The following is a 55,876-nucleotide window of genomic DNA, read 5'->3' on the forward strand; positions in this document are numbered from 1 at the left end:
GCAACGCGACTCACCAGATGAAGAAGATGACGCTCGAAGACCTGAAGCTCTTCCGCGACACCATGCACATCCCGATCTCGGACGCACAGCTCGAGGCCGACCCCTACCTGCCGCCGTACTACAAGCCGGCTGACTCGGATCCTGCGATCCAGTACGTCCACGAGCGCCGTCGTGCGCTCGGCGGATACCTCCCCGAGCGCCGCACCAACCACACCCCGGTGCGTGTGCCCGAGGAGAAGACCTACGCGATCGCGAAGAAGGGTTCGGGCACGCAGGAAGCCGCGACCACGATGATCTTCGTGCGCCTGCTGAAGGACCTCATGCGCGACAAGGAGTTCGGCCCGCGCATCGTGCCGATCATCCCCGACGAGGCCCGCACCTTCGGCATGGACTCGTACTTCCCGACGTCGAAGATCTACAACCCGCACGGCCAGACCTACACCTCGGTCGACCGCGAGCTGCTCTTGGCGTACAAGGAGAGCGCGCAGGGCGTCCTGCTGCACGTCGGCATCAACGAGGCCGGCGCCGCCGCCGCGTTCACCGCGGTCGGCACCTCGTACTCGACGCAGGGCGAACCGCTCATTCCGATCTACATCTTCTACTCGATGTTTGGCTTCCAGCGCACGGGCGACGCGATCTGGGCCGCAGGCGACCAGATGGCTCGCGGCTTCATGATTGGCGCGACCGCCGGACGCACGACGCTGACCGGCGAGGGACTGCAGCACGCCGACGGGCACTCGATGGTGCTCGCGGCCACGAACCCCGCCGTGATCTCCTACGACCCGGCCTACGGCTACGAGATCGGGCACATCATGCGCTCCGGCCTCGACCGCATGTACGGTGGCACCCACCCGGATCCGAACGTCATCTACTACATGTCGGTCTACAACGAGCCCATCGTGCACCCGGCCGAGCCGGCCGATGTTGACGTTGACGGCATCGTGCGCGGCATCCACCGGGTGTCGCAGGGCGCGGCTGGCGGCCTACGGGCGCAGATCCTGGCCTCCGGAGTCGCCGTGCCGTGGGCACGGGAGGCAGCCGAGCTGCTGGAGAGCGACTGGGGCGTGAGCGCCGATGTCTGGAGCGTCACAAGCTGGTCGGAGCTGCGCCGCGACGGCGTTGCGGCTGAGCAGCACAACTTCCTGCACCCCGAAGCGGCTCCGCGCTCCGCGTACCTGCGGGACAAGCTCGCGGGTGCTGAAGGCCCCTTCGTCGCGGTGAGCGACTGGGCGACTCAGGTTCCCGACCAGATCCGCGAGTTTGTGCCCGGCGACTTCGCTGTTCTCGGCGCCGACGGCTTCGGCTTCTCCGACACGCGCGCCGCCGCACGCCGCCACTTCGCGATTGATCGCGAGTCCGTCGTCGTCCGCGTGCTGCAGAGCCTCGCCGCTCAGGGCAAGATCGACGCAGGCGTTCCGCGCCAGGCGGCGGCGCAATACCGCCTGCTCGATGTGAACGCTGGCACGACCGGGGGTGCGGGCGGCGAGGCCTAGGCTGGCCGTCCGGCCGACGAACACGATACGCTCAGCACACCATGGCGCGTACGAAACAGCAGGAGCTCGCGTGGCTCCGCACGATCACCGGCGAACTCGCCACCCTGACGATCACGCGGCTTGAGGAGACGCTCCCCTGGTACGGGGAGATGCCTCCCGGCCGCCGATCCGCGGTGGGGCTGGTCGCACAGACCGGCATCAGCTCGTTCATGAGCTGGTACGAGGACCCTTCCAGCACACCGTGGATCGCCTCGGACGTGTTCGGCTCAGCCCCGCGCGAACTGCTGCGCTCGATCAGCCTCCAGGAGACCCTGCAGCTGATTCGCGTGGTCGTGAGCGTCGTTGAAGATCGTGTTGCCCGCGAAAGCGAGCCGCTGCGCGAAGCGATCATGCACTATTCACGCGATGTCGCCTTCGCGGCCGCGGACGTCTACGCCCGCGCCGCCGAGGCGCGCGGACTCTGGGACGCGCGCCTTGAGGCGCTCGTGGTCGACTCCATCTTGACCGGCGAGTCCGACGACGAACTGCCCAGCAGGATCGCGGCACTCGGCTGGCACGGCCAGGGCGAGGCGACGGTGCTCGTCGGCACCGCCGATCGCAGCGTCGACGTCGACCAGATCCGCCGCATCGCGCGTCACGCCTCGGCTGACGTGCTCATCGGGCTGCAGGGGGCCAGGCTCGTGCTCGTGATCGGCCGGGCGGATCCTGAACCGCGCGAACCGGGTACCGCCACCGTGGAAACTCCGGACTTCATCGAGCTCGCCGCCCGACTCAGCGATTCGTTCACCGACGGGCCCCTCGTACTGGGCCCGACAGTTCCCACCCTGGTCGAGGCCTCGCGCAGCGCCCGGGCGGCGCTTGCCGGTGTCGCCGTCGCTCGTTCCTGGCGGAACGCCCCGCGCCCGGTGCATGCCGATGACCTGCTTCCCGAGCGCGCGCTTGCCGGCGATGGCCTGGCCCGACGCACGCTCATCGAGCAGATCTACACCCCGCTCGTCGAGCACTCCCCCGAACTCCTTGAGACCCTGTGGTGCTATCTCGACAACGGCCGCTCCCTCGAGGGCACCGCTCGCGAACTCTTCGTCCACCCGAACACGGTCCGCTATCGCCTCAAGAAGGTCTCCGAGATCATCGGCTGGAATGCGACCGGAGCCCGTGAGGCGCTGATCCTGCAGGCTGCGCTCATCGTGGGCTCCATCGCGAGCAATGGGCCCAGACGCACCCCTCAGCCGAAGAAATAGTGGGATCCCACAACGTTTTCGCGTTTTTCTCGTGTGGCACATGCAGGTGCGGGCACGTTCATCTGCGAAACTTAGACACGTGATTGTCATCGCTTGCCCAGGACAGGGCTCTCAGACTCCGGGGTTCCTTGCCGAGTGGCTTGAAGACCCGACCGCGCGCGAGTTCCTGGGAGAGGTGTCCGAGCGCATTGGCCTTGATCTCGTCGCCCACGGCACGCTCAGCGACGCCGACACCATCAAAGACACGGCGGTCGCCCAGCCACTCATCGTCGCCGCGAGCCTCCTGGCCTGGCGTGCGCTCGGCGCGCGCGCCGACCTCAGCGGCGTCGGCGTTGCCGGCCACTCAGTCGGCGAATTTGCGGCCGCTGCTGCCGCCGGCGTGCTGACCGAGACTGATGCACTTGCGCTCGTGCGCACCCGTGGCCTCGCGATGGCCGAGGCCGCCGCTCAGACTCAGACCGGCATGGCGGCCGTCGTCGGCGGAGTCGAAGCAGACGTCCTCGCGGCGATCGAGTCCGCCGGGCTCACCGCCGCGAACCGCAACGGTGGCGGGCAGATCGTGGCAGCGGGCTCCGTTGCCGGCCTCGCGGCCCTCGCAGAGGCGGCCCCTCGCGGCGCCCGCGTCATCCCGCTCTCGGTGGCCGGTGCGTTCCACACGGAATACATGGCAGGCGCCATTCCCGCCCTCGCAGATGCCGCAGCCGCAATCACCCCGGACGACCCGACGCTGGCGCTGTGGACCAACTCGGACGGCAGCCGCGTCGCGAGTGGCTCTCGTTTCCTTGAGCTCCTGGTCTCGCAGGTGTCAAGCCCCGTCCGCTGGGATGCCTGCATGGAGTCCTTCCAGGCCGCCGGCATCACCGGACTCATCGAGCTCACCCCCGCCGGAGCGCTGACGGGTATCGCCAGGCGTGCCCTTCGCGGCGTCCCGACGGTCGCCATCAAGACCCCGTCCGATCTCGATGCGGCTGTAGAGCTGCTCTCGATTCCCGCCTAGACACGATCCAAAGGACCCTCATGGCCACCCTGACTCAGTCTGTCGGAGTCGCGCACACGCGCATTCTTTCCGTGGGCGCCGCACGCGGTTCACTCGCCGTCACCAACGACGAGATTATCGAACCGATCAACTCCTCCGACGAGTGGATCAGGCAGCGCACGGGCATCATTACACGCAAGCGTGCGACCCCCGACGTGCTCGCGGTCGACCTGGCTGAGGGCGCCGGGCGTGAGGCAATCGAGCGCTCGGGTATTGATCCTGCGGATATCGACCTCGTCATCGTCGCCACCATCAGCAACGTACGCCAGACGCCGTCCATCGCTGCGGTCGTCGCCGATCGCGTCGGGGCCAACCCGGCCGCGGCCTACGACATGAACGCGGCGTGCGCCGGCTACGCCTACGCCGTCGCCCAGGCCGACGCCCTGATTCGCGGGGGCGCGGCGCACTACGCGCTCGTGATCGGCGCCGAGAAACTCTCCGACGTCATCGATCCCACCGATCGCTCGATTTCGTTCCTGCTCGGCGATGGCGCCGGCGCCGTCGTCATTGGCCCGAGCGACTCGCCCGGAATCTCCCCGACCGTCTGGGGATCGGACGGCTCTCGCGCCGATGCCGTGTCGATGGACCACTCGCTCATTGAGTTCCGCGACGGCACGGCCGCCTGGCCGACACTGCGCCAGGAGGGCCCCACCGTCTTCCGCTGGGCCGTCTGGGAGATGGCGAAGGTTGCTCGCCAGGCCATCGAGACTGCCGGCATCGAGGTCGAAGACCTCGCCGCGTTCATCCCTCACCAGGCCAACATGCGCATCATCGACGAGTTCGCAAAGCAGCTGAAGCTGCCCGAATCGGTGGTGATCGCCCGCGACATCGAGACGATGGGCAACACCTCGGCCGCCTCGATCCCGCTCGCAACCCACGCGCTGCTCGAGTCGCACCCCGAGCTTTCCGGCGGACTCGCGCTCCAGATCGGCTTTGGCGCCGGCCTGGTCTACGGCGCGCAGGTCGTCCGGCTGCCCTAGCGGGCCTTCACGCTTTACACTTCACTGACCCCATTCACAATTCAAGGAGATACAGCACATGGCATTCAGCAACGAAGAGGTTCTCGCAGGTCTGGCCGAGCTCGTCAACGACGAGACCGGGATCGCAGCGGACGTGGTCGCACTCGAGAAGTCGTTCACCGATGACCTCGACATCGACTCGATCTCGATGATGACCATCGTCGTCAACGCCGAAGAGAAGTTCGACGTCAAGATTCCGGACGAGGAAGTCAAGAACCTCAAGACGGTCGGCGACGCAGTCACCTTCATCGTCAAGGCCCAGGCCTAAAGACGCCCGCGGACGGGAGGCGGGCCAAGGCTCGCCTCCCCCGCTTTCACCCGGGGATCAACTTCACGAGGCCCTGCAGGCCGCCGAGCGGCCGACCCCATCCGTTCGTCCTGAAGACTCTTCCCGACTCGGAGACAGCACATCATGACTCACAAGATCGTCATTACCGGCATTGGCGCCTCCACCCCGCTCGGCGGTACCGCCGGCGAGACCTGGGCAGCCCTCAATGCTGGCGTTTCTGGCGCCCGCTCGCTCACCCACGACTGGGTAGCCGAGTACGAGCTGCCGGTCACCTTTGCCGCAGAGGCGAAGGTCCGCCCGGAAGAAGTCCTTGAGCGCCCCGTCGCCAAGCGCCTCGACCCCTCCAGCCAGTTCGCGCTCATCTCGGCCATGGAAGCCTGGGCCGACGCAGGCGCCCCCGAGGTCGACCCTGATCGCCTCGGCGTCGACTACGCCTCAGGCATCGGCGGGCTCTGGTCCCTCCTCAACGGCTGGGACACCCTGCGCGAGCGCGGCGCACGTCGCGTGCTCCCCATGACCGTCCCCATGCTGATGCCGAACGCCCCCGCCGCTGCCATCTCGATGCACTTCCAGGCCCGCGCCTTCGCGCGCACCACCGCTTCCGCATGCGCATCGAGCACCGAGTCGCTCGCGAACGCCTACGACCACCTGCAGGCGGGCCTCGCCGATGTCGTCATCGCTGGCGGCACCGAGTCGGCCATTCACCCCATCACGTTGGCTTCGTTTGCGTCGATGCAGGCGCTCTCTCGCCGAAATGACTCCCCCGAGACCGCCTCTCGCCCGTACAGCATCGACCGTGACGGCTTCGTCATGGGCGAGGGTGCGGCGACCTTCGTGCTCGAGACCGAGGAGCACGCCCGCGCCCGTGGCGCCCGCATCTACGGCGAGCTCGCCGGCGGCGGCGTGACCGCAGATTCCTACCACATCACCGCGAACGATCCCGAGGGCCGTGGCGCAAGCCGCGCAGTCCTCCTGGCCCTCGAGCAGGCGGGCGCGACGCCCGACGAGGTTACGCACATCAACGCGCACGCGACGAGCACCCCCGTGGGCGACGTCGCGGAGTACGCGGCGCTGCACAAGGTCTTCGGCGATCGCGTGCACGAGATCCCCGTCTCGGCTACGAAGGGCGCAACCGGCCACCTGCTCGGCGGCACGGGCGCGCTCGAGGCGATGTTCACGCTGCTCGCCATCCGTGAGCGCCAGGCGCCGCCCACGATTAATCTCACGACGCAGGATCCCGCTATCCCGCTCAAGGTGTCGGGCGCGCAGCAGCCGCTGGGTGACGGGCCACAGCTCGCCATCAGCAACTCGTTCGGCTTCGGCGGCCACAATGCCGTCGTCGCGCTGCGCACGATGGACTAGTCGCGCTCGCGCGAACGAGGGCCCCGGATCTGTTGATCCGGGGCCCTTCTCGTTGTCTGACCGGAGGGCCCTCGGGTTCCCGCAAGCTCCCCAGCCAAGTCTGTGTGGTGTCGGCGGTGAGCCCGCCAGCGTGGTCGCGCGCGGGATTCAGCCCACTCGATGCAACCAGTGCACCGAGGCCCCGCCGTCTGCTTGGAGATCTGCGCCGAGCGCGACACCGCGAAAGAGCTCCAGTTCTTCATCCCACGCGGTGGCCAGCGCAAGCCTGAGCGCAACCGCGAAGCGAGTGGGGTCGCCGCCAGACTCGTGCAGGACGGCCTCAATCCGATGCTCGGTGAGCACCGCACTCCCGCCCGCGTCCGTAGCCAGATGTGCGATGCCGAGACTCGGGGTGTGCATCCACCGTCCGCCGTCGACTCCGGGGCTCGAGGACTCGGTGACTTCGTAGCGCAGCTGCTCCCAGCCGTGTAACGCCGAGGCGAGCCGCACCCCGGTTCCTACAGGGCCTGACCATGCGATCTCGCCGCGCACCGAACCCGGGATCAGCGGCTGCGGGTGCCACTCTATGGACACCGCTGAACCGAGCTCACGCGCGAGCGCCCACTCGATGTGGCGCGCGAGGGCGCGTGCGCTTGAATGCACCACCAAGTGCCCCGTCGTGTGAAATTCCTCCGCCGACGCGGTGTCTGACGCGATCACAGTTGCTCCTCCCGATTCGAAACGTCTTCCCCAACGTCGATTCGGTGCGCCTGTGCGTCTGCGCCGATCCTGACACACGATCCGAGACATGACAAGGCCCGGGAGCGCAATTCGCGTTCCCGGGCCTTGCGGAGCAGGGTTAGTCGCGCGACTTGCGCCCCGTGACCAGCCCGTACACGAGCAGCACGACGATCGAACCGATGATGGCCACGATCCAGGTCTGGAAGGACCAGAAGTCAGCGAGCCCGGTCCCGAAGATCATCGAACCGAGCCAGCCACCAAGAAACGCGCCGACGACGCCGAGCAGGAGCGTCGCGAACCAGCCGCCCGCCTGATTACCCGGCAGGATTGCCTTGGCGATTGCGCCTGCGACCAGCCCCAAAATGAGAAATGCAAGAAAGCCCATGATCTTGCTCCTTTCGCTACCCGGCACGGTGCGCCGGATGAGATGAGAATACGCCTCAGCAATGAAATTCGGCAGCGAATCCACAGCCAGCGTTCAGGACGCCAGGATCTGCTTGCGCAGGATACGAACAAGCGTGCCCGATTGACCCAAAGGCGAACGCCGTAAGGCAACTCACTATCTTCGCCGGGCAGGATTGTCGCCGATAGACCGGTCAAGGAGCTCCCGGATGTCGCGCTCCGAGCAAGTACTCGCCCAGACGACCCTTGCCGAGAAGGCGTCACCGATCTCCGGAGAGAACCTTTGGATCGCCACCCCCATCGACCGACTCGGCGCCCCCTCCATCATGCTCACCGACGGCCCGCACGGCCTGCGCAAGCAGGTCGACGAAGCGCCGGCGTCGAGGCCGCCGCAGAGCAGGTGAGCATTCTCTTGGGATTCGGTCTCAGTGACAAGGCGTAATCCGCGCGCCGGGCACAGCTTCGATGACTCCCCCGAGGATTCGTTGGCCACTGGGCGCGTCGTGACGACATTGATTTGCGGGACTCAGTCCCAGGTGCCGCGGCGTCGGCGGAGGACTTGCCCCTCGGAGGCCCCCTCGTGTTTGGCAAGATGAGCGCTGCGTTGGCCGCGGCCACCCAGAGCAAGAATGTCGTGGACGTGGGCACGAGGGTGCCACATCCACACTCCTTGAGTAGACTGATCACCCTACTCAGATCGGAGTGCTCGTGACCAGCGTTGTCCCACGCGATCGACCGGCACGCCGGCGTCTGCTCTCGGCTGCCGCGGAGCTGTTTTATGCCGACGGCATGCACGCCACGGGCGTGGAGGCGATCATCGAGCGCGCCGGAATCGCGCGCAAGAGTTTCTACAACAACTTCGCGTCAAAGGACGAGCTGGTGCTCGCCTATATCGAGTCACGACATCGTGAGTGGCTCGAAATCCACCACCAACGCACCCTGAACACGTCATCGCCTGACGGCCGCGTGCTTGCGGTGTTCGACGCGTACATCGACCATGCAAGTGGCGCGTTCGCCCATGGTTTCCGGGGTTGCGGGCTGCTGAATGCCGCCGCGGAGCTGCCGGCCGGGAGTCCCGGCCGAGCTGCGGTGCGCGAGCACAAGGCAGAAGTCGAGGCCATCCTGCGCTCAACCCTCGAGGAGCGGCTCCCCGCAAGCGCATCAGCGGCGCTCGCCGAGCACCTGTTCCTCCTCCTCGAGGGTGCCGTCGCTCGCGCGGGGCTCGAAGGTAGCGCGGCTCGACTGCACAGCGCCCGCAAGATCGCCTCCTCACTCCTGGCCGCCTCATGAGTCGCGAGCGCGCCCTGGCGCTTGGCGCCGTCGCCATCAGCTCGATCCTGTGGGGCACTACCGGGACGGCCGCGACCTTCGCGCCCGGCGCTGGACCCCTCGCGATCGGCGCCTTCGCGCTCGGCATCGGCGGGATCCTGCAGGCGCTCGTCGCGATTCCCGCGCTGCGGGCCGCCCGCTCGCAGCTTCGCCGCAACCGCCCGACAGTCGTGCTGGGGGCGCTCGCGGTCGCCGTGTACCCGCTCGCGTTCTACAGCTCGATGCATCTCGCCGGAGTCGCGCTAGGCGTGGTGGCGTCGCTCGCTTCTGCCCCGCTCGCGTCGGGGGTGATCGAGCGGATCGTCGAGCGCACGCCGCTGAGTCCCTGGTGGTTGAGCGCGGCGGGGCTCGGAATCGTGGGCAGCGCGTTGCTCTGCTTCTCGAAGCTCACCTCGGCTCCCGAAGAGCTTGCGGCAACGCTTCTCGGGATCGGACTCGGACTGGTCGCGGGCACAACCTACGCCGTCTATTCGTGGTGCGCTCAACGCCTCATGGTCTCCGGGGTGAGCCGTTCGGCCTCGATGGGGGCGATCTTTGGGTGGGGCGGCACCCTGCTGCTTCCCGTCGTGTGTGTCACCGGAGCTCCGCTGATCGCGGGCCTCCCCACGCTCTCGGTAGCTCTGTATATGGCGCTCGTCCCGATGTTCCTGGGCTACCTGCTGTTTGGGTATGGCTTGGCGCGGCTCCCCGTCAGCACGGTCACGACACTCACCCTCAGCGAACCGGCAATCACGACGGTGCTCGCAGTCCTCGTCGTCGGTGAACGCCTGAGTCTGCTCGGCTGGTCGGGGCTTGGTCTGATCGCGCTCTCGCTCGTGGTGCTGGTGTGCGCGCCGGCATCCCAAGTGTCTCGGCCAGGGCGAGCCCCCACACCGAGGACGGCCGAACAGCCGGTTTCGAGCTAGCAACGTTCGTCGACACACGTGCGCCCCAGAAAACAAACCGGGAACGCAGGTGAACAGTAGGGCGGACGGGACTTGAACCCGTGACCGAACGATTATGAGTCGCTTGCTCTAACCAGCTGAGCTACCGCCCCGCGGACAATCCTAGCGAAGCCCGTGACTCACTGGACGCCCCCGCGGGGGGCGTGTCATCTGCACGGGCTCACCAGCATCACTTGACGCTGATACTCGGTCGAGCCATTCAATCGCTGCCGCGGCGAGGAGCTCGCGAGCAGCCTCGGCGAGTGACTCCCCTGCAGAGGTGCGGCGCTGCTCCCAGTACGCTCGATATCGCTGCACGAGTTCATCGCTCGATACTCCAGGGAGAGACCGCGCCAACAGCACCTGGAACCGCATCGACTCCCAGGGACTCGCCGAATCGATCGCGGGAGTGCCGAGCCACGCTTCAGCAACCTCCCGCCCCTGTTCCGTGAGAACGTACCGGGGCAGCCCGTCCGCGGTGTCCCGGTCTTGACTGACGAGGCCAGCGCCCAGCAGTCGTTCTAGCGTCGTGTACACCTGGCCGACATTGAGCGGGGCTTCACGCCCGGTGCGACTTGCGAGTTCGTTTCGCAGCAGCAGTCCGTACGCGGGGCCCTGCGAGAGCAGCGCCAGCAATCCATCGCGTATTGATGCGATAATTGCCTCCTCACGACGGTCCGCCAACTGAGCAGATTCTCACTCGATGCTTACGGTACCGCGTCGGCCACCGACTGCGCCTGAGGCTGCGTGCGCGTCGGCGCGGGTACGCTGACAGCATGCAAGGCCAGGCACAGTTCTTCACCCCCGGGAGAGATTTCTTCATCCCGCCCGCGTTGCGGGTCGCCCCACTGCTGCTCGGCGCCGAGCTGGACGTGATCAGCCCCGATGGCCGAGTCTCCGTGCGCATCACCGAGGTCGAGGCCTATCACGGTGTCGGAACTCCCGGGCCTTACGACGGGGGTTCCCACTCTCGTGACCGCCTCACCGAGCGAAACGCGTCCATGTTCGGCGAGCCGGGTCACGCGTATGTCTACCTCAGCTACGGCGTTCATTTTGCACTCAACATGGTCTGCTCGCCCGCCGGCACCGCCTCCGGAGTCTTGCTTCGGGCGGGCACCATCACGGCCAGAAGCGATCTGGCCCGGACAAGACGCCTGGCAGGATCACGCTCCCCCGCCGCGACGGTCGTTGACCGTGATCTCGCCCGCGGACCTGGCCGGCTGGCGCAAGCACTCGGGATCCGGCGGGATCTGCACAATTCACGCGATCTGCTCGCGGCGCCGTTCGCACTGCGGGTGCCGGAGCAACCACTCAGCCACCTCAGCGGACCGCGTGTCGGCGTCAGCGGCGAGTACGGCGGGCCGAACTTCCCGTGGAGATTCTGGATCGCGGGCGACCCGAGCGTCTCTGTATACCGGCCGGGGCGAAACGTGCCGAACTAGGCCGAGATGTCTTCGAGCGCCTCGCGCTCATCGGACTGCGGGTGATACTTCGCGAGCCCAAACACCCCAGCGATCGCGATCAGCGCGGTGACGCCGAACACCCAGATCGCCCAGCCTGGCGCCGAGGCAGCTTCGCCAAGCACCACGATGCCGATGAAGACGGCCACGAGGGGGTCGACGACGGTGAGCCCGGCAACAACGAGGTCGGGCGGGCCTGAAGAGTATGCGTTCTGCACGAAGACCATGCCGACCAGCGCGCCGAGCGCCAGGGCGAGCACGCACAGCCAGGTGAGCCAGTCAAACTCCCCCTGCATAATTCGCCCAATCACTGTCTTCGCGAAGGTCGCGACAAAGCCGTACAACACGCCCGCCCCGACGATGTAGACCACGGCGACTGCTTTGTGCCGGAACACAAAGAAGAGACCGCCGAACACGAGCAACACCACCGCGAAGAGGATGAGAATCGTCACGAGTTTCGCGTCAGTGACCGGCCGGTCGGCCGCGGTGAATGCGGCAACGCTCACGAAGATGAATACTCCCGCAACACACATCGCGATCGAAACGATGGCCCCGCGCCCGAGGCGCACGTTTGACATACGCGAGTTCAGGATCGCCGTAATCACGAGCGCCACCACACCGAGGGGCTGTACCACCGTCAGCGGTGAGAGCGAAAGCGAACCGATCTGCAGCAGCACGGCGGCCCCGAGGAGGACGGTGCCGATCAGCCAAGAGGGCCGCCCGATCAGGCCAAGAAAGTGCTTCCAGCTGATGCCTGATCCGGCGCTTTGTCCGGTGATGCGCTCGACCTTGCGCAGCCCGCGCGACTGGTATTGCGCGCCATACGAGAGAAACACTGCGCCCAAGAGGGCGAGCGGGATTCCGAGGAACTGCTTGGGGTCGAGTGGGATCGCTTCCGCGACGGCGTGCGCCAGCGTCGTCAGCTCTGCAGGGATCACGGCCCCACGTTACCCCGATTCGAGCCCAATGCGAGCGATCCCGCGTCGAGTGGCCCAGATTTCGCTGTGTGCTGTGGGGCGTGCGGGCGATGCACGCTCGTGCCCGGGACGACTCGAACAACTGCGGCCAGCGTTGTCTCGGAGGAACCTTGGGCTGCGACGATCGTGGGGCAGCGAGAGCGAAACCGCGACACGGCACACCGTGTCGCGGTTTCGAGCGTCGCAGACTGGGTGCCCCCGGCAGGATTCGAACCTGCGACCAAGAGATTAGAAGGCTCTTGCTCTATCCCCTGAGCTACGGAGGCGACTCGACCAGCGTACTATGCCGGCCGGGACGGCTTCGCTCAGCCCCATCCCTCGAGCGCCCGCCGAGCCTCGTACAGCGCCGACTCGTAGCCCTCGTCCGGGTCGCGAATTAGCCGAATCGCCGCCGCCGCCCGCACACCAATCTCGGCGCCACCCCGAGCGCCCGCCTGCTCGAGCGCAGGAACGGCAGCGTCCCCTAGCGCCGAGAGCGCTCGACCAAGGCTGAGCTGCACCTCCCGGCTCCCCCGGTCGAGCTGAGTTGTCAACTGCTCGGCCAACCACGCCGCGTGTTCGACGGGAACGAGCACGACGGCTGCCCGCCACGCACTGCGTGCGACGTCGTCGTCGGGATCCTGCAGGAGGGCCACGGAAATCGCAGCCCACCCGCGCGGGTCACCGATCTTCGAGAGCGTGTGCAGCGCCTGGCTGCGTGCCTGGGTAGCAGGAGCCCGAACCTCGAGCAGCAATCGAGGCACCACCAGATCTGCCGGTTGCCGAGTGAGCGACCACGTGAGCATTTCGCGCACGCCGAAGTCGGATTCGTCGGCGCACCGGGCGACCAGCACCTCGAGATACTCGGGCTCTGGGTATGTTCCAGCGGTCAGTGCCGCCTGCAGACGATCGGAGGAATCAGCAGCGCCCAGAGCCGCGTGCAGCCGCGCTGCGGCCGCTCCGTTGTGCGTGGTAGTCATGCCTCCATCAAACACGTTCCCCGGAGCGCCCGGTCACATGTGACGCGCGCTGGCTCGCGAGCTGGGTGCCAATCTGAGATCTGGCTTCGCGGCGACCTTTCCCCCACTAGTGCTCGAAGCCCACTTTCATTAGCGTGGAAGGGTCGACGCTGTGCCGCCGCAGGAAAGGACATCTCGTGCTCTGGACTCTCCTGAAGCGCTATCTCCGCCCGGCATGGCCCCTCGTCAGCGCGGTCATCGTCTTCCAGCTGGCCCAGTCGATCGCGTCACTGATGTTGCCGAACTTGAACGCCGACATCATCAACGACGGAGTCGTCACGGGTGATATCGGATACATCTGGTCCACCGGGCTCCTGATGCTGGGCATCACGCTCGTCCAGGTGATCTGCGCAATCATCGCCGTCTACTTCGGGTCGAAGCTTGCGATGGGAGTCGGTCGGGACCTCCGCTCGGACCTATTCCACCGCGTCGTCGCGTTCTCCCAGCGAGAGGTCGGCCAATTCGGACCTCCCTCGCTCATCACCCGCAACACGAACGACGTCCAGCAAGTGCAGATGCTGGTCCAGGTCACCGCAACCCTCATGGTGTCAGCCCCCATGCTCGCGATCGGCGGCGTAATCATGGCACTGCGACAGGATGTCGGGTTGTCGTGGCTGATGGCGGTGAGTATCCCGGCGTTGCTCATTGTGGTGAGCCTCATCGTGACGCGCATGGTGCCCGCGTTCCAGCTCATGCAGAAGCGAATCGACCGGATCAATCAGATCCTCCGAGAGCAGCTCACCGGCATCCGCGTGATTCGAGCCTTCGTGCGAGAGCCGGACGAGCGTCGCCGCTTCGAGGCGGCAAGCGAAGGGGTTGCCGAGGTCGGTATTCGGGCGGGCAACCTGATGGCGCTCATGTTCCCCGCGATCATGCTCGTCATGAACGTCTCGAGCGTCGCCGTCATCTGGTTTGGCGGCTTCCAGGTGCAGGACGGGAGCGCCCAGATCGGCACACTCTTCGCCTTCTTGCAGTACCTCATGCAGATCTTGATGGGGGTCATGATGGCCGCCTTCATGTTCGTCATGATCCCGCGCGCGGCCGTCTGTGCCAACAGGATCGGCGAGGTGCTCGACACCGATCCGTCCGTCGAGGCCCCCGCCCGCCCCGTTCGTCCCGCGCGGACGACAGGGGAAATCGAGCTCGACGCGGTCGAGTTCTCCTATCCGGGCGCGCAGGAACCCGTGCTCAAGCGTGTGAGCTTCCGCGTCGCGCCCGGCACTACGACCGCAATCATCGGCTCCACCGGTTCGGGCAAGACGACGCTGATCGGGCTCGTACCGCGCCTGTTTGACGTCACCGCCGGATCAGTGCGGGTCGACGGAACGGACGTGCGTGAGCTTGACCCGGACGAGCTCTGGCAGCGCATCGGCCTTGTCCCACAACGCGCGTTTCTGTTCTCGGGAACGGTCGCCTCGAACCTCCGCTATGGGAACCCAGACGCGACGGACGAGGAGCTTTGGCACGCCCTCACGATCGCGCAGGCGCGGAGCTTTGTCGAGGCAATGCCACAGGGCCTCGGGTCCGAAATTGCCCAGGGCGGCACGAACGTCTCGGGCGGACAGCGCCAACGATTGGCCATCGCGCGAGCGCTGGTGAAGCGGCCCGAGATCTATATCTTCGATGACTCGTTCTCGGCGCTCGACGTGGCGACCGATGCGGCGCTGCGCCGAGCGCTCACGACGGGCGTTCCCGACGCGACCCGCCTGGTGGTTGCGCAGCGCGTCAGCACCATCCGCGATGCGGACCAAATCGTCGTGCTCGATCATGGCGAGGTGGTGGGAATCGGCACGCACGACGAGCTCGTGCAACTGAACGAAACGTACCGCGAGATTGTCGAGTCGCAGGAGAGCGTGGAGGCCACCCAGTGAGCGAGACACGGAGCCAACAGCAGTCTCCCCCGGCACGCGGGCCCATGGGCGGTCGCGGCCCGATGGGTGGCGGGGCGGGTGCGCCGGTCGTGAAAGCGAAGAACTTTCTCCCGTCGGCGAAGCGGCTGCTCGGAACGCTTCGTCAGGATTCCAGCAGGATCCTCCTGGTGCTCGTGTTAGGGGTCCTGAGCGTCGGGCTGACGGTGACCGGGCCGAAGCTGCTGGGCGAAGGCACGAACATTGTGTTCAACGGTTTCATCTCGCTGCAGTTCCCGAAAGGGACCACACAGGCGCAGATTATCGATCAGCTCACGGCAGCCGGGAACACGGACCAGGCGGACATGTTGCGCTCGATGGCGATCACCCCCGGGCAGGGCATCGACTTTGCGCACCTCGGGTGGATCCTGACTCTGGTGCTCGCTGTGTACACGTTGGGCAGCGTGTTCGCGCTCTTCCAGGCGCGCATCTTGAACGTCGTGGTGCAGCGGGCGACGCACCGGATACGGCTCCAGGTTGAGGACAAGATCCATCGGCTTCCGCTGAGCTATTTCGACCGTGTGCAGCGCGGCGAGCTCCTGAGCCGAGTCACGAACGATGTCGACAATATCGGTCAGTCACTCCAACAGACCCTGTCCCAAATCATCACATCGCTGCTCACCGTCATTGGCGTCTTGCTCATGATGTTCCTCATCTCACCCCTGCTCGCCGCGATCGCGCTCGTCACCATTCCGCTGACGATCCTCATCACAGTCTTGGTCGCCCGGCGCTCGCAGAAGCTCTTCACCGAGCAGTGGAAGCAGACGGGCATCCTGAACGCCCGGGTCGAAGAAACCTTCTCGGGCCACGCCGTGGTCAAGGTCTTTGGACACCAGCGAGAGGCCGAGGAAGCATTTGCCGCCGAGAACGACCGCGTGTACCGGGCGAGCTTCGGCGCCCAGTTTGTGTCGGGCATCATCATGCCGAGCATGACCTTCATCGGCAACCTCGTCTACGTCGCGATCGCCGTGGTGGGCGGCATCCGCGTGGCTGCAGGCCAGATGTCCATCGGCGACGTACAAGCGTTTATCCAGTACTCGCGGCAATTCACCCAGCCGCTCACTCAGCTCGGATCGATGGCGAACCTGCTGCAGTCGGGCGTCGCGAGCGCCGAGCGGGTATTCGAGTTGCTCGACGAGGAGGAACAGACCCCGGACGACGATCCTGCCGCAACGGTGTCCCCGACAGCGAGCCACCTCGAGTTCACGGACGTCTCGTTCCGCTACGCCCCGGACAAGCCACTCATCGAGGGGTTGAACCTGTCCGTGCACCCGGGCAGCACCGTCGCCATCGTGGGCCCGACGGGCGCGGGCAAGACGACGCTGGTCAACCTAGTCATGCGTTTCTACGACGTGAACTCCGGCGAGATCACCCTCAGCACGGGTGAGGATGCAGCCGCAGAATCGGTCGACATTCGGCGGATGAGCCGGGACGACCTCCGCGCCCGCACCGGAATGGTGCTGCAGGACACCTGGCTGTTCGCCGGAACCATTCGCGAGAACATCCTGTACGGGCGTCCTTCCGCAAGCGAAGAGGAATTGAGTGAGGCGGCATCTGCCGCCTACGTCGACCGGTTCGTGCACATGTTGCCTGAGGGGTACGACACGCTGCTCGATGACGAGGCCACCAATCTGAGCGTCGGCGAACGGCAGCTCATCACCATCGCGCGCGCCTTCATCGCCGACCCGCGGCTCCTCATCCTCGATGAAGCCACCTCGTCCGTCGACACACGCACCGAGCTTCTCATTCAGCGCGCGATGTCGAAGCTCCGCGAGAATCGCACCGCGTTTGTGATCGCTCACCGCCTGTCCACCATCCGCGACGCCGATCTCATTCTGGTCATGGAGGACGGCTCGATTGTTGAGCAGGGCACGCACGGCGAACTTCTGGCGGCGAAGGGTGCGTACTGGCGGCTGTACAACGCGCAGTTTGACGCCCCCATGAACGAGTAGCGGCCCGGCCCGAGAGGTCACCTCGCGTCGATAGGATGTGGTGTGCCCGCAACCCGCAAAACCTTCCCTTTCGAGGTGTGGGCGCTCGTCGCAGGCGGTTTCACCGTCGCGCTGGGCTACGGCGTCGTCGCGCCGGCGATTCCGCAGTTCGCCAAGGCATTCGATGTATCCAACCTGGCGGCCAGCGCGATCGTCAGCGCATTCGCGCTCATGCGACTCGTGTCGGCTCCACTCGCTGGATGGCTGGTCAGCCGCTTCGGCGAACGGCGCATCTACACAATCGGCATTCTGATCGTCGCGCTCTCCACCGGAGCCTGCGCCCTCGCGGCGAGTTATCCGCAGCTGATCGTGCTCCGCGGCCTCGGCGGTATCGGATCCGCGATGTTCAGCATCGCGGCGACCGCGCTGCTCGTGAAGGTCAGCCCGGTCGAGGCTCGCGGGCGGGTCGCCAGCATCAATTCGGCTGGCTTCCTCCTCGGCGGCCTGCTCGGACCCGTGTTCGGTGCACTGGTGGCGAGCTTCGGGATCCGAGCGCCTTTCGTCTTCTACTTCATTACGTTGGTGGCCGCCGCCACCATCGTCAGCGTCGCCCTGCGGGGCTCGAAGGTCGCGGGTGTTGCCGGGCCGCGCCTCGCGAGCGACCTGGAGCCGTTGCCGCTACGAGAAGCCCTTCGCCTGCCCGAGTTTCGCGCGCTCCTCTTCTCGGTCTTCAGCTTCGGCTGGTCATCGTTTGGCGTGCGCGTCTCAGTCGTACCACTCTTTGTCGCGGCAGCGCTCGGCGGCGATGCCAGTGTCGCGGCATGGGTGCTCGCCGCGTATGCCGCAGGGAACGCGCTGCTCATCTTCCCCGCCGGCCGATGGACTGATCGGCTAGGCCGCAAGCCCTTGCTCATCATCGGCATGGCGATCATGACGCTCGGCTACCTGGTGTTTCCCGCCTCGCCGACGGTCGGCCTCGCGATGGCCTGCATGTTCGTTGCCGGTGCCGGATCCGCTCTCGCGAACCCGGCGCAGCAGGCAGTGCTCGCCGACGTCGTGGGCAAGCGACCGGGTGGAACCGTGGTCGCCGCGTACTCGATGTCCGCAGACCTGGGTGGCGTGCTCGGCCCACTCATCGCCGGTGCGATTGTGGACCTCGCCGGCTTTGGCTGGGCCTTCGCCGCAACGGCGGCACTCCTCGTGGTCGCGCTGTCGTTCTGGGGCGTGTCTCCCGACTCGCGCCGGCGAACCGCCTAGCCCTCGAGGTCGTCGATTCCCGGGGTCCAGCTGATGCCGGGCTCGCCCCAGCCGTTGCGCCGCTCTGCCTTCATCGCGCGACGCGAGAACGGCAGCACGAGGCGGTCAACGTAGAGCAGCCCCTCGAGGTGGTCGTACTCGTGCTGCAGGATGCGGGCGAACCAACCGCTCGCCGTGATCTCGAACGGCTTGCCCTCGATATCTTGCGCCCGCAGCAGCGCGCGCTCGGACCGGCGCAGCGCGTACCGCTCCCCGGGGAAGGAGAGGCAGCCTTCTTCCTCGGTTTCTTCGCTGGGCAGGCCTGGCTCGGGCGGCGAGATCCAGAGCTCGGGGTTGATCGCGACGCCCCGGGCAGGGGCCTCGTCCTGGTCGGCGTAGTCCCAGACGAAGACGCGGAGGCCCACGCCCACCTGCGGCGCCGCGAGCCCGACGCCGGGGGCGGCGACGGTCGTCTCGAACATGTCGCTCACCAACGTCCGCAGTTCCTGGTCGAACTCGGTGACGGGAGCAGCGGGGCGATGCAGCACGGGTTCGCCCGAGATGCGAATGGGAAGAATGGCCATGCGTCAAGCCTAACCATCCCTGGCCGCTCGGGCGGACGCAGTGGGCGATAGACTCGTCCCCGCGCCAGCACCCCGCATGCGCCGCAGAAGGAGCACACGTCATGTCGAACACCCCCGCCGAGCAACTCGTCTGGATCGACTGTGAGATGACAGGCCTGGACGTCGAGAACGATGGCCTCGTGGAAATCGGCGTCATCGTGACCGATTTCGACCTTGTCCCGCTCGATCCAGGATTCCAGCTCGTGATCAACCCCGGACCGCAGGCGCTCGCGCAGATGAACGATTTCGTCCGCAACATGCACGAGACATCGGGGCTTTCCGAGCTCATCGAGGAAGGGGCCACCCTCGAAGAGGCCGAGGCCCAGGTGATCGCCTACATTGATCGCTTTGTCCCCGCGGGCCGCCGCCCACTGGTCGCCGGCAACACGATCGGCATGGATCGCCGCTTCATCACGCGCTACATGCCGACTCTTGACGAGCGCCTGCACTACCGCAGCGTCGACGTCTCTACGTTGAAAGAACTCGCCCGCCGCTGGCACCCGAAGGCCTTCTTCAACGCCCCAGACAAGCACGGCGGGCACCGCGCACTCGCGGATATCGCCGAGTCGATCCAGGAACTCGCGTACTTCCGCGCAGCGTCGCTCGTTGACTCCCCCGGTCCCGATTCGAAGCGCGCCGGTCAGTTGTCCGCGGCCACCGTCGAGCAGTTCGCTTCGCTCGTTGAGTCCGCAGGAACGCCCGAATAGCCCGCGCGACCCGCCCGGGGGTAGCCGATTGGAACTTCCCCCAGATCGTCGGTTATGATGGTCAGGTTGCCTCGCATCGGCGAGAAAACACATGGTGGCTATAGCTCAGTTGGTAGAGCACCGGCTTGTGGTGCCGGTGGTCGCGGGTTCGAGCCCCGTTAGCCACCCGAAGAAAAGTCGCAAGACATAGTGAAGGCCCGATTCCCCTGATGGGGGGTTCGGGCCTTCACTATTTTCGCGGCACGCACCGAGCGCAGATGTGTAGGGTGAAGACATGCTCACGATGTCACACGACGAGTTCGAGACCCTGGTCTCGGAGGGCCTCGACTCCCTCCACGAGGACATGCTCACCAAACTCGACAACGTGATCTTTCTCGTCGAGGATCGGCCGACCGACGGCTCTGACATCCTCGGCATGTACCACGGGTTCTCGCTCGCCGAGCGTGAGCACTACGGGTACGGCGAGGAGCCCGATCGCATTGTGTTGTACCGCGAGCCGTTGCTCGCCCATTGCGAGAATCGAGAAGACCTGGTCGCCGAGATTCGCGTGACTCTCGTCCACGAGATCGCGCACTTCTACGGCCTCTCGGAGAAGCGCATTCACGAGCTGGGTTGGGGGTAGCGCCATGCCGGAAACAGGAATCAATCGGGAGAACTCCCCCGTCGCTGTCACGGAGCGACCCTGGCAGACGGTCGTGTGGGACGACCCCGTGAACTTGATGTCGTACGTGTCGTACGTCTTCCGCACCCATTTTGGTTGCACGCTCGAGCGAGCGGAAGCTCTCATGCTCGAGGTCCACAACGACGGCAACGCGGTCGTCGCTGTCGGCCCGCGAGAGGTGATGGAGATGCACGTCGAGGCGATGCATGGCTACGGCCTCTGGGCAACACTCCGCCAGGCGGGGAGCTAGTGCGCATCGTCGCCGGCCGGGCCGGCGCACTCACCCTGGAGCTCTTCGACGAAGAGGCTACCCTGCTCGAGAACCTCCTCGACCAGCTCATCGAGCTCTTGCAAAGCCACAGCGGCACGAGCCTGGACCCAGATCCGCTCTTCGCGAGCCTCGAGATCGGCGGCACCGACGAAACACCCGAGGATCCCGCACTCGCACGCCTGTTCCCCGATGCCTACTCCGATGCCGAGGAGGCAGCGAAGTTTCGTCGCGTCACGGAGCAGGGCCTGCTCAACCGCAAGTTGCAGGACGCCACGAGTGTCGTCACGGCGCTCGCGATCGATGCCCCAGATCGCGCCGGTGTCGACGCCGCGGCGCACGAGCCTGTGCGCGTCACCATCACCGCCGAGTCACTGCCGGAATGGGTGCGCACGGTCAGCGCGCTGCGCCTCGCCATCGCGGCCCGGCTGGGCATCGACGGCGAAGAAGACCATGAACGCGCGCTCGAGGACGACGACACCCACGGCACCGTGCTCGTGTTTGATTGGCTCGCGGCCATCGTCGATTCCCTGCTTCGCTTCGAGTCAGTCCTCGGCGACGAGCCCATCGAATAGCCCGGCTTGCGGGGTGGCGGGCTACTGCGGGTCCTGCAAGGACCGCGGGTCCACGACGGTCCCCCGACCTTCGAGCAGGCGCGCCGGGGCGACCTCTGCACCGAAACGCTCGCGCAGCTCGTCCACCGCTGAGTCGACGGCACGCCAGCCGTCGTCGTCGCTCCACAGTCCGGCAGGGTCACTTCCCTCTGCGACGAGTTGTTCCGCGCGCACGCCGATCAGGCGCACCGGCCGACCCGCTACATCGAGCGCCTCGAACAGCTCGCGCGCCGTCTGAAAGAGGCGTCTCGACGAGTTCGTCGCCTCCGGCAATGTGCGCGAGCGCGTGATCGTCTCGAAGTTTGCCCAGCGGACCTTGATCGCTACCGTGCGCGCCTCGACCTCGGCCGCACGCAGCCGTTCCCCGATCTTCGCGGACAGACGGAGAAGCTCGCGATTCAAGACCCGCGGATCAGCGACGTCCTGCGCAAACGTTTCCTCATGGCCGATGCTCTTCTCGATCCGACTCGTCACGATATCTCGCGCATCGCGGCCGTTCGCGAGTTCGTGGAGCTTCTGCGCCGAGGCCGCGCCCACCAGGCGCCTGAGGGACTCCATCGGCTCGCGCGCGAGATCGGCGACAGTGTGAATCGCCCGCGACCGCAGCGCCTTCTCGGTCGCGGCGCCAACTCCCCACATCGCCCCCACGGGAAGCGGGTGCAAAAACTCAAGGCTGCGCGCTGGCGGAATCTCCAAGATCCCGTCGGGCTTGGCTCGCTGGGAGGCGAGCTTGGCGATGAACTTCGTCCCGCCCAATCCCACCGACGCCGGGAGCCCGGTCACCTCACGCACGCGCTCGCGGATTGCGCGGGCAATTTCGATCGGCTCCCCGAAGAGCTTTCGCGAGCCCTCGACATCAAGAAACGCCTCGTCGATACTCAGCGGTTCGACGAGCGGGGTGAACTCGGCAAAGATCGCCATCACCGCACGCGAGGCGATCCGGTACTTGTCGTAGCTGCCGGGCAGGATCACGAGCTGCGGGCACCGAGCGAGCGCCTGGCCGATCGGCATGGCGGAGCGGACGCCGAACGTACGCGCCTCGTAACTTGCGCTGGAAACGACTGATCGGCCCGACGTACCGCCCACCACTACGGGTTTGCCGATGAGGTCGGGCCGATCCAGGAGCTCGACAGAGACAAAGAACGAGTCCATGTCAACGTGCAGCATCGACGCCCGCGTGCGAGGGAGGGAACTCATCGTCCCATTCCCTCACACACCACCGACATTGCTCCCCGAACGTCGCAGGGGCTACAGCTGAGCTGCACGCTCCAGCACCAGCTCGCGTACGCGGCCGGCATCAGCCTGGCCGCGCATCGCCTTCATGACCGAGCCGATGACGGCGCCGGCCGCCTGCACCTTACCGTCGCGGATCTTTTCGAGCACATCGGGCTGCTGCGCGAGCGCCGCATCGATAGCCTCAATGAGCGGCCCGTCGTCCGAGACGATGGCAAGGCCACGGGCCTCGACGATCTCGGTCGCCGTACCCTCGCCGTCGATGACACCCTGGATGACCTGGCGGGCCAGCTTGTCGTTGAGCGTCCCCGCGTCAACCAGCGCGACAACCGCGGAGAGCTGCTCCGGCGTGATGAGCTCGGATGCCTCGGCACCGCGCTCGTTCGCAATTCGCGCAATCTCGCCGGTCCACCACTTGCGGGCGGTCTGCGCGGGAACCCCGGCGGCGACCGTCTGCTCGAGCGTGTCGAGCAGACCCGAGTTCACGACGTCCTGGAACTCGAGCGTGGTGAAGCCCCAGTCCGCGCGCAGCCGGCGACGACGCAGCGTCGGGTGCTCAGGCAGCGTGAGACGCAGTTCCTCGACCAGCTCACGCGACGGCGTGAGCGGCGCGAGATCGGGCTCCGGGAAGTAGCGGTAGTCGTCGGCGTCGCTCTTGGGACGGCCGGGCGAGGTCTCGCCCGTGTCCTCGTGCCAGTGGCGCGTCTCCTGGGTAATCGAGCCGCCCTCGGAGAGGATCCGGGCCTGGCGCTGAATCTCGAAGCGCACCGCGCGCTCAATCGAGCGCAGCGAGTTCACGTTCTTGGTCTCCGTGCGCGTACCGAGCACCGACATGCCGGCGTCCTCATTCCCGCGGGGGCGCAGCGACACGTTGGCGTCGCAGCGCAGGTTCCCGCGCTCCATCTTCGCGTCAGAAATCCCGAGCCCGAGCACGATGTCGCGAATGGTCGACACGTAGTTTGCCGCGATCTCGGGAGTGTCGGCCTCTCCGCCAAAGATCGGCCGGGTGACGATCTCTACGAGCGGAACGCCCGCGCGGTTGTAGTCGACGAGGGAGTACTCGGCTCCCTGGATGCGACCGGTCGAACCGCCCACGTGGGTCAGCTTGCCGGCGTCCTCCTCCATGTGTGCGCGCTCGATCGGAACGTGCACCACCCGGCCGCTGGCCAATTCAATCTCGACCGAGCCGTCGACCGCGATCGGGTCGTCGAACTGCGAGATCTGATAGTTCTTCGCCATGTCCGGGTAGAAGTAGTTCTTGCGCGCGAACCCCGACACCTCGGCGATGTCGCAGTCCAGGGCGAGCCCCAGACGGATCGAATAGCGCACCGCTTCTTCGTTCACCACTGGCAGCGAACCGGGAAGGCCCAGGCACACCGGGGTGAGGTTCGTGTTCGGCTCGGCGCCGAACGTATTGGGTGCCGACGAGAACATCTTCGTCTGCGTGTTGAGCTCGACGTGCACCTCGAGGCCGATGACCGGCTCGTAGCGCTCGAGCGCCTCTTCGAAGCTCATCAGCTTGGTCTTCGCCATTACAGGGCCGCCTTTCCGAGCGAGGCTGCCGAGAGCGCCGGCGCCTGAGCGTAAAACGGGGCGCCGTCGCGCTCCGCGATGAGCTGTTCGATGGCCGCGCCGACCTGGTACAGGCGCGCGTCCTCGGTTGCGGGGGCCATCAGCTGCAGGCCGACGGGAAGCCCATCCTCGGCCGCGAGGCCGATGGGAAGGCTCATCCCCGGGATCCCTGCGAGGTTCGCCGGGATCGTCGTGGCGTCGTTCAGGTAGTCCTGCATCGGATCGCCCTGGTGCGAGCCGAGGTTCCACGCGGTGGTGGGCGCCGTCGGGGACGCGATGACGTCGACCTGGGCGAAGCCCGCAGCGAAGTCACGCTGGATCAGCGTGCGCACCTGCTGGGCGCTGCCGTAGTAGGCGTCGTAGTAACCAGCAGACAGTGCGTAGGTGCCCAGGATGATGCGGCGTTTGACCTCTGCACCGAACCCGGCCGCGCGAGACTCGCTCATCACGCCTTCGACCGTGCCGCCACCCGCGGGGTTCACTCGGAGGCCGAACCGCACTGAGTCGTACTTCGCCAGGTTGCTCGAGGCCTCGGCCGGCAGGATCAGGTAGTACGCGGAGACCGCGTACTCGAAGTGCGGGGCGTCGATCTCGATGATCTCGGCACCCTGGGCGGTGAGCAGCGCGAGCGACTCTTCGAATCGGGCCTTTACTCCCGCCTGGACACCGTCGATCATGAGCTGCTTGACGACGCCAACACGCAGGCCCTTAAGCGAGGAACCTGCGGCACCCTCGCGGGCAGCTGCGGCCATCGACGGCCACGCGACCTGCAGCGAGGTCGAATCGTGCGCGTCAAAGCCGGCGACCACGTCGTGCAACAGCGCGGTGTCGAGCACCGTGCGGGCGCACGGGCCAACCTGGTCGAGCGACGAGGCGAGGGCAATGGCGCCGTAGCGGCTGACGCCGCCGTAGGTGGGCTTGACCCCCACGGTTCCAGTCAAGGCCGCGGGCTGGCGGATCGAGCCGCCAGTGTCGCTGCCGAGGGCGAGTGGCGCTTCAAACGCGCTCACGGCCGCGGCGGAGCCGCCGCCCGATCCACCCGGGATTCGGTCGAGATTCCACGGGTTGCGAGTCGGGCCGTACGCCGAGTTCTCGGTCGACGAGCCCATCGCGAACTCGTCCATGTTCGTCTTGCCGAGCGGCACGAGGCCGGCCTCGCGCGTCTTGCGGACGACGGTGGCGTCGTAGGGCGACATCCAGCCCTCGAGGATCTTCGAGCCGCTGGTCGAGGGGTAGTCCGTCGTGACAAGGACGTCCTTGATCGCGAGCGGCACGCCGGCGAGTTCGCCCAGCTGCTCCCCCGCGGCACGGCGGGCGTCGATCGCGGCCGCGGCGGCGAGCGAGTTCTCCTCGTTCACCGCGAGGAACGCGTTGAGCGTCCCGTCGACCTCGTTGATGCGGTCAAGGTGCGCGCGCGTGGCCTCGACCGAGGAAACTTCGCCCGAGGCGAGCTTCGCGGAGAGATCCGCAGCGGTCAGGTGAATCAGTTCGGCAGTCACTACTGCTCCTCCCCCAGGATCGCGGAAACACGGAATCGTCCATCAAATTCGTCGGGCGCGCCGGAGAGCGCCTGCTCCTGTGTCAGCACGTCGGCGATCACGTCGGGGCGGGTCACATTCGAGAGCGGAATGGGGTGGCTCGTCGCGGGAATATCCGGCGTGGTCACCTCGCTCACCTTGGCGATGTTTCGCACGATCGAGCCGAGCTCGCTGGTAAGCGTCGCAACTTCTTCGTCGGTGAGGGCGATTCGAGCGAGTCCGGCGAGGTGCTGCACGGTTTCGACCGTGATCTCGCCGCTCGCGGCACTGTTTTCAGGCATGCTGCTCCGCGGGTCTGGGGGTGACGTGGGGACCCCCCTATTCTAGGGCGCGCTGTCCCCCGCAGGATCCGCATCGGCTCCGAGCTGCAGCGCCGCCGGGCCCTCGCTCACGAGCACCGCGAACTGGGCGGCGTCGAGCACCGGGATGCCGAGCTCGAGCGCTTTTGCGTGCTTCGATCCGGCGCCGGGGCCTGCCGCCACAAAATCGGTCTTCTTCGAGACGCTCGAGGCGGCCTTCCCGCCCGCTTGCAGGATCGCCTCTTTCGCGCCGTCACGCGTGAAGCCGTCGAGCGTGCCGGTCGCGACGACGGTGAGGCCGGCGAGCACGCCACCCGCTTCTGCTGCCGCCCCCGGGCCGGGGTGACCCGGCGTGGACCACTGCACCCCAGCGGCGCTCCAGCGCTCAATGATCTCCCGATGCCAGTCGGCCTCGAACCAGTCCGCGAGCGATTCGGCAATCACTCCGCCGACCCCGTCCACCTCGGCTAGCTGCTCGGGTGTCGCCTCGCGAATTGCCTCGAGCGAGCCGAACCACTCGGCAAGGGCACGCGCCGCGACCGGGCCGACGTGACGGATGTTCAGTGAGACCAGCAGGCGCCAGAGGGGCTTGGTCTTCGCCTTCTCCAGCTCGGCGAGCAGGGTGTACGCGTCCTTCGAGGGCGAGATGTTGCGGAAGTTCTTGCGGATGCCGTCGCGCTTGCGCTCGGCCGCCGTCATCTCCTCGGCCCCCGGAGGGTAGCTGAGGGTAACCTTCTGGAACGGCGCCCGCCGCACCAGCTCACCCGTCTCGGGGTCGGCCTTTTGCTCGCCGGTCTCGGGGTCTCGAACGATCATCACGATCGGCACGAGCTGTTCGAGCGTCAGGTCGAATAGGCCGGCCTCCGTCGCGAGCGGCGGCTCGGCGGGCTCCTCCGGGCGGGTGAGGGCGTCGGCGGTGATCTCACCGAGCACCTCAATGTCAAGCGCGCCGCGAGAGCCGATGTGCTCGACTCGACCGCTCAGCTGGGCCGGGCAGTTCCTTGCGTTCGGGCAGCGCAGATCGATGTCGCCGTCCTTCATGGCGCGCAGCTCGGTGCCGCACTCGGGGCACCCCTTCGGCATGTGCCACTCGATCTCGGACCCGTCCCGCAGTTCCACCACTGCGCCCAGAATCTCGGGGATCACGTCGCCGGCCTTCCGCAGTACGATCGTGTCGCCGATTCGCACACCCTTTGCCTTCACCACGTCCTGATTGTGGAGGGTGGCCTGGCTCACCGTCGAACCGGCGACATGCACGGGGGCCATCACGGCATAGGGCGTGGCCCGCCCAGTGCGCCCGACGCCGACCTTGATGTCGAGCAGCTTCGTATGCACCTCTTCGGGCGGGAACTTGTACGCGATCGCCCAACGCGGCGCGCGGTTCGTCGCACCCAGCTCCGCGTGGAGTTCGAGCTCGTCCACCTTGACGACGATGCCGTCGATCTCATGTTCAAAATCGTGCCGCCGCTCGCCGCGGGACTCGATGAAGTCGACCACCTCTTCGATCGAGTCGAGCACCGCAGAGTGTGGCGAGACGGGCAGACCCCACGCCTCCAAAGCGGCGTATGCATCGGACTGATTCTGGAAGTCAGGACGCTCCCAGGCGCCGATGCCGTGCACGTACAACGACAGCCGCCCCAGGCGCTCGCGCATGAGTACGAGCTCGGCTTCGGTCTTCTTGTCCGCGCGCTGGCGCAGGCTGCCGGCCGCGGTGTTGCGGGCGTTCGCGAACTCCGGGTATTTCACCGGGATGTCTTCCTCGCTCTTGCCCTTCGCGAGTTGCTCGGCGACGTACGCTGCCTGGAGCTGGTGTTGGCGTTCGTTCAGCCAGGCGAAGTTCTCGCTGCTCAAGAACACTTCGCCCCGGGCTTCGAAGAACTCGGGCGGCGCCTCTGTGCCGCTCAACCTCCGCGGAATCGCCGGAATGAGGTCGACATTCTCGGTGATGTCCTCACCCACCCGCCCGTCCCCGCGGGTGGTCGCGGTTTCGAGCACGCCGTTGCGGTATGCGAGGTTGATCGCGAGGCCGTCGATCTTCAGCTCGGTCAGCCAGTGCACGGCGCGGCCGGCCGAGGCGGCCGTCTTCTCGGCCCACTCGCGGAACTCGTCGATCGAGAAGACATTGTCGAGGCTCAGCAAGCGTTCCGCATGCTCGTGCTCGGGGAATCCGGCCGACACGATCGCGGCGCCGACCTGGCGCGTCGGGCTGTCCTGGCCCGCGAGCTCCGGGAACGCTCGCTCGATCTCTTCGACTCGTCGGATCAGCGCGTCGTATTCGGCGTCACTCACGAGGCTGACTCCGCTCGAGTGATAGGCCAAGCGGTACGCGTCAATCTTCGCGCTCAGCTCCTCGGCCTCGGCGCGGGCGGACTCAAAGTTCAGGGGCTGCTCGGTCACATGACCAGTGTAGAAGCAGCCGCAGACAACCGGCTATGCCGAAACCGAGGTCGCCGATACCGAGCGATCGATCGTGAACTGACCGAGCACACGCGTGCCCAGGTACAGCACCGCGGTCTGGCCGGGAGCGACACCCACAAGCGGATCGATGGGATCGACGACAACCTCGTGCGTCGCGTCGACGCGGTGGAGCTCGGTGCGCGCGTCGTCGGTGATCTCGACCAGCCGCGCGACCGCCGGCACGGGGTCGGCGTGGGCGCGAATCTGCACCTCGCAGTCGAACGCCTCGGCAAGATCGATACCGGGCTCGCCTGCCCAGCTGAAGCGGCCGCCCGAGATCTGGCTCACAGCGAGAGCCTCCTTGGGGCCCACCACGACCTGATTCGATACCGGCCGGATCGAGAGCACGAAGCGCGGCTTGCCGTCCTCCGCCGGCCGCCCGATCGCCAGGCCCCTGCGCTGACCGATCGTGTACCCGTTCGCACCGTCGTGCTGTCCAAGAACAGCACCTGCCTCGTCGACGATGTCACCGGGCGTGCGCTCGCTGTGATCGGAGAGCCAGCCGCGCGTATCGCCATCGGGGATGAAACAGATGTCGTGGCTATCCGGCTTCTGCGCGATCTGGATGCCGCGCTCGGCCGCCTCTGCGCGCACGAGGTCCTTCGACGGGGTGTCACCGAGCGGGAAGTAGCAATAGGCGAGTTGCTCTGCCGTCAGCACCCCGAGGACATAGGACTGATCTTTCGCCCAGGCGCTCGCCCGATGCAGCTCGCGGCCGTTCGGGCCTTCGGCCATGATTGCGTAGTGGCCCGTCGCGACCGCGTCGAATCCGAGGGCGATCGCCTTGTCGAGCAGCGCCGCGAACTTGATCTTCTCGTTGCAGCGCATGCACGGGTTCGGGGTGCGCCCGGCCTCGTATTCGGCGACGAAGTCGTCGACGACGTCCTCCTTGAAGCGCTCGCTGAAGTCCCAGACGTAGAACGGGATATCGAGCAGGCCGGCGACGCGGCGCGCGTCCATCGAGTCCTCGATGGTGCAGCAGCCGCGCGAACCGGTGCGCAGGGTCCCGGGCATGCGGCTGAGCGCCAGGTGTACACCCACCACTTCGTGACCCGCGTCAACCGCGCGCGCCGCAGCGACCGCAGAATCGACGCCACCACTCATCGCCGCCAAAATCTTCATCGGGCAAGTCTACGCCGAGCTGGGCGGTGGTTCCTGGGACGGGCGGCTAGCTCAGCCCCGCCCTCCGGGCCTTCTCCACGGCCCCTGGCAGCGCATCCAGGAAGCGGTCGACCGCCGACTCGGCGTCTGATCCGCCGAGCGTCATCCTGAGCGCGCCGAGCGCCTCGCTCTCGGGAACCCCCATCGCGAGGAGCACATGAGAGGTCTCGGCGACTCCCGCCTGGCAGGCGGACCCGGTGGAGACCGAGACCCCCGCCTGATCCAACAGGAACAAGAGTGAGTCGCCCTGGCAGCCGGGAAAAGTGAAATGGGCGTTGCCGGGAAGGCGCGCGCTGACACCCGCGCCCGGGGCAGTCCCGTGCAGCTTCGCGTCGGGTACCAGCACGCGAACACCTGAGATGAGGCGGTCGCGCGCCCGCGCAAGGGCGGAGGGATCCGCGACGGTCGCCGCGGCCAGATCGAGTGCGGCGGCAAACGCCACCGCTCCGGCCGCGTCCTGCGTGCCTGATCTGCCCCGCTGTTGCGTGCCACCGTGGAGGAGCGCTTCGATCTTCGTTCGCCGAGCGATCAACAGGGCGCCAACGCCGACCGGGCCGCCGATCTTGTGCGCGGAGACGCTCAGCGTGCTCGCGCCCAGCTCGTGAAAGTCGATGGGCACCTGACCGAGGGCAGCGACCGCGTCGACATGACATGGAATCGACTCGCCCTCAGCGACCGCGCATAGTGCCGCGACTGGCTGCACCGACCCAACTTCGTTGTTGGCCAGGAGGAACGTCACGAGCGCGACCCGTTCAGCACCGACCTCGGCGATCGCGGCTGCCAAAGTCTCGGGGCGCAACACCCCTTCCATGTCGACGTCCAGCCAAACCAGCTCGGCTCCCTGGTGGTCCCGCAGCCACTCACAGGCCTCGAGTGTCGCGTGATGCTCCGTACGGGCCAGCAGAATCACCGGCCGAGGTCCGTCTGACTGCCGTGCCCAGAACAGGCCCTTCACCGCCAGGTTGATCGATTCGGTACCCCCGGAGGTCAGTGAGACCTCAACACGCTCGGCACCGAGCGTCGCGGCGATCCGTTCGCGGGCAGCCTCGAGCAGCTCAAGAGATGACTGACCATCCGCATGGGACGAGGCGGGGTTTCCCACCAGCTCGAGCGCGTGCAGGTACTGCGTGCGCACCTCATCCGGCATCGGCGAGGTGGCCGCGTGGTCGAGGTACGCCCGTGCGGGCCGCGCGGATCCTGCCATCTGGACTAGTAGAGCAGGCTCGCGAGTCGACGGCGAGCCGCGACGACCCGCGCGTCAGTGACGCCCACGACCTCGAACAGTTCGACGAGGCGTTCCCGCAGGCGCGCCTGGTCCTCGTCGGAAGCGGTCGGGTAGCACTCGAGCAGCCGCAGGAATCCGTCCTCGACGTGCCCTCCGGAGACGTCGAGATCCGCCACGCTCATCTGAGCGTCGACATCCGTGGGGGCGTCCGATGCCGCCTCGCGGATCGAGTTGGCGTCAACACCATCGAGGCGCAACAACAGCCGAACCTGCACGAGGGCGGCGCGCGCCTCCTCGTCCCGGGGAGCCCGGGCGATGACGGCCTCGTATGCCGCCGCTGCGCCGGCATAGTCGCCGCGCTCGATCGCATCGACCGCCTCACGGTGAGCCGGCGGAACCACCGGCTCGGCAGGCGCCGGCTCCCCCACAAAGCCCTCGGCGAGATCGGGGGCGTTCACGCGACCCGTCAGGCCCTGCTGCTGACCGAGCTCCACAATTCGCCCGAAGAGCTCGCGCAGCTGATCCTCCGGCACAACCCCCTGGAACAATGGCACCGGCTGGCCGTTGATCAGCGCGACCACGGTCGGCAACGATTGGACCTGGAACGCCTGAGCGAGCCCAGGGTTCGCGTCGACGTCAACCATCGCGAGCACCACGCGCCCCGCGGTCTCGCGGGTAATCTTCGCGAGAATCGGACCGAGCTTCGCGCTGGCGTCGCTCTGCACGGAGTAGAGGTTGATGACGACGGGCACCACCTGTGACAGCTGGGAAACCGGCTCAAAGGTGAGGTCCGTGGCATCGAACACCGCCGCGGGAACATCGATCACTGACGTGCTCGAAGCTGCGCCCGCGGGGCTTGACGCCCCCGCATGCCCGGCCTGAGCCTTTGCAACGAGGTGGCTGAGGTCGACCGCGCCGCCGGGAATACGCTCGGGCATTTGCTGCTGCATGGTTAGGAACCCGCTCCAATCATTGCGCTGGTGGCTCCCAGCACGCGGATCAGCTCGCCGCTGTCCGCACTCGGTACGAAGAACAACATCTGGTGAGTCCAGTGCTGCACAATACGATCTCGCGAATCGGTGATGCCGGAGAGCGCGGTCACGCTCGGGGTCGGCTTGACCTTCGACTGCGGGTCCGACGAGCTCGAGATCAGGTCGTCGTTGATCACGACCGAGACCAGGGCACCGCCCTCACCGGTTGACAGCGTCACGGGAACGCTCGCCGCCTCGCTCACCTGCACGCTGTGCTGGACCTTTTGGCCAGCGGCGTCTGCCTCGGCCTGCGCCGCCACGGCCCAGGCCGCGCCGAGCTTTTCGAGCAGCACGTCGTCGGTGAGGTCGAAGTCCTCGGTGAAGGCCGAAGCCTCGCCGTTTTGCAGGATGTCCGCGTACGCCTCTCCGACCTTGTCAGGTGTGAGGCGCAGCGTCTTGATGTCCGGGTCGAGCAGCGCCGTGCCCTCCGAGGCCGGAGCAGCCGGAGGCATCGTAATGCCGCCGCGTACCTCAGAGACGTGCGTGACGAGGAAGTTCTCGTGGGGGTCGGTCTGCGTGAGCACTAGCGCCAAGGACGGCGTCGTGGGCGCGGCTTCGTCCGCCGACTGACTCGGGCTCGTGCTTTCGTCAGTTTCCGCCTCGGCGGAAGACTCGACGACGACGAATAGGGTTCGGGGCCACCCCTCGGTGCTCTGTACGAGTTCGTAGTCGAGACGCTTGCTCGTGATCCGAGGAGGGGTCTGATAATCGGGCACGACCGAGCGAATCGTGTAGTTCGCGACGCGCTGCTCGAGCGCGTCCCCGGCGAAGCGCGTCTTCAGGATCTCGGGATCCATTGCGTCGTCCGCCGCGTTCGCGATATCGGCGACGTCCGAGATAATGCGATCGATCTGCGCATCGACGACCGGAACTGGTGCGACGGTCGCCTCGTCCGAACCAGTCGACGTCGCTGCGGGCGTCGTCGCTTCGGGGGCCGGACTGAAGTCGGGCCAGGAGTCGGCGGAGCAGCCCGTCAACCCGAGGGTCGCGGTCAGGCCAAGAGCCGCGAACCAGCGCGCCGGGCGGTGCGAGCGCATCTGAGTTGGCTTCGACGACGCTGCATCATCAGCAGCGCCATCGGCCGTGTCGGCCGTGTCGGCCGTGTCGGCCGTGTCGGCCGTCGAAGATGACGGCTCTGCCGCCGACGGATCGGCATGCTCGGGAGTCGCGGCCGCAGCCGCGGGGGTCGCCGGCGCGGCGGATTTGGTGCCGGACCGGCCCAACAGATCGCGCACGCCACGAAGCGGCCCGCCCCGCCCGCGACGCGGGCCAAGCCCCCGCCGATCGTGGTCAACGGCGAGGAGGTAGAGGACTGCACCGGCAAGGCCAAAGACAAGGCCAGCGACGAGGAACGGACCCGCAAGGGGCGCACGCTGAGATTGCATCCAGCTGACTGAGATGTTTCCGGGAAGCGGCTCGGTACCGTCAGTCGCGATGATCACGCCCTGGTTCGGCTGCAACGCGACGGGCAACGATACGGAGGTCTTGTCGGAGCGCTCTTCGATCCACAAATCGCTTCCGCGGGGGTCAATCGGCTCAAGCGCCGACTCGTCAGCCGCGGCATCACTGGCGGCGGGATCGTCGGCTGCGGCAGCATCGCCGTAGGCCGCTTCATCTACCGGCGCCACGCCAGAAACTTGCTCAGCGACGAGCTCCGTGCCTGCTTCATCGAGCGAGAGTACTGCATGATCGAACGGCAAAAGCCAGGCCTCGATGTCGTTCATCGAGCCCACCGCCACGAACGGATTCTTCCCACTCATCTCGACGACTGGCCGTCCGACGACGTCATCCAGCGTGTCCGCGGAAATTACCGCGTAGCTAGCCTTGCCGGTGTCTGCCGCGTCCTTCACAATCGCGTCTGGGCCGGCGAGGAAGGTCTGTTGACCGACGCCAAGCACCAGCAGCACCCCAGCCAAAACCAGGGTGATGATCGCATAGACGTAGCGCACACGTACTCCTTCACTGCGTTCGATTCAACGCCCGAACCACTCAGTAGGCACGGACCGCGAACGGTGTATCTCGTCAACGGTACCGGAAGAGCTGGAATACTCCCGGGGAATCGCAGTGAAACTCACCTCAACACACACCCCTGGCCTATTCTTAGAACGACGCCGAGTTTCCCCTCTCGCGGACCTCGTCGAGCCCAACACCCCGCATTCGCCGCACGGAGGCCCCTTGTCCGATCAGCACGCCCCCTTCACCTCTGTCTTCCGCGGCTACAACCGTGTCGAAGTCGATGACCGAATGGCAGCGCTGACCGAGCACGTCGCGACGCTGCAGTCTCACCTCGATTCGTTGCAGTCCGCCTACCAGCAGTCGACATCGAACAGCGACGAGCAGCGCGTGCTGATCGCCGACCTGCAGGCGCAGGTCGCGGAACTTGGGGCAACCGGTTACTCGGGCCTCGGCCTCCGCGTCGAGAAGAGCCTGCAGGTCGCTGAGGCGCACTCGCAACGCCTGATTGCGCAGGCCGACATTGACGCCGAGAAGTTGCGCAAAGCAACTGAGCTCGAGACCAAGCGACTGCTCACGCAGGCCCAGATACAGGCAGACACGCTCGTTACCTCCGCAACCGAGCAGGCCGAGGCGCTGCTGACCGGGGCAAAGAACGACGTTGCCGAGATGACCGCCCGGGCGAATGAAGAGAAGGAACGCCTGCGCGCAGAGTCTGAGCAGGCGGCGAACCTGCTCCGCACCACGCTGCAAAGTGATGTCGCGGCAAGCGTCGAGCGGACGGATCGCGAATCGCGTTCGGCCATTGCCGAGGCACGCGCTCAGGCGGCAATGATCTTGACTGAAGCGCAGCAGGCTGCTGACGAGCTTCGTGCCGAGACCGAGCGACGGGCCGAGGCTCACGCCCGGGAGTCCGCCGAAACGGAACGCGAGGCTGCCCTCGAACGCGCACGCTTCGCGCAGTCAAGCGAGCAGGCGCGCGCCGAGTTCACCGCACAGCGCGAGAAGCTTGCACAGGAACTTGAGGCGAACTTCGCGGAGCGCGAGCGCACCCTCACCGAAACCTTTGATGCGCGCTCACGTGCACTCGAGACGGAAATCACAACGCTTCGCGGTCGCATCGAGCAGGAACGCTCCGAGCACAATGCAGCGATCGCCCGCGAACAAGAGTCACATGCGCAGCGCGTGGCTCAGGAACGCGAGGCTCACGAGCAGCGCATTTCACAGGAGCGCTCGGAGCACGAAGCGGCACTCGCGCGTGGAGTACAGGCGCAGGTTGAAGAGGCCGCCACGCTCGCTGCCCAGGCAGAACGAGAGCGCGCGCGCCTGGCGGAGCTGAATGCCGAACAGATCGCGACGCTTCGCGCGGAACACGATGTCACGCTCGCTAGCGAGAACGAGACGCATGTGGCGCGACTCACGAAGGAGCGCGGCGCCCACGAGAACCGCATCGCGAACGAGCTCGAGGCTCACCAGAATCGCCTTTTCACGGAGGCGGCGGCGCAGTCTGAACGCCTCCTTGCCGAGCGCGAGGCGCACTTGAGCCAGATCGCCGATGAGCGCGAGACACACGACGCACGAATCACCGCCGAACTCGAGGCGCACCAGGCACAGATCTCCGCGGAGCGCGAAGCCCACGACGCGCGCCTCTCCAATGAGCTTGACGAGCACCAGACGACGATCGCTGCCGAGCGCGAAGCGCACGACGCGCGCCTCGCCACCGAGCAGTCGGATCACGAGACCCGCATCGGTGCTGAGATCGCCGCGCACGAGGCGTTGATCCTGCAGGAGCGCGAGACGCAGTCAGTGGAGCTGGGCGAGGAACTCACGAACCACCAGCGCACGCTGGTCCGCGAGCGCGCCGACCATGAGGAATCCCTCGCGGCAGAGCGAGAATCGCTCGCGCGGGAGATCGCTGCGGGCCGGGCACAACACGAGACACTGATTGCCGAAGAACTCGCCGAGCACGACGAGACACTGAGCGCCGAAATCGCCGAACACGAAGCGACCATTGCACACGAGCGCGCGCAGCACGAAGCGGCGCTCGTTGCCGAGCGAGCTGCGCTGCAGTCTGCGCTTGCTGCGGAGCGCGAGGCCCACGACACTGCGCTGTCCGCGGAGCGAGCCGCGCATGACGCGCAGCTCAGCGACGAGACTCAGGTGCACACTGAGCGTCTGGATACGGCGCGTCGCTTGCACGACCAGGAGATCACAGACGAGATCGAGGCGCACCGGGCGCGGGTTGCCACGGACCGCCAGGAAGCCGCTGCGATCCTCGGCTTCGAGCGCGAAGCGTTGGCGCTCGAGATCGAGGTCGGTCGCAACCGCCTCGCGACGGATGTGGCGCGCGAGCGCGACGAGCACGAACGCAGCCTCGCGGCGGCTGCCGAACAGCACGCCGCCGAGTTGGCCGCGCAGGCGCAGGCGCAGACCGAGCGCATCGCGCTCGAGGTAGCCGAGAAGCGCCGAGAAGTCACCGAGGAGACGGATGTGCTTCGCGCACAGACCGTCGGAGAGCTTGCCCAGTTCCGTCGCGACGAGGAGACCGCGCTCGCGACGCTGCGCACGCTCGCCGAGGACTATGCACGCGAGCTGCGCGAGAGCATCGACGCCGCGAAGCGGGAGTTCACGCTCGAGGACACGCGCCTCAGGGAGCAGCTGGAAACTGACCTCCGCCTGCGCCACGCCGAGGCCAGCACCGCGGCCCAGCAGGAACTTGAGGACGCGCGCACGCAGCTCGTGTCGCTCACCGAGCAGGGTCAGCAGCAGCGCATCGAACTCGAACGAATCGTCGCCGAGTCAGGCCAGGCAGCTCGCAAGATTCGGGAGGATGCCGAGACGTCTGCCGCCGCGATCATTCGCGAGGCTGAGCAGCGGGCACACCTCACGTTCACGAGCGCCGAGAACCGGGCAGGTGAGGTGCTCGCCGCGGCGGAGGACCGCATGGCTCAGCTGAAGGTGGAGCGCGGCGCAGTCGCGCGCTACTTCGAGAGCCTGGGAGAAGTACTCACGAACGCGACGAAGCTGTCCTCGACCGCAGCGAACGCGACCGATGTCGCGGTCATCCAGACGAACACCGTCGACCGCGACGCGACCAACAATGAGGATCAGTCAGTTACGGGCTAGTCGCTCCGCTTGCGCCGGTAGATTTGCTCGTCAGCGCGGGCCATGAGCTGGGCCAAGTCTTCACCCGCGGTCGCTTGCGCGCATCCCCATGTCCAGGGGTGCACTGCGTCCTCGCGCAGCCGTCGCAGGAGGCTCTCAGCTTGCTCGAGCTCAGTCGCGGGGAGAATGAAGACAAATTCGTCTCCCCCACTGCGGCCAATGATGTCGTGGCTGCGGACCGCCCCACGCCACTGCGCGACCGTGTCGCGCAGTGCGGCGTCGCCCGCCGCGTGGCCACGTGTGTCGTTGAGTCGCTTGAAATTATCAAAGTCGACGACGGCGACGGTGAGCGCCTCGCCCGTCCGAGCGGCACGACGGAGCTCGTTGTTCCCGCGGTCAACGATCCCAAATCGGTTCAGGGCGCCCGTCAGCGGGTCGGTGGTGGCACGCCGACTCGTCTCTCGCTGCAGGAATACGCCTGTTTCGTAACAGAACAGCGAGATGAGGACCGCATACAGCACGGTCGAAGCCGAACTGAGGTGCAGGCCTGACCACCATACGGCGAATCCGATGAGTGCGAACCCGCCGAGCAGCATGCTCCGTGACAGGACCGGGCGATAGAACCAGCCAATGTACAGCGCGAACAGCGGGAGCTCCATGAGTGCATTGATGGCCGGAAGCTCACCCCCTGCCACGGCAACGAAATACGCAATCCCGAGGATGAGGATCGTGGCGAACACCAGGCCCGCCCAGCGCGGGTAGGCGACACCCATCACAATGGGGACCATCGCCGCCGCGACGCTGATGCCCGCCAATACCACGAGCGTCCAGAACACGTCTCCGACATGATCCATGAACGTAAAATCAACGACGAACGTACCGGCGACGGTAAGTCCGCCAAATGCGCTCACCCGTGAGTACGCAAACTGTCGCGTCTCGCTCTCGCGAATGGGGGCGGCTTGGCGAACCTGAGACAGCGGTTCATCCGCGCGGGTCACGCCTGCCTCGATGCTCGCGAACTCAGAAGCTGCTCGTCTGCACGTTCGAGGAGAGATTCGAGGGACTCTCCCGCCGTCCACTGTGCGATCCCCCACGACCACGCGAAGTCGGACCCTGCGCGCAGTCGCTCCACAATGCTCTGTGCATACTCGATATCTGCGCCGGGAAGCAGCAACGCAAATTCATCGCCGCCCAGTCGAACGATGAGGTCGTACGGTCGAATCCCTTGCCGCCAAGAGGAAGTTGCCTGGCGAAGCACGATGTCGCCTGCAAGGTGTCCGCGTGAATCGTTGAGCTTCTTGAACGCGTCGAAATCGATCACCACGACTGAGACTGCCGCCCCGGATCGCCCTGCGCGCCGCAGTTCAGTCCCGCCGTCCCGCCAGAAACCGAATCTGTTGAGCGCCCCCGTGAGGGGGTCATGGCTCGCCTGGTGATCAGTCTGCCGGTGCAGGTACACCCCGGCCTCGAAGAGAAACCCCGTGATTAGCGCAATGTATATGAGAGTGGTGAGCGTCAACGCCGGCCAGTCAACGACGTAGCTCCGCGCGCCCAGCACGAGGATCAGGACTCCCACCGCCGCAAGCATGACTGGCCGGGCAAGTTTGCTCGGGAAGAACCAGCCGCACGTGATCGCGATGACAGGGAGCAGCAGCACTGCATTCAACACCATTTGCGAAGACTGCGCCCAGCCAGCAATAAGCGTGATTCCGAACAGCGCAAAGCACGTGCCCAGCACCCCCAAGCTGCGAGGGTAGCGTCCGCCCATCACCAAGGGCACGATGACAAACACAGCCGAGACTAGGGCCACCCCTGCCGCGAAGAGCTGATCGCTTGTATCCGGAGGCGCCCATGCGAAATGCAGGCCTGCGGTGAGCAAGAACAACAGGGCGTTCGCCGAGCACACCACTGAGTACGAAGTTTGTCTGGCTCGAAAGGCAGCGAACATCTCTGCAATCATTGGTGGACCTTCGCCTTGCGTTCGTACAACTCAGCATCGGCCCGAGACAGCACACATTCGAGCGTGTCGTCGGGGCCAACCTCGCTGAGGCCCCAGGACCACGAGTGTGTTGATGCCCGACGCAGAAGCTCGAGGAGGGCCCGCGAGTCACGAAGCGAGCGTTGGGGCAGGAGCATGACGAACTCGTCACCTCCGAGGCGGCCGAGGGCATCGCTGTCGAAGAGCCTCATTGACCAGGCACGCACCGATGAGCGCAAGAGTTCATCGCCTGCGGCGTGCCCTTGTTCATCGTTGACACGCTTGAAATGATCGAAGTCGATCACCGCAAGGGTCAGCTTGGCGCCCATACGGCGGCTCCGATCCTGTTCGAGGGCGAACCGCTCGCTAAACCCCCGCCGATTCAACACCCCCGTGAGGTGGTCGTGCACGGCGTGCCGTTCAAGCTCGCGTTGCAGATACGACCCTGCCTCGAAGCAGAACGCCATGATGGCAACCGAGGCGACACCGATCGGGAGTGAGAAGTGCCCTGATTCACCAAAGCTCGAGCTCAGCAAGATCGCGATGAACACGCAGATGGAGAACACAATGATGATGCTGCGTGCAAGCCAGCCCCGGTAGAACCAGCCCAGATAGAGAGCGACGATCGGCAGCTCCTGCATACTGCTGACCACGCGCTGGTCGATATCTGAGAAGCCAATGAAATACAGCGCCGAGATCGCAAGCACACTGACAGGTATGAGGCCCGCCCACGGCGGGTAGCGGCGGCCCATCACGAGTGGAATAACGGTGCAGGCAGCGCTTGCGACGAGGAGCAACACGTCGAGCTCGATTGGGTTCCCGGTGTTGTTGCTAAAGATCAGGTCAACGATCAACGTCAAGAACAACAGGAAGCCCGCGGCGGCACTCACGAAGGAGTACGGCGTATGTCGGCGGTCTATGCGACGCAGCATCCGGGAGACCCCGGGCAGGTGAGCTCGTCCGGTGGCGCGTCCGACCTGGGCAAGCCCAGTGAACTCTGTCGCCACGGGAGGCAACTCTGCGGAGGCAGTGAGGCCACCTGCTTCTCGACCCCGAGAAATGCTCACCACTCCCCCCTCCATCTGGGCGCCAAATAGGACTGCGAAACCGAGCCGAACATCGCTGTCGACTGGCCTACAAGCACCTCCCCCGGGCACCCATGCTGTTCCCGGAAGTCTATTGCCTCAAGCGCGCCAACGATAGGAAAAGGCTCACAGATAACGCATTGCATGGACAATGCAGTCAAATACGATGGGGATACCGCTCGCCCCTACGGCTGCAGCACTCTCGACTCATCGATTTCATCGGCCATGGGAAGCGCCGCTGGTGCAACAGTGGAGAGAATCTCACTCAACACTCGCCGAACTTGCGTCTCCCCTACCCATAGATGCTTCCCGCCCTCGACATTGATGAGTCGCGCGCGGGGAACCTCTTGGAAACGCACCGCGGCCTCGTCGGGGCGGAGGTAGTCGTCGAGTTCCGGAATGAGCGCGACCAGCGCAGGTGACGCATCACGCCACGCCGCGAGTTCCTCTGCAGTCGTCCGGTGCAGCGGAGGCGAGAGCAGGATCGCACCCTCGATCGGGTGCTCAAGTCCGTACTTCAGCGCCAGCTCGGTGCCGAACGACCAGCCGACGAGCCAAGGGTTCGGCAGGCCACGCTCGGCAACGAATGCCATCGCAGCAGCCACATCCGCCCGCTCGGCGATCCCCTCGCCAAACTCGCCCTCACTGACGCCACGAGGCGACCGCGTACCCCGCGTGTTAAATCGCAGGACCGCGAGGTCGGCGAGCTCCGGCAGTCTGCGTGACGCTTTGAGGAACACGTGCGAGTCCATATAGCCGCCTGCGGTGGGAAGCGGATGCAGGAGCACGAGGGTCGCTCGCGGCGGACGCCCCTCGGGCAACGCAAGTTCTCCGACCAGCGTGAGGCCGTCGGACGTGTGGAGCTCGATTTCTTCCCGAGTGGCGCGCAACACCGTCGAACTCTTGATCCTCATGGCTAAACCTCACATCATTCTCGCGAAAGCGCAGGCAAATTGCGCGCGATCTCCAGCCTATCCGGCAGCCGAGGAGGAGCTCCTGCCCGGCGCCCTGGTTCGCCTCTGGCAGGATGGAACCTATGACGATTACCGCCGCAGCAGATGGATCCGCACTCGGAAACCCCGGGCCAGCAGGCTGGGCATGGGTGATCGATGACGCACAGTGGCGGGCGGGCGGTTGGCCGCGGGCGACGAACAACCAGGGCGAGCTCATGGCGGTGCTCGACCTCTTGCGGGCGACCGCCCATGTGGCGTCCACCCCGCTCCACGTGCTGTGCGATAGCCAGTACGTGATCAACTCGGTGACCAAGTGGATGCCGGGCTGGAAGCGGAAGGGGTGGCGGAAAGCCGACGGCAAGCCCGTGCTCAACCTCGAGCTCCTCAAGGAGCTCGACGAGGAGTTGCGCGGCCGCAACGTCACCTTCGAATGGGTGAAAGGACACGCAGGACACCCGCTGAATGAGGCCGCAGACTCGCGCGCTCGCGCCGCGGCAACTGCCTTCCAGAGCCGCACCGCCCCCGACGAGGGGCCCGGCTTCGCCGGATCCACGCCAACGTTTGCTTCTGCGACCCAGGCGGCGGCCCTTGTGGCGCCAGCGTTACCCGCGCAACTCTCACTCTTCGACGGCTTGGACGAGTCCGCCGAGGCAGAGCCCGATCCATCGCTGGTTGAACTGCTGCTTGGCCTCGAGCGGGCTCAGCTCCGTTTCGAGGCGAAGGCGCTCCGCCATGACGACTTTGCGACCCTCGGCGCCCCGCAGACAGCGCCAGTGGAACTGTCGGAGTCACTCGAACCGGTTTCAGCCCAAGAGCTCGCCCCAGGCCTCGCTCAACTGATCTCGCGCGCCAGCACGTCGCAAGGCGTTGACCTGGTGAGCTCACTCTGGGTTCGATCGGGCGGCGATTGGCGCGTGCGCTTTCGCCAGTTCAGTCGCGGCTAGTCGCAGCGAAGCAGGACAAGCGCGACGGCGATGAGGGGCTAGGCGAGGCGCCAGCAGTGCAGGTGCCAGTGACGCCGGTCGCGGACCGCCGCTTCGTCACCGAAGAAATGCTCGGCGCTCCAGACGACCAGGTGAGCCTGGCCAACCGGAACTTCCTGCCCACATCCCGGGCAGCGATAGGCCTTCTCGGCGCGACTCGATGAGATCTCGCGGATAAACCATTCGGAGCCGCGGCGAGTGACGCGCTGGGCGCCCCCGTTCGCGAGTCGACCGACGTCGCTCAGCGGCCCAGCTTCGGCTCGCCGGTGCTTACGCGCCATGGCCGGGTCCTGCTACCACCAGTGGTTCGCGAGCCAGAAATCGTAGGCCTGCGCCCAGCTGCCGTAGCGACCCGTCGCGTAGCCGTTGGCCCAACGCAGGTTGTCAACCGGGTCGTATCCGTTGCCGGGAACCTTGCTGCAGGGCAACGCCTGGATGACGCCACAGGCACCCGAACTCGAGTTCGTCGCGTTCGGGTTCCAGCCACTTTCCTTGCTGGCAATGTAATCAACATAGCCCCAGTCGCTCTGCGCGATACCTGCGGCTGCCATCCACTCAGCCGGTGCGCCCCCACCGGTGTACAGCGGGCGCGAAGCCGCTTGAGGCTGCGCCGCGGCCGCAGGCTTCGGCGGCGGCTCGGGGTCGGGCAGTCGCTCGATCTCGAAAGACTCAGCGGGGATCGAAGTGTCGGGAATGTCCGACGCGACGAACTGCTGGAAGATCTCGGCGCTCGGCTCTGGGGCCGCCTGCGCGGCGGTTCCCGAAAGCGTCACGGGCGCGATTACTGCTGCGCCCAACAAAGTTGCCGCAGCCCCGGCGGCCAGCATGGACAGCACCTTTGAGCGGCGCCGGAGCGCGGTCGGGGTGCCTGCGGGCGATGATGAGAGGAACACAATACCAACGATTCTATCTCACGTGCCCTTGAAGGACACTCCGAATGTGGGTCTCGGCAGGTGACGCTAGCGGCTGGCGAGCACCAGTTCGACGACCGAATCGAGCAGCGCATCGACCTGGTCTTCGTCGTACCCACGCCATTCCGAGTGGAACATGACCTCGCGCACCTCGCCCGTCGACAGCGGAGCGCTGCCGTCGAGCAGTCCAGTGATCCGGTCAACGAACGCGTCTACCTGAGACCGCTTGTACCCGGTCGCGAACAGGCCGCGGCGGCGAAAACGCTTCCCGCGCGGGCGAGTAATACGGCCGCGAACGTCCGCGACAATCGCTCGCACCTCGGTCTCCCACTCCCCCATACCGTGCTCCTGCACGAACGCGCGCCGTTCTCGCTCGAAGAAGATCTCTTCGAGACGGTCAATCGCGGCGTCGACAAAGCGTGCCGAATAACCGGACTTCACCAAAGGGAACGATGTCCGGCGGAGCTCGGAAGCGGTCACTGGATCGTCGCCCCCTGCGCCCTCGTAGGTCGCGCGGGCGCGTCCAAGAAACGTGTCGACGTCAGCGCGACGGTAGCCCTGCTCACCGCGCGGCGCGATCGGAAACGCCGTACTGGTCTCGGTTGTCCCAGCCCTAGCGCTACGAGCGCTCACGCGATCACTCCGGCGGTCAACGCGACACCGAACACCACTGCGGCAGACGGCAGGATCGAGTCAAGGCGGTCAAGGAAACCACCGTGACCAGGAATCCATGAACTCATGTCTTTCACTCCCAAGTTGCGCTTGATCAGCGACTCCGTGAGGTCGCCGCCCGTTGCGCTCAGCAAGAGCAGCACCCCCATAATGACGCCGAGCCACCACGGCTGCCCCAGTACGAGCGTGGTCATCAGCGTCGCGGTAACACACGCGGCCACTGCCGCCCCCGCAAAGCCTTCCCACGTTTTGTTCGGGCTGATACGAGGCGTCATCTTGTGCTTGCCGAGCGTGATCCCCGCAGCGTATGCGCCAATATCGACCGACACCACGACGAGCACGAGTGTGAACACCCACCATTCGCCACCCGGCTCGCGCACGAGCAGCACCGTGAAGCCCGCGAGGAACGCTACATACACGAGCGAGAAAAGTCCCGAGAAGATGTCGCGCAAGAGTGTCTTCGGGGGTACCTCCCACCGGGGCACGAGGCCCTCGATGAGTCGCCAGGCGGTGAGCAACAACGACGCCAAAACGAGCCCCAGCAGCATGCCTTGGGCACCCTGCCAGTACGCGCCAGCGATCACGACTACGCCACCGATCATCGCGCCAAAACGCGGAACTCGGCGCCCTGATCCGCGAAACGCAGAGGCAAGCTCGAGCAACGCAATCGCCACGATCACGGCCACCAGGGCAACGAAGATCGCCTGGTTCAGCAGGAGGCTCCCCACGAACACGCCGCCAAGGAGCACGCCCGTGCCGATCGCCAGGAACAGGTTTCGGCCGGCGCGCTCCTCAATGCGAGCGCTCGTGGCCTCAAGCTTCGCGCGCTGCGACTCGAGGTGTGCCCGTAAGTCGTCGTGTCGTTCTTCCCCCGACATGACGCCTAGACCTCGAGGAGCTCTGCCTCTTTGCGCTTCAGCGCGTCATCGACCTGGTCGATGAACTGCTTCGTCAGCGTTTCAAGCTCCTTCTCAGCGCGGACAATATCGTCCTCGCCGACCTCCGCCTTGAGCGCATCAAGCTCATCCTTCGCCTTGCGGCGCATGTTGCGAATCACGACGCGCGCATCTTCTGCCTTAGCCTTGACGACCTTGACGAACTCCTTGCGGCGCTCCTCGGTCAGGTCGGGAAGCGTCACGCGCACGACGGTTCCGTCGTTCGAGGGGTTTGCCCCCAGGTTCGGCATGTCGCGAATGGCCTGCTCGATGTCGCGGATCGCCCCCTTGTCGTAGGGAGTGACGATCAGGCTACGCGCGTCCTGGTTGGCAACCGAGGCGAGCTGCGGCAGTGGGGTCGGCGTGCCGTAGTAGTCGACCAGCACGTTCTGCAGGATCGAGGGGGTCGCGCGACCGGTACGGACCTGAGAGAAGCTCTCCTTGGCCGAATCGAGCGCCTTGCTCATTCGGTCCTTTGCGTTGGTAAAGACCTCATCAATCACGGGGTTCTCCTTCGTCGTACGGGTACCGTTCCAGCATATCGGGAGCGGTGAAAGTAGTGGGCCGGCGAACCGGACTAGCTGTGGACGAGCGTGCCGAGCTCTTCGCCACGCACCGCGCGAGTGACCGAACCGTCGGGCGACATGCCGAATACGCGCATGGGCATGCCATTATCCATGCAGAGGCTGAATGCGGTCGAGTCGACGACACGCAGGCCGCGTTGCAACGCCTCGTTGTAGGTAATGCGATCGATCCGGGTCGCCGTCGGGTCGACGTTCGGGTCGGCGGTGTAGACGCCGTCCACGCCGTTCTTCGCGACGAGCACCTCGTCAGCGTGAATCTCGAGCGCGCGCTGGGCAGCTACCGTGTCGGTGGAGAAGTAGGGCAAACCGGCGCCGGCGCCGAAGATGACGACGCGGCCCTTCTCGAGGTGACGGATCGCGCGCAGCGGAATGTACGTCTCGGCGACCTGCGTCATCGTGATCGCGGACTGGACGCGGCTCGATACGCCGGCCTGCTCGAGGAAGTCCTGCAACGCGAGCGCGTTCATGACGGTGCCGAGCATGCCCATGTAATCGGCCCGGGCACGGTCCATGCCGCGCTGCGAGAGCTCTGCTCCGCGGAAGAAGTTGCCGCCGCCGACGACGACCGCGACCTCGGCGGTGTCCATGGCTGCGGCGATCTCACGCGCCACGTGGCTGATGATGTCGGGGTTGACCCCGAGGGTGCCTCCGCCGAACGCCTCCCCCGAGAGCTTGAGCAGTACGCGGCGCTTCTTCGTGGGGGTTTCGGTCATCAGAGGGTCTCCTTCGTTCACATGTAGCGTAGCGGGACTACGCCGATATTGCTGTGTGGTGCCTGGGCCACGGGGCCCGGGCACAGCACGAGACCCGGGCCACAGGGGCCCGGGTCTCGTGTGTTGTCTGGCTAGGCGCCGACCTTGAAACGGGCGAAGCCCGAGATGGTCATGCCCTCGGCCTCGAGGACCTTGCGCACCGACTGCTTGCTGTCGCGAGCGTAATCCTGCTCGAGCAGCACGACGGTCTTGAAGAACCCGCTCAGGCGGCCCTCAATGATCTTCGGCAGAGCAGCAGCAGGCTTGCCCTCGTTCTGCGCGATCTCGGTGACGAGGTCACGCTCCTTGGCGACATCAGCCTCGGGCACACCGTCGCGGTCCACGTACAGCGGATCAGCGAACGAGATGTGCTGGGCGATCCCGGTACCGGTGTCCGCGCTGCCGCCGGCAAAGCCAACGACGACGCCAACCTGCGGCGGGAGATCCTTCGAGGTCTGGTGCAGGTAGACCGCGATGTGCTCACCCTCGACGACCGCAATACGACGAAGTTCAACCTTCTCGCCGATAATTGCTGCCTCGTCGGTGATGATCTCCGCGACGGTCTTGCCCTCGAGGGGAGCAGCAACTGCCTCCTCGAGCGTCTTCGCACCGGCGGCGACGACTGCGTCGAGCACGCGCTGACCCAGTGCGATGAACTTCTCGTTCTTCGCGACGAAGTCGGTCTCGCACGCGAGCTCGATCATCGTGGCGGAGCCTTCCGACTCCTTGACAGCGATGAGGCCCTCGCTCGTGGCACGGCCCTCGCGCTTGGCGACGCCCTTCATGCCCTTGAGACGAAGAATCTCAATCGCCTTCTCGATGTCGCCTTCAGCTTCAACGAGTGCGTTCTTGCTATCGACCATGCCAGCGCCGAGACGCTCGCGCAGCTCCTTGACGGCAGCCATGCTGACCGTTGCCATGTTGACTCCTTTTACGTAGAGGTGTGAGTGATCCGGTGCTTACTCAGCTGCGGGAGCCGCAGCCTCGGCCTCGGTGGCCTCGACAGCGGGGGCTTCCTCAGCAGCAGCCTCGACCGCGGGGGTCTCTTCTGCGGCGGGTGCCTCGTCGGTGCTCGAGGTCAGGATCTCGACCTCCCACTCGGCGAGGGGCTCAGCAGCAGCGCCCTCTTCCGGCTTCTGGTGGCGCTCCATGAGGCCCTCAGCAGCAGCGTCGGCGATCACGCGGGTCAGCAGTGCGACCGAGCGGATGGCGTCATCGTTGCCCGGGATCGGGTAGGTGACCTCGTCGGGATCACAGTTCGTGTCGAGGATCGCGATGACGGGGATACCGAGCTTGCGCGCCTCGTCAATTGCGAGGTGCTCCTTCTTGGTGTCGACGACCCAGAGAGCCGAGGGGGTCTTCGTCATGTTGCGGATGCCGCCGAGCGACTTGTGCAGCTTGTCGAGCTCGCGCTTCTTGAGGAGGAGCTCCTTCTTGGTGAAGCCACTCGTGGTGCCCTCGAAGTCGAGCTGCTCCAGCTCCTTCATGCGCTCAAGGCGCTTGGTGACGGTCTGGAAGTTGGTGAGCAGGCCACCGAGCCAGCGCTGGTTGACGTAGGGCTGGCCGACGCGGTCGGCCTGCTCTGCGATGGCTTCCTGCGCCTGCTTCTTGGTGCCCACGAACAGGATCGAGCCGCCACGAGAGATCGTGGTCTTGACGAAGTCGTACGCGCGATCGATGTATGCAAGCGACTGCTGCAGATCGATGATGTAGATGCCCGAGCGCTCGGTGAAAATGAAGCGCTTCATCTTCGGGTTCCAACGACGGGTCTGGTGTCCGAAGTGGACGCCGCTGTCGAGCAGCTGGCGGATGGTAACGACGGCCATGGTCGTTTCTCCTATTCTGCGCATCACAAATGATGCGGTATTTGCGGTTATGTCTCAGCCGCGAGTGCGGCTAATCCTGGTGCCCGGCTCCCCCGCCGCCACTCGCACTGAAACAATGCAGGTGGACCGGTGGCAGAAAAGCGCTTTCGGGCACGCGTAGTCACCCCGTGAGGAGTGCTTCCCCCATCGTATCACCCCCGAGGGCGCCGACGTCGCAGCGGCGCGAGGGGTTTCGCCGCGCGTGCTTCTCCGGTCACAGGGCACGCAAACGCCGACTTCTCCACCGATTCGCAGGATCCGCCCCGCTGCGGTGTCTCTCGGCGCAGAGTCTTGGGTATGAGCGCGACGATCCGAACGACGAGGTGGGCTCGTCGTCTGCTCTCCATCGGGGCGATGTTTGCCGCCGTCGGCGGAATTATTCCCGGTGGGACCCTCTGGGCTCCGCCACTGGGGCCACCACTCCGCGTCGCGGAACAGTTCCGCGCTCCGCCCAATCCCTATGCGGCCGGGCATCGCGGCCTCGACGTAGCAGCCCTCACCGGCACACCGGTCCTTGCGCCCGCCAGCGGGGTCGTGACCTTCGCGGGGAATGTGGTGGACCGCCCGCTACTGAGCATCAGGGTTGACGAGCGCACCCTCCTATCGCTCGAGCCGGTCACCACCGAGCTGCTCGAGGGCGCTCTCGTCAGCCGGGGCGTGGAGGTCGGCACCGTTGCCACCGGCGGACACTGCGGCACGCGCTGCCTGCACCTCGGGGTGCGGGTCGATGGCGAGTACGTGAACCCGCTGCGCTTCTTCGCAGGCCGGCCGAAGCTGCTGCCGTGGTGAGCCGGTGTTTCGCTACGCCCTCGGGTGCGCCTGGCGGTAGCTCTGCGCGAGCCGCTCCGTCGAAACGTGCGTGTACACCTGGGTGCTCGCGAGGCTCGCGTGGCCGAGGACCTCCTGGACGACACGGAGGTCCGCGCCGCCGTCGAGCAAGTGCGTCGCGGCGGTGTGCCGAAACGCATGCGGGCCGCGCGGACCGCTGCCGGGCTCCTGGTCGAGCTCGCGACGCACGAGATCGTAGACGGTGCGGGTTGAGATCGCCTGGCCCCGGCTCCCCAGAAACACTTCGGCGGCGGGCTGGGCTGGGGTTACTGCGGCGTTCGCGCGTGCCCTCAACGCTGGGCGCGCATGATCGACATAGCGTTCCAAAGCTCGCGCCGCGGGGGCACCGAACGGAACCAGTCGTTCCTTGCCACCCTTGCCGAGCACGCGCACCGTCCGCTCCCCCAGATCAAGCTGATGCAGGGGCAGCTCACTGAGCTCCGAGACACGCAACGCCGAGGCGTACAGCAGCTCGAGGATCGCGTGGTTGCGCACCTCGATCGGGTCACCTGATTCGGCGAGCACAGCGGCACGGTCCAGGATCCTGCCCATCTGCTCGTCACTCAACACGCGAGGCAGCGACTGCGCCGCCTTGGGCGCCCGCAGACGGGAGGCCGGGTTGCCGGGAACGACACGGCGATTCTCGAGCCAGCCACCAAATGATTTGAGCGTCGCGACGCCCCGCCCGATGGTGCTCGACGACAGGCCAGCCTGCTGCCGGGCCCACAGCCAATCACGGAGCACATCGATGGAGAGATCCGCACTGTCCGTAACGTCACGCTCGGCCAAGTAGTCGACGAGGCTGCGGAGGTCGGTCCGGTAGGCGCGCAGAGTGTGCGCCGAGTACCCGTATTCGAACTCGACGGTTTCGAGGAATCCCGTGATCGCCTCGTCTAGTCGCATGCCGCCATTCTGTCAGGTGGGAACCTTCTCCAGCTCGAGGCACGGCGAAGCGCCGGATGGGATACTACTCCCCGTGAAGGTACTGGTTGTGGGCGCAAGCAAGGGTCTCGGTCGAGCATTTGTTGAGGGGCTTATCGGCGACGGCCACCAAGTCACTGGGGTCTCGCGGGTGCGCCCCGCGGACAGCGACATGAACTGGATCGAGGCAAATTTCGACGACCCACGCCAGGCCGCAGAAACCGTCGCGCTGCATGCCCCAGGCGGATTGGATCTCGTGATCTACAACCTCGGGGCGTGGGAACCGGACGCCTTTACTCCTGACTACGACTTTGTCTCGCAGCAGGACAACACGACAGAGTCACTCATCGCCACGAACATTACCGGGCCGATCCTGTTGCTGAACCGACTGCTTCCGCGGTTGCTCAGCAGCGACCAGCCCCGGGTAATACTCACTGGCTCAACTTCAGGCCTCCCCAGAAGCGGGCGACCCGAGGTCGCCTTTGGCTCGACAAAGGCCGCGTTGAACGGACTCGCCGACGCCTTGCGGGAGAACTATCGCGCCGAACGACTCGCGGTCACGACGATACAACTCGGGTACCTCAATACCGCCGACTCACTCGATGTCCCGAAGGAACGCGCGGCCTTGGCTGGCGAAGGCTTACTGGTCCCCGTGCACGACGTACTTGACGTGGTCCGGATGATCCTGGCACTCTCGCCGGCCTCATTCATTCGGGAGATCGTGATGCCCGCGATCCTGGACGAGCGATTCTAAGCGGCCGATTTGGTCATCGTGCTCTCGACCTGTTCGAGCTTTGCGTCGAGCTCGCCGTCGTAAACCTCTTTCCTGGCCACCTTAATATTTCCGCGACTTTGAGTGATTCATAGATGGCCTCACACGCTCTGGGGTGAGCGCGTATTCAGCCACGACAGACAGTTCCCCAACTTGCATCTCACTCATCGTGGACTCCGAAGTGTTCAGTGAGCCGATCCAGTGTGAACTCCTGCCGAAGCTTACAAGCACTGTTCTGGTTTGCGAACAGCCCCTTCTCCCAATACGCCGACTGCTCGTCTACCGTGCCAATCCACTGCGCGGGAACTACCCATTCACTGTCGTCAACGGTGGTGGCACCGCTGTGCGTATACGTTCCGATCAGTGCCTGGTCGGATAGGGCAAGCTTTTCCCCCGGCTCATCGAGAATCGCGTCTGCAAACTCCATTGCTGCGCCGGTCACTACCCCGACTCCGACATAGCCCGTCTGCGGGATGTTGACCCACACTCGGGCACCCACAGGCAGGGCGCGAATCGTCTGAGTGTAGAACTTGCCCCCACCAGCTGAGACGAATCCATACTTTCTCGCATCTTCCCAGGCACGGCCACCGCCGAATGACACGTACCAATCAAGACCGTTCCAGGCAGCGCGCTTTGACGTTGACTTTGCGCTCGATCCGGCCACGCCTTCTTCTGAGGTCGCAAGCCAAGAGCGGGCGAGATATCGACGATCATCGTCTTCCAGATATGTAAAGAAAACCGCATTGATCGGCACTCCAAAGCCCCGCAAATAGGTGACGATACGCTCAGAACTCGCATCAAGCGATGAAGCGATGATCGTCAGGCGCAGCTCTCCATTGAGATCATCTGGAGGTGCGATTCCGAAAGTTTCCTCGAATGCCGCTTCAAATGGCTGTTCCAGTTCTTTTTCTGCAATGTCGATGATCTCGTCACGGGGCAGAGTTGTTACCCATGAGCCGTAGTCGAGAACCTGGGAGACCACTTCGCGAGGTGTTCGGTCCCGCTTGAGCTCAAGTACATGCAGGTTGCCTTCGGCATCTATTGCCAGGAGATCAAGCCGTTTTCCATACGGGGTAACGATCTCGCTACCAATCACCAGGAGCGGAGTACCCAGCAGGGAAGGATCCTGCCGGAGGAACTGGTGCAGCTCATTCTCTGTGGGAAGAGTTGCAGCGCTCAATTGCTTCGGGGTTTGGCCATCAATACGCCACATTCGCATCTCAACTGGCATGGTTTGCAGTCCCCTCAATCGCGGCTTCCAACCGCTCAAGCTTTGCGTCGAGCTCGCCCTCGAACCCGGGGCGAATGTCCGCCTTCATCACGAGGGAGACGCGCGACCCAAAGGGCAGCACGGCCTCGGTCGCGCGCTTTACGACGTCGAACACCTCGTCCCAGGTTCCCTCGATCTCGGTGAACATGCTGGAGGTCCGGTGCGGCAGGCCCGACTCGCGGACGATCTTTACCGCCTCCGCGACGGCGCCCGATACAGAGCCATCGGAGTCCGCGCCGCCCACCGGTGCAACTGAAAACGCAAGAATCATGAGGCTTCCTTTACAGGGTTGTTCGGGCGTGCCGAATCACGGACAGCCTCTCCCCAAACGCTACAACACGCCCGCGCGGGTCCGTGCGCATAACGACGCATGAGCACTGAACTGCCGAGCATTGCGGCACCCATCGGAGTCGAGACCAAGGGAGACCTCTGGCCCTGTAGAGAGATTCCGAACTCGCGTGAGCTGTTTGACACCGGCACGGACCTCCGCGACCGAGTCACCATCGTCACCAGCCGGCCCGACCGCTCAACCTCGCCGCGCCAGGCCGCAGGCGGACTGTTGAGTCGACGTGTCCGCGCCGCAGTGCATTATCGTCCGCGCCGCGCGCGCCGACCGAAGTCGTCGAGCGCGGCGAGCACCAAGGGTGCGTGCCAGATGCGATTCGCTTCGAACTGTTGGTTTGTTGCAAAACACCGGCATCGACGAGCCGGAGCCGAGCCCCGTCGAGCGCGAATCTCTACCTTCCAGGGGTCCGCGGCGGCTTGCAGCTGGGCGACGAGCGTGCTGCCGTTACTGATTGCGGCAAGCGCAGCTTCGGAGACGGCCTCGACAATGGCGTTCAGGTGGCCGGATCGATACGAGGTCAGCGCGCCGAAGTAGCGGCTCGTATCCTGCAGCAGCCCGGCCGAAACGGGAACGGTCACGTTGCGTGTGATGCCGCCGTGGCGGAGCATGCTGTGAATGAACGCCCGGCCGATACGGCCGTTGCCATCGGGGAACGGGTGAATTGTCTCGAACTGTGCGTGCACGATGGCGCTGTGCACGAGGACGGGCACGTCCGTCCTGCTCGCGAACTCAATCAGATCCCTCATCAGGTCAGGTACTCGCTCATGGTGCGGAGGCACGAACAATGCCTCGTGTGGCGAGATGCCGCCCCCACCAATCCAGACCTGCTCGCCCCGGAATGAGCCGACAAAGTCTGGCGCGCTCTCGGCCAGGAGTGCATCATGCATGGCAATGCATAGACGCGACGCTCAGGTCGTCGGCGAGTTCCAGCGCAGCGCTCATTGCGCGAGCATTTGCGAAGACGAGCCGCGCGTTCTCGGACTGCGATGCGCCAATCTCTGCGAGCGCCACCTGCTTGGCACTTGAGGTGAGATTTTCGATCTCAGAACTCGAGGCAGATTCGGTTCGGAGCAGGATCGAGGTGAACGGCGCCGCGATAATCCCAATCGTCGCGTCGAAACGGGCAAGTTCCCCATTCGCGTCATCGGCCAGCGCGCGGACCTCGGGCGCGAGATCGACGGCCGCAACAGCATTGAATGGTGGCACCGAGGCCCGGTACTCGCCACGGGCCTGGAGTTTCGCCCGACGCGAGGCGACCTCGTTGCCCGAGCGTTCCCACGGGCGAGACTCGTAAGTGAGCGCCGGCCACAGTGGTCGGCCTGCTGCGGAGACTGCATTGCTATCCTGAGGCATGGATCTGCAGTAACAAAGGTTAGGAACATAACCCTTGGTATGAAGATGATTGCCCCGGGTTGTCATTCACACCGTCGTTCACGCGCCAGCCGAGTATCGCTCAGCGCACGCCTGCCACGAGCGCCCAACCCTCTTCGCCGGCCCGCTCCCCTCGGTCGACCGCTCGCCGTTCGACAACTCCGAGGAGCTCAAGCTCCGCGGCGGTGGCACGGGCATCGTCGAGAGACATCCCTGCCCGACGCGCCGCGTCCGAAAGCTCGCGCGCCCCGCGCAGGGGCAACGCGTCTACGAGCCGGCGGTGCAGCGGCGGCGGTCGATCCTGCGCTGACTCCTCGCCCAGTAACGACCCCGCGTCGAGGGCGAGCAATTCACACGCGTCAGCGGCATTGGTAACGAGTACCGCGGCGTACTCACGGATCAGCCGGTGACATCCGGCCGACGTGCCCGAGCTCACTGGGCCAGGGACGGCGCCCAGCGGGCGACCAATCTCGGCGGTGTGCCCTGCGGTGTTCAACGATCCCGATCGCGTCCCCGCCTCGGTGACCAGCGTGGCGGCGGCGAGCGCTGCGATGATCCTGTTTCGTTGACGTAAAACTAATTATAAGTGCAAGTTACAAATCACTCAGTTTCAAATGGATCGACTAACGCATTGACTCCATGTACTGGGCACATGAAAGCAATCATCAGAGCACCCCCCATCTCGGCAACATCCGGGAGACAGTCCTCCCCACATTCAGCGCAGGTGCGGTAGTTATCACTCATGATTCGACCCTACGCTCGCCGCTCACCTAATTGTCGTCTTCGTTGCGGCGAGCGCTTCGGCTACGCATTCCACGCTAAGAATCACGTCGGCGCGGGCTAGCTGGACTAGTTCGAAGATGGGACCCGGACAAGAAAACTCAGTCCTATCTACTTCTGCACCCAAACCAGTTCTGATGCACAGCCCTCCACGTTCGGGGACCTCCCCTGACTGCCGATCGATAGTTCGGAAGCCAGGGACGCTGCCTTCAACCTGCGTAGCTGGCTCCTAAGGAACAGGCCATTCCCATCCGGGCTCTCCGTCAGGACTCCATACGACAGAGGTCGCACCTGGGGCAAGATCCAGAATCCACCAACCGGTGACTGTCTCCCCCTGAGGAACGTCTAGCGGAAAGATCTCCGTCATCGGGAGACAGGTAGTTAGGCCCAATGCAGAGTTCTCGATGGTGCTGCCATCTAGGCTCACGCCAGTCCAGTCCCGCCAATCGAGCCGAACAGTGTCAACGTACTTCGTCTGCAAGAGGTAGTCCTCTGTCGTAGTCATTTCAATCTTCAGCGCCACAAGCTCACCGTTCTGAGTTGACGCACTTGGCTGACACTCAGGGCTTCGAACTGCTTCCAAGACTTTGAAAGAAATTTCTTTCTCGCCTGTACTTCCAAAGATGAAAGCCTCTTCCCCAATTTGCTTCGCCAAGTTGCCTCGCTCGTTCCGCTGGGGCTCAGCCTCTTCTCCATCCGTACCCCCTTCAACTAGAACTTCAGAGTTCTCCATGGAGGTAGAGCCCTCAGCAAGACTGCCAATAAAGCTCCCTACGAACATGATTGGCCCGACTACGCCAAACACAACACTCAGAACCAGCGCAATTACTCCGCTCGCTTTCCCCTTGCCCTTACGCGTCAGCGCAATAATGCTCACAACAAGCGAAGCAATCAAGATCGGTATAGACAGAAACAGAAGTGCAGGCACTGCACCAGTAGCGAAAGCAAACACACCCCCCGCCAACGCGAGGCAGAGAGCGATAATTCCAGCCTTGTTCTTCTCCATTGAGACTCCGAATCTATGTGATGGTTAGCCAACATCTTATGGCTTGCCATAACAACAGTAGCTCCGGGGGCCGCTGTGCTGGGATGCGTGCCCGAAATCTCTCCAGTAAACGAACCAAACTTCGACGCACTCAGACTGCAGCTCTCAAGACTGAGGCACGAAAGGGGCTGGTCCTACGACGAGCTAGCCGCACGCTCAGGCGTCGGACGCGCAACGTTGGTGTCCCTAGAGTCAGGCAAGCCGCGACGGACCCCCGGGAAACCCGCCAGTGAGGGCACCCTCAGAACTTGGTTCCGCATTGCAGAAGCATTCGAAACTACGCTAGGTGAGTTCACCCAGCCCCTCTACTCACGAGATGAAACCTGAACCTTCGTTACCCTGTAAACGGTCGCAATTGAGACACCCATAGTTTTGGAAATATCCGGAACCGAAGTTCCCGCTTCCCGCAGAGCTTGCGCTTGCTTCACCTGCTTGGAGTCCAGGGCCGCCTTCCTGCCTCCGACCCTCCCTGCTTTCTTGGCCTCAGCCAGTCCCGCAGCTGTGCGTTCACGAATGAATGAGCGTTCCATCTCAGCAAAGATCGCGAGCATCTGAAGCATCGCTCGTCCAGTAGGAGTGGTCGAGTTCAAGCCATCGCTAACGGACTCAATAAATACTCCGCGTTCCGTGAGGTCATGAATGAGCCCAGTTACATGCGCGGTTGAACGCCCCAGGCGGTCCAGCTTGTAGACAACAACAGTCTCGCCTGCCTGCAAGTCATCAAGCATGGCGTCAAGACCAGGCCGGGACTGCTTCGCTCCACTGACTCCGTGGTCGATGTACCTATTTCTCTTGAGTACACCTGCCTTGTCGAGGGCATCATGCTGAAGGGCCTCATCCTGCGCAGCAGTCGAGACTCTGACGTAACCAACCTTCGCGGATCCCGCCAATTTGTCCATACCAAATTATCTCATAACTCCATACGTTAAAGCGACGCATAATAGATCAAGTTTTGAGAGCATCTTGGACCCCATGAACTCGCTCAAAACGGAGCAGGGCTCACGAAACCGAATCTCTCGCTGAAGCATCGTTTGTGACACGCAACCCTATCCGCA

57 protein-coding genes and 3 tRNA genes (1 of these 60 running past the window's edge) are annotated in these 55,876 nt (G+C 65.4%); 23 read left to right on the plus strand and 37 right to left on the minus strand.

Annotated features, from left to right (window positions below; all coding sequences use genetic code 11):
- The 6 genes from aceE to KOE53_RS01945 all read left to right on the plus strand — a co-directional run.
- Positions 1-1,493 carry the 3' portion of a pyruvate dehydrogenase (acetyl-transferring), homodimeric type gene (aceE, locus tag KOE53_RS01920; protein WP_188057170.1) on the plus strand. 1,234 nt of this gene lie to the left of the window's left edge, so the window shows 1,493 of its 2,727 coding nt (coding positions 1,235-2,727); its start codon lies off the left edge, out of view; the stop codon is at positions 1,491-1,493.
- A 41-nt stretch (positions 1,494-1,534) separates the two neighbouring features.
- A complete protein-coding gene (locus tag KOE53_RS01925; protein ID WP_188046558.1) occupies positions 1,535-2,734 on the plus strand; it encodes a PucR family transcriptional regulator in 1,200 nt (399 codons plus the stop codon).
- A 79-nt stretch (positions 2,735-2,813) separates the two neighbouring features.
- Positions 2,814-3,731 carry an ACP S-malonyltransferase gene (locus tag KOE53_RS01930; RefSeq protein ID WP_188057171.1) on the plus strand — a complete coding sequence of 306 codons (918 nt, stop codon included), beginning with the start codon at positions 2,814-2,816 and terminating at the stop codon, positions 3,729-3,731.
- 20 nt (positions 3,732-3,751) lie between these two features.
- A complete protein-coding gene (locus KOE53_RS01935) occupies positions 3,752-4,750 on the plus strand; it encodes a beta-ketoacyl-ACP synthase III (RefSeq protein WP_188046560.1) in 999 nt (332 codons plus the stop codon).
- A 58-nt stretch (positions 4,751-4,808) separates the two neighbouring features.
- Positions 4,809-5,057, plus strand: a complete 249-nt coding sequence (locus tag KOE53_RS01940) for an acyl carrier protein (RefSeq protein WP_188046561.1) — start codon at positions 4,809-4,811, stop codon at positions 5,055-5,057.
- Between the two features lie 144 nt (positions 5,058-5,201).
- Positions 5,202-6,440 carry a beta-ketoacyl-[acyl-carrier-protein] synthase family protein gene (locus tag KOE53_RS01945; protein WP_188057172.1) on the plus strand — a complete coding sequence of 413 codons (1,239 nt, stop codon included), beginning with the start codon at positions 5,202-5,204 and terminating at the stop codon, positions 6,438-6,440.
- Positions 6,441-6,587: 147 nt separating this feature from the next.
- Here KOE53_RS01945 and KOE53_RS01950 read toward each other — a convergent pair whose 3' ends face one another.
- Both KOE53_RS01950 and KOE53_RS01955 read right to left on the minus strand, forming a co-directional pair.
- The gene (locus tag KOE53_RS01950) at positions 6,588-7,139 is read right to left on the minus strand and encodes a DUF3145 family protein (RefSeq protein ID WP_353055554.1); all 552 of its coding nucleotides are present in this window, start codon (positions 7,137-7,139) and stop codon (positions 6,588-6,590) included.
- A gap of 139 nt (positions 7,140-7,278) precedes the next feature.
- Complete coding sequence (locus tag KOE53_RS01955) at positions 7,279-7,545, minus strand: GlsB/YeaQ/YmgE family stress response membrane protein (RefSeq protein WP_188046802.1); 267 nt, start codon at positions 7,543-7,545, stop codon at positions 7,279-7,281.
- A 226-nt stretch (positions 7,546-7,771) separates the two neighbouring features.
- Between KOE53_RS01955 and KOE53_RS01960 the strand changes: the two genes are divergently transcribed.
- From KOE53_RS01960 to KOE53_RS01970, 3 genes are all read left to right on the plus strand, one after another.
- A complete protein-coding gene (locus KOE53_RS01960; RefSeq protein ID WP_188057174.1) occupies positions 7,772-7,966 on the plus strand; it encodes a hypothetical protein in 195 nt (64 codons plus the stop codon).
- Positions 7,967-8,270: 304 nt separating this feature from the next.
- Positions 8,271-8,852, plus strand: a complete 582-nt coding sequence (locus tag KOE53_RS01965) for a TetR/AcrR family transcriptional regulator (protein WP_353055555.1) — start codon at positions 8,271-8,273, stop codon at positions 8,850-8,852.
- Positions 8,849-9,796 (plus strand): DMT family transporter, encoded by a 948-nt coding sequence (locus tag KOE53_RS01970; RefSeq protein ID WP_188057175.1) that lies wholly within the window; start codon positions 8,849-8,851, stop codon positions 9,794-9,796. The genes KOE53_RS01965 and KOE53_RS01970 overlap by 4 nt, the downstream gene beginning before the upstream one ends.
- 57 nt (positions 9,797-9,853) lie before the next feature.
- On the opposite strand, the gene KOE53_RS01975 is transcribed toward KOE53_RS01970, so the two are convergent.
- Both KOE53_RS01975 and KOE53_RS01980 read right to left on the minus strand, forming a co-directional pair.
- Positions 9,854-9,927 (minus strand) — tRNA-Ile (locus KOE53_RS01975).
- A gap of 10 nt (positions 9,928-9,937) precedes the next feature.
- Complete coding sequence (locus tag KOE53_RS01980; RefSeq protein ID WP_223160043.1) at positions 9,938-10,498, minus strand: PadR family transcriptional regulator; 561 nt, start codon at positions 10,496-10,498, stop codon at positions 9,938-9,940.
- 92 nt (positions 10,499-10,590) lie between these two features.
- Here KOE53_RS01980 and KOE53_RS01985 point away from each other — a divergent pair, with 92 nt between their 5' ends.
- The gene (locus KOE53_RS01985; protein WP_188057176.1) at positions 10,591-11,256 is read left to right on the plus strand and encodes a DNA-3-methyladenine glycosylase; all 666 of its coding nucleotides are present in this window, start codon (positions 10,591-10,593) and stop codon (positions 11,254-11,256) included.
- On the opposite strand, the gene KOE53_RS01990 is transcribed toward KOE53_RS01985, so the two are convergent.
- The 3 genes from KOE53_RS01990 to KOE53_RS02000 all read right to left on the minus strand — a co-directional run bounded on the left by KOE53_RS01990 (position 11,253) and on the right by KOE53_RS02000 (position 13,210).
- On the minus strand, positions 11,253-12,212 hold the full coding sequence (locus KOE53_RS01990) for a DMT family transporter (protein WP_353055556.1): 960 nt from the start codon (positions 12,210-12,212) through the stop codon (positions 11,253-11,255). The genes KOE53_RS01985 and KOE53_RS01990 overlap by 4 nt on opposite strands.
- A 232-nt stretch (positions 12,213-12,444) precedes the next feature.
- Positions 12,445-12,517: transfer RNA gene (locus KOE53_RS01995), tRNA-Arg, on the minus strand.
- Positions 12,518-12,556: 39 nt separating this feature from the next.
- Entirely contained in the window at positions 12,557-13,210 is a 654-nt protein-coding gene (locus tag KOE53_RS02000; protein ID WP_188057177.1) for a HEAT repeat domain-containing protein, read from the minus strand.
- Between the two features lie 176 nt (positions 13,211-13,386).
- Here KOE53_RS02000 and KOE53_RS02005 point away from each other — a divergent pair, with 176 nt between their 5' ends.
- From KOE53_RS02005 to KOE53_RS02015, 3 genes are read left to right on the plus strand one after another with little or no spacing between them, the layout of a single operon-like run.
- Positions 13,387-15,120 (plus strand): ABC transporter ATP-binding protein, encoded by a 1,734-nt coding sequence (locus KOE53_RS02005; RefSeq protein ID WP_188046643.1) that lies wholly within the window; start codon positions 13,387-13,389, stop codon positions 15,118-15,120.
- A gap of 44 nt (positions 15,121-15,164) precedes the next feature.
- Entirely contained in the window at positions 15,165-17,108 is a 1,944-nt protein-coding gene (locus KOE53_RS02010) for an ABC transporter ATP-binding protein (protein ID WP_188057323.1), read from the plus strand.
- Positions 17,109-17,150: 42 nt separating this feature from the next.
- Entirely contained in the window at positions 17,151-18,344 is a 1,194-nt protein-coding gene (locus tag KOE53_RS02015; protein WP_188046644.1) for an MFS transporter, read from the plus strand.
- Here KOE53_RS02015 and def read toward each other — a convergent pair.
- Positions 18,341-18,907 (minus strand): peptide deformylase, encoded by a 567-nt coding sequence (gene def, locus KOE53_RS02020; RefSeq protein WP_188057178.1) that lies wholly within the window; start codon positions 18,905-18,907, stop codon positions 18,341-18,343. The genes KOE53_RS02015 and def overlap by 4 nt on opposite strands.
- Positions 18,908-19,008: 101 nt before the next feature.
- On the opposite strand from def, the gene orn reads away from it, so the two are divergent.
- The 5 genes from orn to KOE53_RS02045 all read left to right on the plus strand — a co-directional run bounded on the left by orn (position 19,009) and on the right by KOE53_RS02045 (position 21,157).
- A complete protein-coding gene (orn, locus tag KOE53_RS02025) occupies positions 19,009-19,653 on the plus strand; it encodes an oligoribonuclease (RefSeq protein ID WP_188046646.1) in 645 nt (214 codons plus the stop codon).
- A gap of 94 nt (positions 19,654-19,747) precedes the next feature.
- Positions 19,748-19,820: transfer RNA gene (locus tag KOE53_RS02030), tRNA-His, on the plus strand.
- Positions 19,821-19,927: 107 nt separating this feature from the next.
- Positions 19,928-20,275: a metallopeptidase family protein gene (locus KOE53_RS02035; RefSeq protein ID WP_188046161.1), complete on the plus strand. Its 348-nt coding sequence runs from the start codon at positions 19,928-19,930 to the stop codon at positions 20,273-20,275.
- Between the two features lie 4 nt (positions 20,276-20,279).
- Positions 20,280-20,564, plus strand: a complete 285-nt coding sequence (gene clpS / locus KOE53_RS02040) for an ATP-dependent Clp protease adapter ClpS (protein WP_188046160.1) — start codon at positions 20,280-20,282, stop codon at positions 20,562-20,564.
- Complete coding sequence (locus KOE53_RS02045; RefSeq protein ID WP_188057179.1) at positions 20,564-21,157, plus strand: DUF2017 family protein; 594 nt, start codon at positions 20,564-20,566, stop codon at positions 21,155-21,157. The genes clpS and KOE53_RS02045 overlap by 1 nt, the downstream gene beginning before the upstream one ends.
- A gap of 21 nt (positions 21,158-21,178) precedes the next feature.
- Here the strand turns inward: KOE53_RS02045 and dinB are convergent, their stop codons facing one another.
- The 9 genes from dinB to KOE53_RS02090 are packed head-to-tail and all read right to left on the minus strand — an operon-like array spanning position 21,179 to position 33,661.
- The gene (gene dinB, locus KOE53_RS02050) at positions 21,179-22,393 is read right to left on the minus strand and encodes a DNA polymerase IV (RefSeq protein ID WP_188057180.1); all 1,215 of its coding nucleotides are present in this window, start codon (positions 22,391-22,393) and stop codon (positions 21,179-21,181) included.
- 51 nt (positions 22,394-22,444) lie between these two features.
- Complete coding sequence (gatB, locus tag KOE53_RS02055; protein WP_188046157.1) at positions 22,445-23,962, minus strand: Asp-tRNA(Asn)/Glu-tRNA(Gln) amidotransferase subunit GatB; 1,518 nt, start codon at positions 23,960-23,962, stop codon at positions 22,445-22,447.
- Positions 23,962-25,500 (minus strand): Asp-tRNA(Asn)/Glu-tRNA(Gln) amidotransferase subunit GatA, encoded by a 1,539-nt coding sequence (gene gatA / locus KOE53_RS02060; RefSeq protein ID WP_241095365.1) that lies wholly within the window; start codon positions 25,498-25,500, stop codon positions 23,962-23,964. Before gatA ends, gatB begins: the two co-directional genes overlap by 1 nt.
- Positions 25,500-25,820 (minus strand): Asp-tRNA(Asn)/Glu-tRNA(Gln) amidotransferase subunit GatC, encoded by a 321-nt coding sequence (gene gatC / locus KOE53_RS02065; protein WP_188046156.1) that lies wholly within the window; start codon positions 25,818-25,820, stop codon positions 25,500-25,502. Before gatC ends, gatA begins: the two co-directional genes overlap by 1 nt.
- Before the next feature lie 42 nt (positions 25,821-25,862).
- Positions 25,863-28,235, minus strand: coding sequence for an NAD-dependent DNA ligase LigA (gene ligA, locus KOE53_RS02070; RefSeq protein ID WP_188057181.1), 2,373 nt, complete (start codon positions 28,233-28,235; stop codon positions 25,863-25,865).
- 33 nt (positions 28,236-28,268) lie between these two features.
- On the minus strand, positions 28,269-29,417 hold the full coding sequence (gene mnmA / locus KOE53_RS02075) for a tRNA 2-thiouridine(34) synthase MnmA (protein WP_188057182.1): 1,149 nt from the start codon (positions 29,415-29,417) through the stop codon (positions 28,269-28,271).
- A 46-nt stretch (positions 29,418-29,463) separates the two neighbouring features.
- Positions 29,464-30,660 (minus strand): cysteine desulfurase family protein, encoded by a 1,197-nt coding sequence (locus KOE53_RS02080; protein WP_188057183.1) that lies wholly within the window; start codon positions 30,658-30,660, stop codon positions 29,464-29,466.
- A gap of 5 nt (positions 30,661-30,665) precedes the next feature.
- A complete protein-coding gene (locus KOE53_RS02085; RefSeq protein WP_188046152.1) occupies positions 30,666-31,631 on the minus strand; it encodes a tetratricopeptide repeat protein in 966 nt (321 codons plus the stop codon).
- A 2-nt stretch (positions 31,632-31,633) separates the two neighbouring features.
- Complete coding sequence (locus tag KOE53_RS02090; RefSeq protein ID WP_188057184.1) at positions 31,634-33,661, minus strand: DUF8094 domain-containing protein; 2,028 nt, start codon at positions 33,659-33,661, stop codon at positions 31,634-31,636.
- 226 nt (positions 33,662-33,887) lie between these two features.
- Between KOE53_RS02090 and KOE53_RS02095 the strand changes: the two genes are divergently transcribed.
- A complete protein-coding gene (locus tag KOE53_RS02095; RefSeq protein ID WP_188057185.1) occupies positions 33,888-36,791 on the plus strand; it encodes a hypothetical protein in 2,904 nt (967 codons plus the stop codon).
- Here KOE53_RS02095 and KOE53_RS13755 read toward each other — a convergent pair.
- From KOE53_RS13755 to KOE53_RS02115, 4 genes are all read right to left on the minus strand, one after another.
- Complete coding sequence (locus tag KOE53_RS13755) at positions 36,788-37,768, minus strand: GGDEF domain-containing protein (protein ID WP_188057186.1); 981 nt, start codon at positions 37,766-37,768, stop codon at positions 36,788-36,790. The two genes, KOE53_RS02095 and KOE53_RS13755, sit on opposite strands and share 4 nt — an antisense overlap.
- Complete coding sequence (locus KOE53_RS02105; RefSeq protein WP_188057187.1) at positions 37,765-38,442, minus strand: GGDEF domain-containing protein; 678 nt, start codon at positions 38,440-38,442, stop codon at positions 37,765-37,767. Before KOE53_RS02105 ends, KOE53_RS13755 begins: the two co-directional genes overlap by 4 nt.
- A gap of 284 nt (positions 38,443-38,726) precedes the next feature.
- Complete coding sequence (locus KOE53_RS13760; protein WP_188057188.1) at positions 38,727-39,755, minus strand: GGDEF domain-containing protein; 1,029 nt, start codon at positions 39,753-39,755, stop codon at positions 38,727-38,729.
- A 263-nt stretch (positions 39,756-40,018) separates the two neighbouring features.
- Positions 40,019-40,747 carry an alpha/beta hydrolase gene (locus KOE53_RS02115; protein ID WP_188057189.1) on the minus strand — a complete coding sequence of 243 codons (729 nt, stop codon included), beginning with the start codon at positions 40,745-40,747 and terminating at the stop codon, positions 40,019-40,021.
- A gap of 122 nt (positions 40,748-40,869) precedes the next feature.
- On the opposite strand from KOE53_RS02115, the gene KOE53_RS02120 reads away from it, so the two are divergent.
- Positions 40,870-41,730, plus strand: a complete 861-nt coding sequence (locus KOE53_RS02120; protein WP_188057190.1) for a ribonuclease H family protein — start codon at positions 40,870-40,872, stop codon at positions 41,728-41,730.
- Positions 41,731-41,768: 38 nt separating this feature from the next.
- Here the strand turns inward: KOE53_RS02120 and KOE53_RS02125 are convergent, their stop codons facing one another.
- The 8 genes from KOE53_RS02125 to rpsB form a co-directional block, all read right to left on the minus strand.
- Positions 41,769-42,050: an Rv1322 family protein gene (locus tag KOE53_RS02125; protein ID WP_188057191.1), complete on the minus strand. Its 282-nt coding sequence runs from the start codon at positions 42,048-42,050 to the stop codon at positions 41,769-41,771.
- Between the two features lie 12 nt (positions 42,051-42,062).
- Entirely contained in the window at positions 42,063-42,662 is a 600-nt protein-coding gene (locus tag KOE53_RS02130; protein WP_241095366.1) for an aggregation-promoting factor C-terminal-like domain-containing protein, read from the minus strand.
- Positions 42,663-42,728: 66 nt separating this feature from the next.
- On the minus strand, positions 42,729-43,313 hold the full coding sequence (locus KOE53_RS02135; protein WP_188057192.1) for a DivIVA domain-containing protein: 585 nt from the start codon (positions 43,311-43,313) through the stop codon (positions 42,729-42,731).
- The gene (locus tag KOE53_RS02140; protein ID WP_188057193.1) at positions 43,310-44,230 is read right to left on the minus strand and encodes a phosphatidate cytidylyltransferase; all 921 of its coding nucleotides are present in this window, start codon (positions 44,228-44,230) and stop codon (positions 43,310-43,312) included. The genes KOE53_RS02135 and KOE53_RS02140 overlap by 4 nt, the downstream gene beginning before the upstream one ends.
- Positions 44,231-44,235: 5 nt before the next feature.
- The gene (gene frr / locus KOE53_RS02145) at positions 44,236-44,790 is read right to left on the minus strand and encodes a ribosome recycling factor (protein ID WP_188046141.1); all 555 of its coding nucleotides are present in this window, start codon (positions 44,788-44,790) and stop codon (positions 44,236-44,238) included.
- Positions 44,791-44,864: 74 nt separating this feature from the next.
- Positions 44,865-45,584 carry a UMP kinase gene (pyrH, locus tag KOE53_RS02150; RefSeq protein WP_188046140.1) on the minus strand — a complete coding sequence of 240 codons (720 nt, stop codon included), beginning with the start codon at positions 45,582-45,584 and terminating at the stop codon, positions 44,865-44,867.
- Positions 45,585-45,715: 131 nt separating this feature from the next.
- Positions 45,716-46,543, minus strand: a complete 828-nt coding sequence (tsf, locus tag KOE53_RS02155) for a translation elongation factor Ts (protein ID WP_188046139.1) — start codon at positions 46,541-46,543, stop codon at positions 45,716-45,718.
- A 39-nt stretch (positions 46,544-46,582) separates the two neighbouring features.
- A complete protein-coding gene (gene rpsB, locus KOE53_RS02160) occupies positions 46,583-47,449 on the minus strand; it encodes a 30S ribosomal protein S2 (RefSeq protein WP_188046138.1) in 867 nt (288 codons plus the stop codon).
- A 336-nt stretch (positions 47,450-47,785) separates the two neighbouring features.
- Between rpsB and KOE53_RS02165 the strand changes: the two genes are divergently transcribed.
- Complete coding sequence (locus tag KOE53_RS02165; protein ID WP_188046137.1) at positions 47,786-48,277, plus strand: M23 family metallopeptidase; 492 nt, start codon at positions 47,786-47,788, stop codon at positions 48,275-48,277.
- A 12-nt stretch (positions 48,278-48,289) separates the two neighbouring features.
- Here KOE53_RS02165 and KOE53_RS02170 read toward each other — a convergent pair whose 3' ends face one another.
- Complete coding sequence (locus tag KOE53_RS02170) at positions 48,290-49,219, minus strand: tyrosine recombinase XerC (protein ID WP_188057194.1); 930 nt, start codon at positions 49,217-49,219, stop codon at positions 48,290-48,292.
- A 73-nt stretch (positions 49,220-49,292) separates the two neighbouring features.
- Here KOE53_RS02170 and KOE53_RS02175 point away from each other — a divergent pair, with 73 nt between their 5' ends.
- Entirely contained in the window at positions 49,293-49,991 is a 699-nt protein-coding gene (locus KOE53_RS02175) for an SDR family NAD(P)-dependent oxidoreductase (RefSeq protein WP_188057195.1), read from the plus strand.
- A 178-nt stretch (positions 49,992-50,169) separates the two neighbouring features.
- Here the strand turns inward: KOE53_RS02175 and KOE53_RS02180 are convergent, their stop codons facing one another.
- From KOE53_RS02180 to KOE53_RS02200, 6 genes are all read right to left on the minus strand, one after another.
- Positions 50,170-51,240, minus strand: a complete 1,071-nt coding sequence (locus KOE53_RS02180; RefSeq protein WP_188057196.1) for a DUF8606 domain-containing protein — start codon at positions 51,238-51,240, stop codon at positions 50,170-50,172.
- The gene (locus KOE53_RS02185; RefSeq protein WP_188057197.1) at positions 51,230-51,550 is read right to left on the minus strand and encodes a thiamine-binding protein; all 321 of its coding nucleotides are present in this window, start codon (positions 51,548-51,550) and stop codon (positions 51,230-51,232) included. Before KOE53_RS02185 ends, KOE53_RS02180 begins: the two co-directional genes overlap by 11 nt.
- Before the next feature lie 317 nt (positions 51,551-51,867).
- On the minus strand, positions 51,868-52,512 hold the full coding sequence (locus KOE53_RS13440) for a Fic family protein (RefSeq protein ID WP_251364045.1): 645 nt from the start codon (positions 52,510-52,512) through the stop codon (positions 51,868-51,870).
- Positions 52,505-52,978, minus strand: coding sequence for a Fic/DOC family N-terminal domain-containing protein (locus KOE53_RS13445; protein ID WP_251364046.1), 474 nt, complete (start codon positions 52,976-52,978; stop codon positions 52,505-52,507). The genes KOE53_RS13440 and KOE53_RS13445 overlap by 8 nt, the downstream gene beginning before the upstream one ends.
- 100 nt (positions 52,979-53,078) lie before the next feature.
- A complete protein-coding gene (locus KOE53_RS02195; protein WP_188057324.1) occupies positions 53,079-53,552 on the minus strand; it encodes a DNA-processing protein DprA in 474 nt (157 codons plus the stop codon).
- 453 nt (positions 53,553-54,005) lie between these two features.
- Positions 54,006-54,782: a hypothetical protein gene (locus tag KOE53_RS02200; protein ID WP_188057198.1), complete on the minus strand. Its 777-nt coding sequence runs from the start codon at positions 54,780-54,782 to the stop codon at positions 54,006-54,008.
- Positions 54,783-54,869: 87 nt separating this feature from the next.
- Between KOE53_RS02200 and KOE53_RS02205 the strand changes: the two genes are divergently transcribed.
- Positions 54,870-55,148 (plus strand): helix-turn-helix transcriptional regulator, encoded by a 279-nt coding sequence (locus KOE53_RS02205; protein WP_215401647.1) that lies wholly within the window; start codon positions 54,870-54,872, stop codon positions 55,146-55,148.
- Here the strand turns inward: KOE53_RS02205 and KOE53_RS02210 are convergent.
- Entirely contained in the window at positions 55,127-55,720 is a 594-nt protein-coding gene (locus KOE53_RS02210; protein ID WP_188057199.1) for a recombinase family protein, read from the minus strand. The two genes, KOE53_RS02205 and KOE53_RS02210, sit on opposite strands and share 22 nt — an antisense overlap.
- Between the last annotated feature and the right edge of the window lie 156 nt (positions 55,721-55,876).

It is taken from the genome of Leucobacter sp. CX87 (assembly GCF_018682295.1).
Classification (GTDB): domain Bacteria; phylum Actinomycetota; class Actinomycetes; order Actinomycetales; family Microbacteriaceae; genus Cx-87.

What these genes read in the sequence shown, in the direction of transcription:
- def (WP_188057178.1), bottom strand. Translation starts at nt 18,907, where the DNA reads ATGGCCATTCTTCCCATTCGCATCTCGGGCGAACCCGTGCTGCATCGC.
- KOE53_RS02035 (WP_188046161.1), top strand. Translation starts at nt 19,928, where the DNA reads ATGCTCACGATGTCACACGACGAGTTCGAGACCCTGGTCTCGGAGGGC.
- KOE53_RS02180 (WP_188057196.1), bottom strand. Translation starts at nt 51,240, where the DNA reads ATGCCAGTTGAGATGCGAATGTGGCGTATTGATGGCCAAACCCCGAAG.
- KOE53_RS01960 (WP_188057174.1), top strand. Translation starts at nt 7,772, where the DNA reads ATGTCGCGCTCCGAGCAAGTACTCGCCCAGACGACCCTTGCCGAGAAG.
- pyrH (WP_188046140.1), bottom strand. Translation starts at nt 45,584, where the DNA reads ATGACCGAAACCCCCACGAAGAAGCGCCGCGTACTGCTCAAGCTCTCG.
- KOE53_RS02120 (WP_188057190.1), top strand. Translation starts at nt 40,870, where the DNA reads ATGACGATTACCGCCGCAGCAGATGGATCCGCACTCGGAAACCCCGGG.
- KOE53_RS01970 (WP_188057175.1), top strand. Translation starts at nt 8,849, where the DNA reads ATGAGTCGCGAGCGCGCCCTGGCGCTTGGCGCCGTCGCCATCAGCTCG.
- KOE53_RS02140 (WP_188057193.1), bottom strand. Translation starts at nt 44,230, where the DNA reads ATGTCGGGGGAAGAACGACACGACGACTTACGGGCACACCTCGAGTCG.
- KOE53_RS02125 (WP_188057191.1), bottom strand. Translation starts at nt 42,050, where the DNA reads ATGGCGCGTAAGCACCGGCGAGCCGAAGCTGGGCCGCTGAGCGACGTC.
- clpS (WP_188046160.1), top strand. Translation starts at nt 20,280, where the DNA reads ATGCCGGAAACAGGAATCAATCGGGAGAACTCCCCCGTCGCTGTCACG.
- KOE53_RS01925 (WP_188046558.1), top strand. Translation starts at nt 1,535, where the DNA reads ATGGCGCGTACGAAACAGCAGGAGCTCGCGTGGCTCCGCACGATCACC.
- KOE53_RS01940 (WP_188046561.1), top strand. Translation starts at nt 4,809, where the DNA reads ATGGCATTCAGCAACGAAGAGGTTCTCGCAGGTCTGGCCGAGCTCGTC.
- KOE53_RS02085 (WP_188046152.1), bottom strand. Translation starts at nt 31,631, where the DNA reads ATGCAGCAGCAAATGCCCGAGCGTATTCCCGGCGGCGCGGTCGACCTC.
- rpsB (WP_188046138.1), bottom strand. Translation starts at nt 47,449, where the DNA reads ATGGCCGTCGTTACCATCCGCCAGCTGCTCGACAGCGGCGTCCACTTC.
- KOE53_RS02115 (WP_188057189.1), bottom strand. Translation starts at nt 40,747, where the DNA reads ATGAGGATCAAGAGTTCGACGGTGTTGCGCGCCACTCGGGAAGAAATC.
- KOE53_RS01935 (WP_188046560.1), top strand. Translation starts at nt 3,752, where the DNA reads ATGGCCACCCTGACTCAGTCTGTCGGAGTCGCGCACACGCGCATTCTT.
- KOE53_RS02185 (WP_188057197.1), bottom strand. Translation starts at nt 51,550, where the DNA reads ATGATTCTTGCGTTTTCAGTTGCACCGGTGGGCGGCGCGGACTCCGAT.
- KOE53_RS02000 (WP_188057177.1), bottom strand. Translation starts at nt 13,210, where the DNA reads ATGACTACCACGCACAACGGAGCGGCCGCAGCGCGGCTGCACGCGGCT.
- KOE53_RS01945 (WP_188057172.1), top strand. Translation starts at nt 5,202, where the DNA reads ATGACTCACAAGATCGTCATTACCGGCATTGGCGCCTCCACCCCGCTC.
- dinB (WP_188057180.1), bottom strand. Translation starts at nt 22,393, where the DNA reads ATGAGTTCCCTCCCTCGCACGCGGGCGTCGATGCTGCACGTTGACATG.
- KOE53_RS01985 (WP_188057176.1), top strand. Translation starts at nt 10,591, where the DNA reads ATGCAAGGCCAGGCACAGTTCTTCACCCCCGGGAGAGATTTCTTCATC.
- KOE53_RS13445 (WP_251364046.1), bottom strand. Translation starts at nt 52,978, where the DNA reads ATGCCTCAGGATAGCAATGCAGTCTCCGCAGCAGGCCGACCACTGTGG.
- gatC (WP_188046156.1), bottom strand. Translation starts at nt 25,820, where the DNA reads ATGCCTGAAAACAGTGCCGCGAGCGGCGAGATCACGGTCGAAACCGTG.
- KOE53_RS02165 (WP_188046137.1), top strand. Translation starts at nt 47,786, where the DNA reads ATGAGCGCGACGATCCGAACGACGAGGTGGGCTCGTCGTCTGCTCTCC.
- KOE53_RS02010 (WP_188057323.1), top strand. Translation starts at nt 15,165, where the DNA reads ATGGGCGGTCGCGGCCCGATGGGTGGCGGGGCGGGTGCGCCGGTCGTG.
- KOE53_RS02200 (WP_188057198.1), bottom strand. Translation starts at nt 54,782, where the DNA reads ATGGAGAAGAACAAGGCTGGAATTATCGCTCTCTGCCTCGCGTTGGCG.
- KOE53_RS13440 (WP_251364045.1), bottom strand. Translation starts at nt 52,512, where the DNA reads ATGCATGATGCACTCCTGGCCGAGAGCGCGCCAGACTTTGTCGGCTCA.
- KOE53_RS02105 (WP_188057187.1), bottom strand. Translation starts at nt 38,442, where the DNA reads ATGGTGTTGAATGCAGTGCTGCTGCTCCCTGTCATCGCGATCACGTGC.
- tsf (WP_188046139.1), bottom strand. Translation starts at nt 46,543, where the DNA reads ATGGCAACGGTCAGCATGGCTGCCGTCAAGGAGCTGCGCGAGCGTCTC.
- KOE53_RS02170 (WP_188057194.1), bottom strand. Translation starts at nt 49,219, where the DNA reads ATGCGACTAGACGAGGCGATCACGGGATTCCTCGAAACCGTCGAGTTC.
- orn (WP_188046646.1), top strand. Translation starts at nt 19,009, where the DNA reads ATGTCGAACACCCCCGCCGAGCAACTCGTCTGGATCGACTGTGAGATG.
- gatB (WP_188046157.1), bottom strand. Translation starts at nt 23,962, where the DNA reads ATGGCGAAGACCAAGCTGATGAGCTTCGAAGAGGCGCTCGAGCGCTAC.
- KOE53_RS01955 (WP_188046802.1), bottom strand. Translation starts at nt 7,545, where the DNA reads ATGGGCTTTCTTGCATTTCTCATTTTGGGGCTGGTCGCAGGCGCAATC.
- KOE53_RS02080 (WP_188057183.1), bottom strand. Translation starts at nt 30,660, where the DNA reads ATGGCAGGATCCGCGCGGCCCGCACGGGCGTACCTCGACCACGCGGCC.
- mnmA (WP_188057182.1), bottom strand. Translation starts at nt 29,417, where the DNA reads ATGAAGATTTTGGCGGCGATGAGTGGTGGCGTCGATTCTGCGGTCGCT.
- KOE53_RS02210 (WP_188057199.1), bottom strand. Translation starts at nt 55,720, where the DNA reads ATGGACAAATTGGCGGGATCCGCGAAGGTTGGTTACGTCAGAGTCTCG.